The organism is bacterium (assembly GCA_024742285.1).
Lineage (GTDB): Bacteria > Myxococcota_A > UBA9160 > UBA9160 > UBA4427 > UBA4427.
On record JANSYR010000020.1, the window covers coordinates 57,672 to 106,944 of the forward strand.

General features: G+C 70.0%; 46 protein-coding genes and 1 tRNA gene (1 of these 47 running past the window's edge). 14 read left to right on the top strand and 33 right to left on the bottom strand.

Features of this window, described 5'->3' with window-relative positions; translation table 11 throughout:
* Together NXI30_26085 and NXI30_26090 are read left to right on the top strand one after the other, a co-directional pair.
* Positions 1 to 1,215 carry the 3' portion of a NupC/NupG family nucleoside CNT transporter gene (locus NXI30_26085; GenBank protein ID MCR9097703.1) on the top strand. Its footprint begins 18 nt before the window's first position, so the window shows 1,215 of its 1,233 coding nt (coding positions 19–1,233); its start codon lies off the left edge, out of view; its stop codon occupies positions 1,213 to 1,215.
* Between the two features lie 51 nt (positions 1,216 to 1,266).
* Complete coding sequence (locus NXI30_26090; protein ID MCR9097704.1) at positions 1,267 to 2,463, top strand: membrane dipeptidase; 1,197 nt, start codon at positions 1,267 to 1,269, stop codon at positions 2,461 to 2,463.
* A gap of 41 nt (positions 2,464 to 2,504) precedes the next feature.
* Here NXI30_26090 and lspA read toward each other — a convergent pair whose 3' ends face one another.
* Positions 2,505 to 3,044 carry a signal peptidase II gene (gene lspA / locus NXI30_26095; GenBank protein MCR9097705.1) on the bottom strand — a complete coding sequence of 180 codons (540 nt, stop codon included), beginning with the start codon at positions 3,042 to 3,044 and terminating at the stop codon, positions 2,505 to 2,507.
* Positions 3,045 to 3,185: 141 nt separating this feature from the next.
* Here lspA and NXI30_26100 point away from each other — a divergent pair, with 141 nt between their 5' ends.
* Both NXI30_26100 and NXI30_26105 read left to right on the top strand, forming a co-directional pair.
* The gene (locus tag NXI30_26100) at positions 3,186 to 4,052 is read left to right on the top strand and encodes a PaaX family transcriptional regulator (protein ID MCR9097706.1); all 867 of its coding nucleotides are present in this window, start codon (positions 3,186 to 3,188) and stop codon (positions 4,050 to 4,052) included.
* Between the two features lie 109 nt (positions 4,053 to 4,161).
* Complete coding sequence (locus NXI30_26105) at positions 4,162 to 5,202, top strand: fatty acid desaturase family protein (protein ID MCR9097707.1); 1,041 nt, start codon at positions 4,162 to 4,164, stop codon at positions 5,200 to 5,202.
* Here the strand turns inward: NXI30_26105 and NXI30_26110 are convergent.
* The gene (locus tag NXI30_26110) at positions 5,199 to 6,269 is read right to left on the bottom strand and encodes a questin oxidase family protein (protein MCR9097708.1); all 1,071 of its coding nucleotides are present in this window, start codon (positions 6,267 to 6,269) and stop codon (positions 5,199 to 5,201) included. The genes NXI30_26105 and NXI30_26110 overlap by 4 nt on opposite strands.
* Before the next feature lie 298 nt (positions 6,270 to 6,567).
* On the opposite strand from NXI30_26110, the gene NXI30_26115 reads away from it, so the two are divergent.
* Positions 6,568 to 7,680, top strand: coding sequence for an Mrp/NBP35 family ATP-binding protein (locus tag NXI30_26115; protein ID MCR9097709.1), 1,113 nt, complete (start codon positions 6,568 to 6,570; stop codon positions 7,678 to 7,680).
* 136 nt (positions 7,681 to 7,816) lie between these two features.
* Here NXI30_26115 and NXI30_26120 read toward each other — a convergent pair whose 3' ends face one another.
* From NXI30_26120 to NXI30_26150, 7 genes are all read right to left on the bottom strand, one after another.
* A complete protein-coding gene (locus tag NXI30_26120) occupies positions 7,817 to 9,718 on the bottom strand; it encodes a DUF3604 domain-containing protein (GenBank protein MCR9097710.1) in 1,902 nt (633 codons plus the stop codon).
* Positions 9,719 to 9,786: 68 nt separating this feature from the next.
* On the bottom strand, positions 9,787 to 10,572 hold the full coding sequence (locus tag NXI30_26125; GenBank protein MCR9097711.1) for a 2-keto-4-pentenoate hydratase: 786 nt from the start codon (positions 10,570 to 10,572) through the stop codon (positions 9,787 to 9,789).
* Between the two features lie 42 nt (positions 10,573 to 10,614).
* Positions 10,615 to 11,484, bottom strand: a complete 870-nt coding sequence (locus NXI30_26130; protein MCR9097712.1) for an alpha/beta fold hydrolase — start codon at positions 11,482 to 11,484, stop codon at positions 10,615 to 10,617.
* A 13-nt stretch (positions 11,485 to 11,497) separates the two neighbouring features.
* Positions 11,498 to 12,526 carry a 4-hydroxy-2-oxovalerate aldolase gene (gene dmpG, locus NXI30_26135; GenBank protein ID MCR9097713.1) on the bottom strand — a complete coding sequence of 343 codons (1,029 nt, stop codon included), beginning with the start codon at positions 12,524 to 12,526 and terminating at the stop codon, positions 11,498 to 11,500.
* Positions 12,523 to 13,401, bottom strand: coding sequence for an acetaldehyde dehydrogenase (acetylating) (locus tag NXI30_26140; GenBank protein MCR9097714.1), 879 nt, complete (start codon positions 13,399 to 13,401; stop codon positions 12,523 to 12,525). The genes dmpG and NXI30_26140 overlap by 4 nt, the downstream gene beginning before the upstream one ends.
* Positions 13,398 to 14,549 carry a flavin-dependent monooxygenase gene (locus tag NXI30_26145; protein MCR9097715.1) on the bottom strand — a complete coding sequence of 384 codons (1,152 nt, stop codon included), beginning with the start codon at positions 14,547 to 14,549 and terminating at the stop codon, positions 13,398 to 13,400. The genes NXI30_26140 and NXI30_26145 overlap by 4 nt, the downstream gene beginning before the upstream one ends.
* 33 nt (positions 14,550 to 14,582) lie before the next feature.
* Positions 14,583 to 15,485, bottom strand: coding sequence for a VOC family protein (locus NXI30_26150; GenBank protein MCR9097716.1), 903 nt, complete (start codon positions 15,483 to 15,485; stop codon positions 14,583 to 14,585).
* Between the two features lie 155 nt (positions 15,486 to 15,640).
* Here NXI30_26150 and NXI30_26155 point away from each other — a divergent pair, with 155 nt between their 5' ends.
* Both NXI30_26155 and NXI30_26160 read left to right on the top strand, forming a co-directional pair.
* Positions 15,641 to 16,084, top strand: coding sequence for an Lrp/AsnC family transcriptional regulator (locus NXI30_26155; protein MCR9097717.1), 444 nt, complete (start codon positions 15,641 to 15,643; stop codon positions 16,082 to 16,084).
* Positions 16,084 to 16,572: an Lrp/AsnC family transcriptional regulator gene (locus tag NXI30_26160; GenBank protein MCR9097718.1), complete on the top strand. Its 489-nt coding sequence runs from the start codon at positions 16,084 to 16,086 to the stop codon at positions 16,570 to 16,572. Before NXI30_26155 ends, NXI30_26160 begins: the two co-directional genes overlap by 1 nt.
* Before the next feature lie 10 nt (positions 16,573 to 16,582).
* On the opposite strand, the gene NXI30_26165 is transcribed toward NXI30_26160, so the two are convergent.
* The 4 genes from NXI30_26165 to NXI30_26180 all read right to left on the bottom strand — a co-directional run bounded on the left by NXI30_26165 (position 16,583) and on the right by NXI30_26180 (position 22,036).
* Entirely contained in the window at positions 16,583 to 18,775 is a 2,193-nt protein-coding gene (locus tag NXI30_26165; protein ID MCR9097719.1) for an efflux RND transporter permease subunit, read from the bottom strand.
* A gap of 95 nt (positions 18,776 to 18,870) precedes the next feature.
* On the bottom strand, positions 18,871 to 19,764 hold the full coding sequence (locus NXI30_26170; protein ID MCR9097720.1) for an outer membrane lipoprotein-sorting protein: 894 nt from the start codon (positions 19,762 to 19,764) through the stop codon (positions 18,871 to 18,873).
* A gap of 222 nt (positions 19,765 to 19,986) precedes the next feature.
* Positions 19,987 to 20,700 carry a hypothetical protein gene (locus tag NXI30_26175; protein ID MCR9097721.1) on the bottom strand — a complete coding sequence of 238 codons (714 nt, stop codon included), beginning with the start codon at positions 20,698 to 20,700 and terminating at the stop codon, positions 19,987 to 19,989.
* Positions 20,690 to 22,036, bottom strand: coding sequence for an ectonucleotide pyrophosphatase/phosphodiesterase (locus NXI30_26180; GenBank protein MCR9097722.1), 1,347 nt, complete (start codon positions 22,034 to 22,036; stop codon positions 20,690 to 20,692). Before NXI30_26180 ends, NXI30_26175 begins: the two co-directional genes overlap by 11 nt.
* A gap of 67 nt (positions 22,037 to 22,103) precedes the next feature.
* On the opposite strand from NXI30_26180, the gene NXI30_26185 reads away from it, so the two are divergent.
* The 4 genes from NXI30_26185 (at position 22,104) to NXI30_26200 (ending at position 27,581) form a co-directional block, all read left to right on the top strand.
* On the top strand, positions 22,104 to 22,889 hold the full coding sequence (locus NXI30_26185) for a hydroxymethylpyrimidine/phosphomethylpyrimidine kinase (GenBank protein MCR9097723.1): 786 nt from the start codon (positions 22,104 to 22,106) through the stop codon (positions 22,887 to 22,889).
* A gap of 16 nt (positions 22,890 to 22,905) precedes the next feature.
* Entirely contained in the window at positions 22,906 to 24,720 is a 1,815-nt protein-coding gene (locus NXI30_26190; protein MCR9097724.1) for a DNA mismatch repair protein MutS, read from the top strand.
* Between the two features lie 34 nt (positions 24,721 to 24,754).
* A complete protein-coding gene (locus tag NXI30_26195; protein MCR9097725.1) occupies positions 24,755 to 26,440 on the top strand; it encodes an alkaline phosphatase in 1,686 nt (561 codons plus the stop codon).
* A 736-nt stretch (positions 26,441 to 27,176) separates the two neighbouring features.
* Positions 27,177 to 27,581, top strand: a complete 405-nt coding sequence (locus tag NXI30_26200) for a nuclear transport factor 2 family protein (GenBank protein MCR9097726.1) — start codon at positions 27,177 to 27,179, stop codon at positions 27,579 to 27,581.
* A 24-nt stretch (positions 27,582 to 27,605) separates the two neighbouring features.
* Here NXI30_26200 and NXI30_26205 read toward each other — a convergent pair whose 3' ends face one another.
* From NXI30_26205 to rpsF, 9 genes are all read right to left on the bottom strand, one after another.
* A complete protein-coding gene (locus NXI30_26205) occupies positions 27,606 to 29,108 on the bottom strand; it encodes a Mur ligase family protein (GenBank protein MCR9097727.1) in 1,503 nt (500 codons plus the stop codon).
* Positions 29,109 to 29,116: 8 nt separating this feature from the next.
* Positions 29,117 to 30,277, bottom strand: coding sequence for a beta-lactamase family protein (locus NXI30_26210; protein ID MCR9097728.1), 1,161 nt, complete (start codon positions 30,275 to 30,277; stop codon positions 29,117 to 29,119).
* Between the two features lie 30 nt (positions 30,278 to 30,307).
* The gene (locus NXI30_26215; protein ID MCR9097729.1) at positions 30,308 to 31,225 is read right to left on the bottom strand and encodes an LD-carboxypeptidase; all 918 of its coding nucleotides are present in this window, start codon (positions 31,223 to 31,225) and stop codon (positions 30,308 to 30,310) included.
* Entirely contained in the window at positions 31,226 to 32,800 is a 1,575-nt protein-coding gene (dnaB, locus tag NXI30_26220; GenBank protein MCR9097730.1) for a replicative DNA helicase, read from the bottom strand.
* A gap of 175 nt (positions 32,801 to 32,975) precedes the next feature.
* Complete coding sequence (locus NXI30_26225; GenBank protein MCR9097731.1) at positions 32,976 to 33,488, bottom strand: hypothetical protein; 513 nt, start codon at positions 33,486 to 33,488, stop codon at positions 32,976 to 32,978.
* Entirely contained in the window at positions 33,485 to 34,903 is a 1,419-nt protein-coding gene (locus tag NXI30_26230) for a beta-lactamase family protein (GenBank protein ID MCR9097732.1), read from the bottom strand. The genes NXI30_26225 and NXI30_26230 overlap by 4 nt, the downstream gene beginning before the upstream one ends.
* 150 nt (positions 34,904 to 35,053) lie before the next feature.
* Positions 35,054 to 35,632, bottom strand: coding sequence for a 50S ribosomal protein L9 (gene rplI, locus NXI30_26235; protein ID MCR9097733.1), 579 nt, complete (start codon positions 35,630 to 35,632; stop codon positions 35,054 to 35,056).
* Between the two features lie 93 nt (positions 35,633 to 35,725).
* Positions 35,726 to 35,995: a 30S ribosomal protein S18 gene (gene rpsR, locus NXI30_26240; GenBank protein ID MCR9097734.1), complete on the bottom strand. Its 270-nt coding sequence runs from the start codon at positions 35,993 to 35,995 to the stop codon at positions 35,726 to 35,728.
* A 305-nt stretch (positions 35,996 to 36,300) separates the two neighbouring features.
* Positions 36,301 to 36,897 carry a 30S ribosomal protein S6 gene (gene rpsF, locus NXI30_26245; GenBank protein ID MCR9097735.1) on the bottom strand — a complete coding sequence of 199 codons (597 nt, stop codon included), beginning with the start codon at positions 36,895 to 36,897 and terminating at the stop codon, positions 36,301 to 36,303.
* Positions 36,898 to 37,246: 349 nt separating this feature from the next.
* Here rpsF and NXI30_26250 point away from each other — a divergent pair, with 349 nt between their 5' ends.
* Complete coding sequence (locus NXI30_26250) at positions 37,247 to 38,077, top strand: arylamine N-acetyltransferase (GenBank protein ID MCR9097736.1); 831 nt, start codon at positions 37,247 to 37,249, stop codon at positions 38,075 to 38,077.
* A gap of 136 nt (positions 38,078 to 38,213) precedes the next feature.
* Here the strand turns inward: NXI30_26250 and pdxT are convergent, their stop codons facing one another.
* The 4 genes from pdxT to pth form a co-directional block, all read right to left on the bottom strand.
* Positions 38,214 to 38,792: a pyridoxal 5'-phosphate synthase glutaminase subunit PdxT gene (gene pdxT, locus NXI30_26255; protein ID MCR9097737.1), complete on the bottom strand. Its 579-nt coding sequence runs from the start codon at positions 38,790 to 38,792 to the stop codon at positions 38,214 to 38,216.
* A 59-nt stretch (positions 38,793 to 38,851) separates the two neighbouring features.
* Positions 38,852 to 39,775: a pyridoxal 5'-phosphate synthase lyase subunit PdxS gene (pdxS, locus tag NXI30_26260; protein ID MCR9097738.1), complete on the bottom strand. Its 924-nt coding sequence runs from the start codon at positions 39,773 to 39,775 to the stop codon at positions 38,852 to 38,854.
* 31 nt (positions 39,776 to 39,806) lie between these two features.
* Positions 39,807 to 41,366, bottom strand: a complete 1,560-nt coding sequence (locus NXI30_26265) for a PLP-dependent aminotransferase family protein (GenBank protein ID MCR9097739.1) — start codon at positions 41,364 to 41,366, stop codon at positions 39,807 to 39,809.
* A gap of 80 nt (positions 41,367 to 41,446) precedes the next feature.
* The gene (pth, locus tag NXI30_26270) at positions 41,447 to 42,019 is read right to left on the bottom strand and encodes an aminoacyl-tRNA hydrolase (GenBank protein ID MCR9097740.1); all 573 of its coding nucleotides are present in this window, start codon (positions 42,017 to 42,019) and stop codon (positions 41,447 to 41,449) included.
* Between the two features lie 368 nt (positions 42,020 to 42,387).
* Here pth and NXI30_26275 point away from each other — a divergent pair, with 368 nt between their 5' ends.
* A complete protein-coding gene (locus NXI30_26275; GenBank protein ID MCR9097741.1) occupies positions 42,388 to 43,656 on the top strand; it encodes an MFS transporter in 1,269 nt (422 codons plus the stop codon).
* Positions 43,657 to 43,757: 101 nt separating this feature from the next.
* Here NXI30_26275 and NXI30_26280 read toward each other — a convergent pair whose 3' ends face one another.
* The 7 genes from NXI30_26280 to NXI30_26310 all read right to left on the bottom strand — a co-directional run bounded on the left by NXI30_26280 (position 43,758) and on the right by NXI30_26310 (position 47,947).
* Positions 43,758 to 44,429 (bottom strand): 50S ribosomal protein L25, encoded by a 672-nt coding sequence (locus NXI30_26280; GenBank protein ID MCR9097742.1) that lies wholly within the window; start codon positions 44,427 to 44,429, stop codon positions 43,758 to 43,760.
* 129 nt (positions 44,430 to 44,558) lie between these two features.
* Complete coding sequence (locus NXI30_26285) at positions 44,559 to 45,494, bottom strand: ribose-phosphate pyrophosphokinase (protein MCR9097743.1); 936 nt, start codon at positions 45,492 to 45,494, stop codon at positions 44,559 to 44,561.
* Between the two features lie 140 nt (positions 45,495 to 45,634).
* A tRNA-Gln gene (locus NXI30_26290) sits at positions 45,635 to 45,709 on the bottom strand.
* A gap of 20 nt (positions 45,710 to 45,729) precedes the next feature.
* On the bottom strand, positions 45,730 to 46,704 hold the full coding sequence (locus tag NXI30_26295; GenBank protein ID MCR9097744.1) for a 4-(cytidine 5'-diphospho)-2-C-methyl-D-erythritol kinase: 975 nt from the start codon (positions 46,702 to 46,704) through the stop codon (positions 45,730 to 45,732).
* Positions 46,701 to 46,973 (bottom strand): DUF1844 domain-containing protein, encoded by a 273-nt coding sequence (locus NXI30_26300; GenBank protein ID MCR9097745.1) that lies wholly within the window; start codon positions 46,971 to 46,973, stop codon positions 46,701 to 46,703. Before NXI30_26300 ends, NXI30_26295 begins: the two co-directional genes overlap by 4 nt.
* A gap of 5 nt (positions 46,974 to 46,978) precedes the next feature.
* A complete protein-coding gene (locus tag NXI30_26305; protein ID MCR9097746.1) occupies positions 46,979 to 47,614 on the bottom strand; it encodes a CDP-alcohol phosphatidyltransferase family protein in 636 nt (211 codons plus the stop codon).
* A 39-nt stretch (positions 47,615 to 47,653) separates the two neighbouring features.
* Positions 47,654 to 47,947 carry a hypothetical protein gene (locus NXI30_26310; GenBank protein MCR9097747.1) on the bottom strand — a complete coding sequence of 98 codons (294 nt, stop codon included), beginning with the start codon at positions 47,945 to 47,947 and terminating at the stop codon, positions 47,654 to 47,656.
* Between the two features lie 242 nt (positions 47,948 to 48,189).
* Between NXI30_26310 and NXI30_26315 the strand changes: the two genes are divergently transcribed.
* On the top strand, positions 48,190 to 49,020 hold the full coding sequence (locus NXI30_26315; protein ID MCR9097748.1) for an outer membrane protein assembly factor BamD: 831 nt from the start codon (positions 48,190 to 48,192) through the stop codon (positions 49,018 to 49,020).
* The last annotated feature ends 253 nt before the right edge of the window (positions 49,021 to 49,273 follow it).

Below are 49,273 nucleotides of genomic sequence, written 5' to 3' on the forward strand. Positions count from 1 at the left end.
CGAGCGGTCTCTGCGGTGGGCTTCGTCGTGCTCCTCGGGATCACCGTCCTCTGCTCGACGAATCGAGGCGCGATCGATCGGCGGACCGTGCTCGTGGGCGTCGGACTGCAGGTGGGGATCGCCGTCCTCCTGCTGGCGACCCCGATCCGCGACGCGATGCTGCCCTTCTTCGAACGGCTGGTGTCGCTCCTCCTCGCGTGGTCCCAGGCCGGGGCGGGCTTCCTCTTCGGTGCGCTGCTCGAGCAGGGGGAGAGCTTCGCCCTCGGCGTCCTGCCGCTCATCATCTTCATGGGCTCGCTCTTCGGCGTGCTCTACCACCTGGGCCTCGTCCAGCCGCTCGTGCGGGTATCGTCGCGAAGCCTGTCTCGCGCGATGGGGGTCTCCGGCGCGGAGGGACTCGCCGCCGCCTCGAACGTCTTCGTCGGCATGATCGAGTCGGGCATCGTCGTCGGCCCCTATCTGGCCCGCATGACCCGAAGCGAGCTCTTCGCCTTCATGACCCTCGGCATGTCGACCATCGCGGGGACGGTGCTCGTGACCTACGCGAAGATCCTCGGCGCGGCCCAGTACGCGGGACACCTGATCGTCGCGAGCCTGATCTCCGCGCCCGCCGCCCTCGTGGTCGCGAAGATCATGATCCCGGAGACGGAGACGCCGGAGACCGCCGGCGGCGACGCGATCGCCCACGAGGAGCGCGCCGAGAACGTGATCGACGCGGCGGCGGTCGGCGCCCTCGCCGGGCTGAGGCTCGCGCTCTCGATCGGTGCGCTGCTGATCGCGTTCGTCGCGCTGATCGCCCTCGCGAACAGCGCCATGGGCGCGATCGGGGGTCTCCTCGGCCAGCCGGACCTCACGCTGCAGGCCCTCTTCGGCTGGCTCTTCGCGCCCGTCGCCGCTCTGATGGGCGTGCCCTGGGCGGAGGCGCGCGAGGTGGGGGCGCTGATCGGCGTGAAGACCGTGTTGAACGAGTTCATCGCCTATCACGACCTGGCGGCGGCGGTCGAAGCGGGCCGGGTCGGCCCGCGGAGCGCATTGATCGCGAGCTACGCGCTCTGCGGCTTCGCGAATTTCGGCTCGCTGGCGATCCTGCTCGGCGGTCTCGAAGCCCTGGCCCCCGAACGACGCCCCGAAGCGGCGCGCCTTGGACTACGCTCGATCCTGGCCGGCACGATCGCCACGTGCCTGACGGGTTGTCTCGCCGGCTTGATCGCTTGATCGCAGGGCGGCGCCCCGTCCGTGCGATCCGAGCCCCCGGAGATCCGCCGCATGCCCGCGTCCAGAACCGCCACCCGGATCGCCCCGATCGTCGCTGCGATCTTCGTCCTGGGCTGGCTCTATCTCGGACTGCGACTGGAGAGCTGGATCAACCTCGTCGAGCCCGAGCGCCTTCCGGAGGTCGGCCCGCAGGCGGAGGCCCTCCACGGAACGAGCTTCGTCGCCGATCTCCACGCGGACTCGCTCCTCTTCGGTCGGGACCTGCTCGAGCGCAGCACGATGGGTCACGTCGACCTGCCCCGCCTCCAGGAAGGCGGCGTCGCACTCCAGGTCTTCTCACTTCCGACGATCGTGCCCTTCGGGCTGAACATCGAACGGAACGTGGGCGACGGCCTCGACTCGCTGACCGTCGCCGGTCTCGTGCAGCTCTCTCCGACGGCCCTGCTCGGACCGACCGGGCGCGCGCTGCATGCCGCCGAGCGCCTGGAGGATTTCGCCGCGGCCTCCGACGGAGAACTCGTCGTGATCCGGACGCGGGCGGATCTCGCCGCGCTCCAGGCCGCGCGTGCCGAGGGCGCCGACACGACCGGCGCCCTGCTCGCGCTCGAGGGCGCCCACGCCCTCGAGAGCGATCCGGAGAACCTCGGTCGCCTCTTCGATGCGGGCTACCGCATGATCGGCCTCACCCACTTCTTCGACAACGACTACGCCGGCTCGGCCCACGGCGTCGAGCGCGGCGGCCTCACGCCCCTCGGCCGCGCGACCCTCGCCGAGATGGAGGCGCGAGGCATCACCCTCGATCTCGCCCATCTCGCCCCGGTGGCCGTCGACGAGGCGCTCGATCGGTCGACGCGCCCCACGGTCTTCTCGCACGGGGGCGTGCGCGGGACCTGCGACAACCAGCGCAACCTCTCCGACGAGCACGTACGGCGGATCGCGGCCGGCGGCGGCGTCGTCGGGATCGGCTACTGGGAGTGGGCCGTCTGCGGAACGACACCGCGGGACGTCGCCCGCGCCATCACCTACGTGGTCCGTCTCGTGGGCGCGGACCATGCCGCGCTCGGCTCCGACTACGACGGGGGCACGACCGTCGGCTTCGACACGAGTCAGCTGGCGGCCCTCACCCAGGCACTGCTCGACGAGGGGCTCACGCCGGGCGAAGTCCGCAAGGTCATGGGCGACAACGTGCTGCGCGTGCTCGCCGAGAACCTCCCGCCGGCGGGACTCGCCGCGGACGACGCGCCCTAGGTTCCGGCGCCCAGCGCGAGCCGCGAAGCCGACCCGCTCCGTCAGGCGCCGAGCTCGCCGCCCGGTGAGGACGACTCGGGCGCCGGCGCGTCCGGCTCGCCCTCGAAGAACATCTGGAGCATCAGGACGGCGACGCCGACGACGATCCAGCAGTCGGCCATGTTGAAGGTCGGCCAGACGTATCCGCCGATCAGACGGAAGTCGAGGAAGTCGATCACCTCGCCGTAGTAGAGCCGGTCGGTCAGATTGCCGAGGGCACCCCCGAGGATCCCGCCGATCGCCAGGGGCGCCAGCCGCTCCTCCGGCTCGACCTTGGCGAGGAAGTAGAGCAGCAGCCCGACCGCGAGGGCGCCGGTCCCCAGGAAGAAGGCCTGCCGGAGCCCCTCGGGCATCGTGGCCAGGAAGCTGAAGGCGCCGCCCGGGTTCCGCACGTGGGTCAGGTTGAAGAACCCGTCGATCACCGTCTGCCGCTCGCCGTACGCGAAGCGGTCGACGATCGCGATCTTCGTCGCCTTGTCGATCACGAAGGTGATCAGGAAGGTGGGAAGGAAGATCCAGAGCTTTCGGGACAGGGTCGGCACGGGCGGGAGGGTACCCCATCGCAGCCGCCTTGACCCCGGGGGAATCACGTCAGATCGCGGAGATCTGCCCGAGACGATGCGTCGTCCGCCCAGATATTACATTTTTTGCGTTCGATCTCCCGATCAGGTAATCAAATGCCCGTGCAGCAACCGACCGCGCGCAGCCTCGTGCTCGACCTCCTCTCGACCCTCCGGCGAGGGACGATGCCCGTGCGCGCGTTGGTCGAGGCCGGCGCCCTGCTCGGGATCGAGGAGAACAACGTCCGTGTGAGTCTCGCGCGCCTCTACGCCTCCGGTCGCATCGAGCGGGACGAGCGAGGGCGGTATCGCCTCGGTCCCGCCGTCGCCGCGATCAGCGGACGTCTGCGGAGCTGGCGGGACCTCGGCCAGCGCCAACGCGCCTGGAAGGGGGACTGGATCGCCGTCCACTGCGCGCGCCTCGGCCGCGGGCCGGCGCGCCGCCGCCGGGAGCGCGCCCTCGAGCTGCTCGGATTCCGCGCGCTCGAAACCGGCTTCTCCCTGCGCCCCGACAACCTCCGCGGTGGCGTCGACGGCGTGCGCGAGCAGCTGGTCTCCCTCGCGACCGGAGCCGACGCGACGGATACGGCCCTGGGCCGCGTCTTCGTCGTCCGGGACCTCGATCCCTCGAGCGACCTCGAGGCCCGAAGCCTCTGGGACGCGGCCGCCCTCGCCGACGAAGGCCGCGCGTCCCTCGCGGATCTCCAGGCATCCGAAGCCCGCCTCGAACGGCTCTCCGACGAAGAGGCGATGGTCGAGTCGTTCCTGGTCGGCGGCCGCATCCTTCGTCAGCTGGTTCGCCACCCGCTGCTCCCGCCCGAGATCCTCGACCCCGCGCCGCTGCGTGATCTGCTCGACGCGATGAAGCACTACGACGCCCGCGGACGCGACGCCTGGGCCCGCTTCCTCTCCCGTCACGACGTTCCCCACCGTGCCCTCCCCCTCGACGCCCGCGAGCCGACCGCGGACCGACCCGGCGCGCTCCATTGAGGCCGCCGTCCCGATCGCCCGCGCGCCGGGCGCCTGCTTCGCACCTCGCCGGGAGACCGGCCTCGAACCCACTCGCGACGAATCGCGAATCCAACCCGGAGTTCCGATCATGATGGTCACCGCCCCGCCGTCCGACGAGATCCAGGACGCCCCCGAAGAGCCGATCCTCGGCAACGCCCACTGGCTCTCGAAGTTCACGAAAGAAGAGCGCAAGGAGATCCTCTCCTTCGACGACAAGCGGAGCGTCTGGACCCTCGTCTTCAACTGGTCCGTCGTATTCGGCGCGATGGCCCTGGTCGGGATCTCGAGCGGCTTCTGGCTCGTCCTGACGATCCCCCTCGCGCTCTTCCTGATCGGGGGGCGTCAGCTGGGCTTCGCGATCGTCATGCACGACGCAGCCCACCACGCGTTCCTGTCGAATCGCAAGTGGAACGACCTCGTCGGCAACTGGCTCGGCGCCTATCCGACCTGGTCGGACGTGAAGCCCTACCGCCCCTACCACCTGGTCCACCACGCCAAGACCGGGACCGAGGAAGATCCGGACCTCTCGCTGACGCTGCCCTTCCCGCTCACCCGGTCGAGCTTCCGGCGCAAGGTCTGGCGCGACCTCTCCGGGCAGACCGGCTGGACCCAGATCAAGCAGACCTTCCTGCGCGACATGGGCTGGGGGAATCGTCGGACCCAGCGCAACCAGGGGCTCGAGCCCGGCGAGAAGCCGGACGTCGGCTGGCACAAGATCGCGCCGGTCGCGATCACGAACCTCGTGATCTTCGCCGTGCCGGCGAGCTTCGGTCGACCGGAGCTCTACCTGCTCTGGGTCGTCGCGCTCTTCACGACCTACCGCCTGGTGATCCGCATCCGCGCGATCGGCGAACACGCCCTGTCGGGCCCCGCTGAGGACCCGCTGCGCAACACGCGGACGACGATCGCCTCGTGGTGGGAGCGGCTCTTCCTCGCCCCGAACTTCGTCAACTACCACCTCGAGCACCATCTGCTCATGACGGTGCCCCACTACAACCTGCCGAAGATGCACCGCATGCTGCGGGACAAGGGGCTACTCGAGAACGCGCTCGTCTCGAACGGCTACCTCGAGGTGCTGCGCCGGGCGACGTCGAAGCCCGAAGCGCCGACGGAGGCCGCGGCGGCCTAGCAGACGGGAGCGTCGCTTCGCCCGCCGACCTTGAGCGCCGCGTCCGCGCCCGCGCGCTGGAAGACCGGATCCGGCGCGCGGCGGTCCTCGCGCCAGCACGCTTCCGTCATCTTGATCGCGTGCTCCTGGATCGAGCACGCCGCGTGGTAGCGGGTCTCGTCCCAGTCCCCGGCGACGCGGATCACCTCTTCGTCGTCCTCCGGCGCCCCGTCCGGCTCGCCGAAGATCGAGTGGAGCGCGCCGACCGCCTGGAGCACGAAGCCGCAGGCAGCGACGCGATCCTCGGGCTCGAGATACGGAAGCAGGATCCGCAGACCCGACGGAATCGTCAGCGCGTGGACGTAGGCGATCCGCGCCGTGGGATGAGCGACGTAGAGCCCCGCCGCGCCGAGACAGAGGGTGTCGAGCCAGGCGTCGACCTCGTCCGGAGACGGCAGCCGCGCTTGCCCGACGGCCTCGGCGAAAGGCGCCCAATCATCGAGCCGCTCGACCACGCGAAAGAAATACCCCGATCGTGCCTCGGCGTCGCCGAGCAGGGGCCACGCGCCGAGCGCCGCGTCGAGCGCCGCGTCGAGGCTCGCTTCCTTCGGCGTCGAGCCCGGTGTGCCCGGCAGCGTCTGATACCGCGCGGCCCAGTAGGCGAGACCGTGGGCCACCTCCTGGCGCCGCGCGGGGTGGTCCTCGCGTTCGAGCGCGCGCAGCCCGTGCACGACGCGGAGCAGACCGTGGCCCGCGGCGGCGAAGAGCCCCGGCAGGAGCGCGGGGACCTCGCTTCGAAGCAGGGTCGTGACGTCCCCCTCCCGCACGCGTTCCTCGAACGTCGTCACCCACTCGGGCGCGCGCTCGATGTGGCCGAGGGCCTCGCCCCAGGCCGCCCGCGGAATGGACGCGCCCCGTTCGAGCGGAGGCAGCCGCGGCGCGTAGACGTCGACGAACGCCGGAATCTTCGCCTGGTGCCCGAGACGTTCCAGGGCCTCTGCGCCCATGGGTCCGTGGTTCGCGAGTCCCCCCGCGTACTCGAGCCCCACCTGCTGGAAGCGTTCGAGTGCCTCGTCGTAGTTGCTCATCGTCCGTCGCCCCGTCTGCGCGCGCCGGGGGCCGGGCCAACCGCTCCGACCGCCCGCGCCGGCGGATCCTAGCGGCCACGCGCGGCCCCGCGTACTCGCCGCCGCGCGCCCCGCCAGCTGCTAAGATCCGCCCGCGCCCGGCCCAGAGCCCCAAGCCCCGCTTCGGCGGAGTGGCCGAGACCGACCCTTCGAGCGACCGGACGCCCGGTGCTCGGTTCCGATCCTCACTTCTCCATCTCCTCATCGCGCCGGGTCCATCCGGTTCCCGCGACCCGACGCCACCCAAAGGAACGCCGCCATGGCCGACCCCGTGAGCCCCGCGCAGGTCCTCGACGCCCTGCGCCCGATCATCGACCCCGACTTCGGCAAGAGCATCGTCGACCTCGGCTTCATCAAGGACCTGAAGGTCGACGGACCGACCGTCTCCTTCTCGATCGAGCTGACGACGCCGGCCTGCCCGGTCAAGGACGAGTTCAAGGCCGCCGCGAAGCAGCGGGTCGAAGCCCTCGACGGCGTCGACGAGGCCGCGGTCACGATGACCGCGAACACGCGGCAGGCGAGCCGGACCGGCGGCGGCGAAGGCGATCAGCAGGTGAACCTGCCCGGCGTGAAGAACATCATCGCCGTGGCCAGCGGCAAGGGCGGCGTCGGCAAGAGCACGACGGCGATCAACCTCGCCCTCTCCCTCCGCGACCAGGGCGCCCAGGTCGGGATCCTCGATGCCGACGTCTACGGCCCGTCCCTCTCTCTGCTCGCGGGCGTGCACGGGCGTCCGGACACGACCCCGGACCGCAAGATCATGCCGCTGATCGGCCAGGGCATGAAGTTGATGTCGATGGCGTTCTTCATGAACGACGACTCGCCCGTCATCTGGCGCGGTCCGATGGTCCACGGCCTGGTCAAGCAGTTCCTCACCGACGTGCAGTGGGGCGAGCTCGACTACCTGATCGTCGACATGCCCCCCGGAACCGGTGACGCTGCCCTCACGCTCACGCAGATGGCGCCGCTCTCCGGCGCGGTCATCGTGACGACCGCCAACGACCTCTCGCTGATCGACGCCCGCAAGGGCCTCCAGATGTTCGAGAAGGTCGGCGTGCCGATCCTGGGCATCGTGGAGAACATGTCCTACTTCACGCCCAGCGAGCTGCCCGACAAGAAGTACTACATCTTCGGTCAAGGCGGCGGTGAGCGCGTCGCCAAGGAGCTCGGCGTCGATTTCCTCGGCGAAGTCCCGATCGACCCTCGAATCGCGGAGAACGGCGACGTCGGTCAGCCGATCGTGGTCAGCGAGCCGGACTCGCCCTCGAGCGCGGCGCTTCGCAGGATCTCCGGCGAGGTCGCGCGAAAGGTCGCGATGCTGGCGGTGCAGAACCCGCCGATCGCGGATGCGAACATCACCTGGGTGAACTGATCCTTCGGCGCTGCGCGCCTCTCGAAGCGCCGCTTCGCGGCGGCGCTTCTTGCGCTGAGGGCTCGGCCTTCTGGTCGGCGCGCCGCGCCCCTCGAAGCGCCGTTTCTTGCGCTGAGGGCTCCGGGGGTGGCTCCGTTCAGCTTCCGGGCTCGTACCAGATGGACGAGCCGACGGCGCGTTCGTGGATGGAGTGTGGTTTCGGAGGGGGGATGCCCAGGCGTTTGGCGTCGTAGGTGGACCAGCGCGGGGTGGCGATCTCGAGGGCGCGGGCGTAGTAGAAGGCGCGTTGGTCGGGGTCGAAGTCGGGATCCTGCCAGAAGGCCGAGAGGTCCGCGGCGCCGACCGAGTCTTCGTAGGTCGCGCTCGCGACGTCGACCGTCGACGGGAGCGACACGAGGCGTCCCGCCTCGTCGGGCACGCGTCCGTCGGACGCGGCGATCTCGTAGACGCGCTCGTGACTGCGACCGGCGTCGTCGAGCCAGCCCTTGATGATCTGCAGGCGATCGAGGTTCGCCCCATCCGGGTCCTTGAGCGCCCAGACGAGGAACGCGGGCGCTTCCGGGTTCTCGTGCGGCCGCAGCGTCCCGCCCATCGGCACACCGCGGCGGTAGCCCTCGCGGATGCCGTCCGACCGTTCGAGCAGGCTGGCTTCGAGATCCCAACCGCCGAACATGCGCACGCGAATCCGCGGGCCCGAGGTCGCGAAGGTTTCTTTTCGGCGCATCGCTGCGAAGAGCGACGCCCGCGTATTCTCCTCGGCCCAGATCCCTGCGAGGCCGGCCGCGCCCCACTTCGACGCGGGCAGGAACCCCTCCGGAATCAACGTCGCCTGATCGAGACGGATCGCCGCGGTCCCGTCGAGCATCGGTAGCTTCCCGAAGAACGCGTCCTCTTCGATCGGGGACGCGGCCCCGTGGCCGTCACTGCTCCCGATCACGCCGAAGTCGAAGGGATTCGAGCCGGACCGGGCGGCGATCTCGAGTCCCACGCGCTGGGCCGCGCGGGCGTACCCGCCGCGAAGATCCAGGGCCTCGCTGGCGGGAAGCAGGCCTTCCTGGATCTCGAAGTCGGCGAACTCGTCTTCGGGCGAGAGCGCCGGGTGGGTCTCGGACGTGCCCTTGACCTGGAAGATCTCCGTGAGCGGCTCGTTGCGGCGCCGCGTCTCGATGTAGTCGGCGTCGAAGGCGTTGCCCGTCATGTCGGTCGTGGCGAAGGTCAGACCGCCGGAGAGGTTCGGATTGTGTGGGATCGCGAGCACCGGAATCCCGGCCTCCCGCTGACGGTCGAGCTCCGCCCACAGATCGCGCGAGTTCCGCGCCTCTTTGGCGCTCGCGGCAAAGTCCGGCGCGCGGCTGCTGCCGTAGATCACGTTGCGATGCAGGTGGATCCCGTTGTCTCCGCCGCGGGTCCACTCGTAGGCGATGAACGTGGTGAAGGCGCCGGGGTCGTTGTGCTGCTCGGCGGCGCCGATGATCGTCTGCCAGGCATCGCTTCGGATCTCGTCGGTCTCCGGCGGGAGCTCCATCGCGAGGTTGTCCCAGAGCTCGCCCATCGTCCGCTGATAGAGCAGGGTCAGGGCGAGACGCGAGTCGTTCTGGAGCCGGTCCCGAAGAGACCGCTCGACGAGCACCCCTTCGTTGCGTTCCCGTGTGATCCCCAGGAACTCGGAGTGGTCCGTCACGGCCGCGAAGTCGAGGGGCTTCGAGAGTCGGATCTCGCTCCCATTGCCGTGGGCCAGACTCGCCCCCTTCGCGAACCGGTAGGCGTCGTCGGGCATCGCCCGGACGCCGAAGACGAACGCGTCCGCGGACAAGGCGGTGTGGATGTGGAGATCACCGAAGAAGGCCTGCCGATCTGGCGCGGGCGGCCGGCGCTCGAGCGGCCTCATCGGCTTCGCATTCGCGGGATCGAACGCGGGCTCGAGCGTCGGATCGGCCGGCGGCTTCTGGAGCCCGACCACGAGGACCCAGCCGACGGCGAGTGCGACGAAAGCCGCCAGGATCAGCAGGAACGTTCGAAGGACTCCCCAGACGGACATGGACGACACCTCTTCGGGGCCATTCCCGCCGCCCCACGCAGGGAGAGCGAGGAACGGGCCGTCGCGCGCTACGTGAATCGGACCTCGACGTGGCCGAGTGCGTCGAACTCCGCCCGCACGACGTCGCCGGCCTGGACGTCGACCGCGCGCGTGCAGGAGCCCGGAAGCACCGCCTGGCCGGCTTCGAGGGCCACGTCGAATCGGCTGACGGTCTGGGCGAGCCAGGCCACGGCGGTGACCGGGTTGCCGAGGACCGCCGCCGAGGTCCCGGATTCGACCACCTCGCCGTTGCGCAGGAGGCTCGCCTCGATCGCGCGCACGTCGACGTCGGTCAGCCGGACCGGGTTCCCGCCGAGCACGACCTTCGCCGAGGACGCGTTGTCGGCGATCGTGTCGACGATCCCGATCTTCCAGTCGGCGATCCGGCTGTCGATGATCTCGATCGCCGGGAGGACGAACTCCGTCGCGCGGATCACGTCCGCGGCGTTGCACCCGCGCGCCGGCAGCGCGTCGCCCAGCACGAACGCGACTTCGATCTCGACCCGCGGCTGGATCATCGCGCTCATGGCGACGTCGTGTTCCTCGAAGACGAACATGTCGTCCAGGAGGTGACCGTAGTCGGGCTCGTCCACACCCATCATCTCCTGCATCGCCCGGGACGACAGACCGACCTTGTGACCACGGACCGCCGCGCCCGCTTCGACGCGTCGCTCGATGTTGTGGAGCTGGATCCGATAGGCGTCCGTCACGTCGAGATCGGACCAGCGCGCGGCGAGCGGCTCGATCGGCTTCCTGGACGCCTCCGCGTCGTACAGCGCGGCGGCGACTTCCTGGAGCGTCGCGTCGGTCGTCATTCGGAGTCCTTTCGGGGCCTGGCCCGAGCGCTCGGTGCCGACCTATCCATCGGCCGTCAGGAAGTCGATCGAGATCCGCTCGAACTCCCGGGCGTGCTCGAGCTGCGCCCAGTGTCCGCAGCGAGGGAAGACGTGCAGGCGCGCGTTCTCCATCCGGTGGAGCATGAAGAGCGCGCCATCGAGGGGCAGGACCCGATCGTCGCGGCCCCAGGTGATGAGCGTCGGGTGCGTGACCCGGTGGATCTCCCGCCAGATCTCGCCCTTCCTGCGCTGCTCCTCGTCGGGCCCCATGACCGTCATCAGGAACCGCGCGAGGCCCTGGATCACCCCCGGATCGCTCGCGACCGACCAGCGCTCCTCGATCAGCTCCTCGGTCACGAGGGCCTGGTCGTAGACCATGATCCGCACGAACTCCTCGAGCTTCTCGCGGCTCGGACCGGGCGGCGCCAGGAATCGCCCCAGGATCTTCACGCCCTCCGTCGGCTCGGGAGAGAGCACCGGGATGCAGGCGCCTCCGGGCCCCATCTGCACCAGCCGATTCGCACGATCCGGGTAGTCGAGCGCGAAGCGGAAGGCCGTCCCGCCGCCCAGCGAGTTGCCGAGCAGATGCGCCGACGGAATCTCGAGCTCGTCCAGGAGGTCGCGCAGCGCACGCGCGGCGACGACGTTGAACTGCTCCTTCGACTCGGGCTTGTCGGAGAGTCCGAACTGGGGCTGATCGACGAGGAGCACGCGGAAGTGCGAGGCGAACGCGGGCAGGTTCTGCTTGAAGTTGCTCCAGCCGGTCGCGCCGGGCCCGCCGCCGTGCAGCATGACGAGCGTGTCGCCCTCTCCCGCCTCGTTGTAGTGGATCCGCAGATCGCCGAGCTGGGCGGATCGACTCGTGGACTCGAAGGTCAGATCGTCTGCCATGGTTCCGTCCTCTCTATCCGGGCCCGCGGAGCTGGAGCTCGCGAGCGATGTCGATCAGCTGGTCTTCCTGGCCCCCGACGAGCTTGCGCTCCCCTGCCCGGGTCAGGATCTCGACCGGCGAGACCTCGAAGCGCTCCGCCTGGGCGAAAGCATGCTTGAGGAAGCTCGAGTAGACCCCCGCGTACCCCATGGTGAGCGAGAGCCGATCGACGACGCACTCCTCGGGCATGATGGGGCGCACGACCTCCTCGGCGGCGTCCATGATGCGCATCGGGTCGACTCCGGTCCGGAGACCGAGCTTCGTGCAGACCGCGACCAGGGCTTCGACGGGGGCGTTGCCGGCGCCGGCGCCGAACCCGCGCGTCGATCCGTCGACCTGAACCGCGCCGGCCCGGATCGCGTGAACACTGTTCGCGACCGCGAGCGAGAGGTTCTGGTGGGCGTGGAAGCCGACCTGCGCGTCACTCCCCAGCTCGCCGACCAGCGCCGCGACGCGATCCGAGGCGTCCTCGAGGATCATCGCGCCGGCGGAATCGACCACGTAGACGCACTCGCAGCCCGCGTCGGCCATGATGCGAGCCTGCCTTGCCAGCGCTTCGGGATCGGACGAATGCGCCATCATCAAGAAGCCCACGGTCTCCAGCCCGAGCTCTCGCGCGAGGCCGAAATGCTGGACCGAGACGTCCGCTTCGGTGCAATGGGTCGCGATCCGGATGATGCGAACGCCGAGGTCCGCGGCGGCCGCGATGTCGTCCTTCACGGCGACCCCGGGCAGCATGAGCGCGGCGATCTTCGCCGAGGACGCGTGCTCGACCGCCGTCGCGATCAGCTCGCGCTCGTCCACGGCACTTCGACCGTAAGCGAAGGAGGATCCGCTCAGTCCGTCTCCGTGGCTGACCTCGATCGCCGGCACGCCGGCGGCATCGAGGGCGGTCACGACACGAGCCACTTCGGCGGACGTGAACGCATGGCGCTTGGGATGGGACCCGTCGCGCAGCGAAGAGTCGGTGATCCGGACGTCGAGGTCCTTCGGGAAGCTCATCGGCCCTCCGTGGACGCGAGGCGCTCGCCCACCCGGACCGCGGCGGCGGTGATGATGTCGAGGTTGCCCGCGTAGCGAGGAAGGAAGTCACCGGCTCCCTCGACCTCGAGCAGGACTTCGACGCGGTCCTCCGCGAACTGGGGCTCCGCGACCAGGCGGTAGCCCGGAACGTACGCCTGGACTTCCGCGACCCGCTTCTCGATGGCGGCGGCGACGGTCGGTCGATCCGCCTCGGGCGAGAGGCTGCAGAAGACGGTGTTGCGCATGATCATCGGCGGGTCCGCGGGATTCAGGACGATGATCGCCTTGCCCCGTTCCGCCCCGCCGAGGACCTCGAGCGCATGGGAGGTCGTACGCGTGAACTCGTCGATGTTCGCCCGCGTTCCGGGCCCGGCCGATGCAGACGCGATGCTGGCGACGATCTCCGCGTACTCGACCCGCGTCACCTCGGAGACCGCGTGGACGATCGGCGCGGTCGCCTGACCGCCGCAGGTCACCATGTTCACGTTCGGCTGGTCGCTGAGCGCCTCCAGGTTGACGGGGGGCACGACGTAGGGACCGACGGCGGCGGGGGTGAGATCGATCGCCGTGATCCCGAGCGCCCGATAGCGCGGTGCGGCCTTGCGGTGGACCGCCGCAGACGTGGCTTCGAACACGAGGTCCGGCCGCTCCGCGCGCTCGAGGAAGGCGTCGACGCCGTCGCTCGAGACCTCGAGCCCCGCGCGGCGCGCCTCCTCGAGCCCCGCGCTCGAAGCGTCGATCCCGACCATCCAGCGCGGCTCGATCCGATCGGATCGCAGGAGCTTCCACATCAGGTCGGTGCCGATGTTGCCGGAGCCGACGATCGCGGCGGATCTCGGCGCGGCCGTGCTCAAAGCATGCTCCCGAGCGGCACCGACCCGCCGAGCGCCGGCGCCCCGTAGATCATCAGCCCTCGCTCGGTGTCGTTGATCGCGTGGACCCGGGCGGCATGGACATCGCGCCAGGCGCGCTGGATCGGGCTGTTCAGAAAGATCGCCCTGCCCCCCGCGCTCTCGAAGACGCGGTCCGTCGCCTTCATGGCCGCCCGCGAGCCGAGCACCTGATCGCGGCGAACGCGGCCCCGAAGCTCGTCGGGGATCGCCTCGCCTTCCGTCGCGAGCGAGAGCATTTCGTCGATGTTGTGGCGCTGCTGGAGGCGAGCGCCGTCGAGCTCGGAGGTGGCCTCCGCGAGACGCACCTGCGCGAAGGGATCGGCCGAGGCCTTCTCGCCGTACGACGCCCGGATCCGCGTGAGGGTGTAGTCGCGGTAGGCCTCGACCGCTCCGACCGCGATGCCGATCGTGGCGGCCGTGATCGCGTTCGCGAACACGGAGGCGAAGGGCAGGCGATAGATCGGATTGTCGTGGACGCCAGCACCCCCGATCTGGCTGGCGGTCGGCTGCGCGCGGTGCTCGGGGACGAAGACGTCGTCGACCACGATGTCGTTGCTGCCGGTTCCCGAGAGCCCCGTGACGTGCCAGACGTCGTCGATGGTGTAGTCCGAGGCCGGCAGGAGGAAGGTCACGTGATCGGGAATCCCGTCCTTGACCACGATCCCGCCGAGGAAGACCCAGTCGCAGTGGCCGCAGCCCGACGAGAAGCTCCAGCGCCCGTTCAGTCGATAGCCGCCCTCGACGGGCTCGACCGCCCCGGTCGGGGCGTAGCTGGACGAGACCAGCGTCGACGGATCCTCGCCCCAGACCTCCTCCTGCGTCTCCTCGGGGAAGAGCGCGAGCTGCCAGGGGTGGACGCCGACGACGCCGCAGACCCAACCCGTGGACCCGCACGCCGCGGCGATCTCGGTCGTCGCCTCGTAGAAGGCGCTCGGAGGGAGCTCGTGTCCGCCGAAGCGCTTCGGCTGGAGGGCGCGGAACAGGCCCGCCTCCTGCAGCGCCTTGACCGAAGCCTCCGGAAGGATCCGATCGAGCTCGGTCTGGCGGGCGCGCTCGCGTAGCTCGGGCGCGAGCGCCCGAGCGTTTTCGACCAGTGTCGTGGCATCCATGTGGCGATCTCCTGCAGTCCGTGTGGCGTGGTTTCAGTCGCGAAAGCCGACGCTGAAGTCGTGTCCCCAATGGCTCACGGCGGTGATCTCGGAGGTCGAGACGTCATCGGAGTCGAGACGCAGGCCGCCGAAGCCGTATTCGACGTCGAAGCCGGAGGGCGACTTCAGGTAGAACGAGACCATCTCGTCGTTCGTGTGGCGACCGAGGGTCGCGGAGAGCTTCACCCCGGCGCGCTGACAGCGGTCGAGGGCGAAGCCGACCTCGTCGAGGTCGGCCACCTCGAGCATGAGGTGCGAGAGGCCTGCCGGGTGCGGCGCTTCGATCAGCGCCAGGGAGTGGTGCCTCGGATTGCAGTGGAAGAAGTCGAGGCGCGTTCCGCCCTCCCCCGATTCGTCGGGCCCGAGTCGCATCCGATCCGTGGGTCGGAAGCCGAGCAGCTCCGCGTAGAAAGCGGCGGTCTCGTCGTAGGCGGGCGCGGGCAGGACGACGTGACCGAGCCCCTGGTCCCCGGTCACGAACGCCGAGACACCGACCGGCGAAACGAACCGGCTGTCGGAGAGGATCGGGGAGTGGAAGAGCTCGAGCCGGTTGCCCGAGGGATCCGCGAGGTGGATCAGCTCCCCGACCCGCCGACGAAACGCCTCGGCGGAGGTCGCGCGCTCGACCGCGACGCCCGCGGACCGCAGCCGCGCTTCCATGTCCGCGAGGGCCTGCGCGTCCCGGACCTCCCAGCCGACCGAGTGCAGGCGTTCCTGCTCTCCGGAGGTGACCGCCAGGCGATAGGGACGCTCGTCGAGACGGAGCCAGAGGTCGTCGCCGTCGTCTACGGCCTGGGCGCCGAGGACGTCCGCGCCGAAGACGCGCCAGTCGTCGAGTCGCGCCGACTCGACGCGGACGTATCCGAGAGCCGTGACGGCAGGAATGGGCACTCGCATGAAGACTCCGTCCTGATTCGCGGCTACCATACTATCGATCTACGAAATTTGTCAATATCATAATCTGTCGGGACATATTTCGTAGAACAAGAACCTTCGGATCCGAAATTGGTACATTCGCGGCCGCTCGACGCCGGCGTCGGTGCGAGGGAGACATGGACCGAACCGACCAGCGAATCGTCGAGCTCCTGCGCCGCGACGGGCGGGCCTCGAACCGGGCCCTCGCCGAGGCCCTCGACCTCTCCCCGCGCGCCGTTTCGACCCGGATCGACGGCATGCTGGAACGGCGCGAGCTGCGGATCAGCGCCGTGGCCGACCTCTTCGAAGCGGGCAACGACCTGGTGTTGGCCGTCGGCATCGCCGTGCGGGGTCGAGCGACCCTCGAAGTCGCGGAAGAGCTGGCCCGCTTCGACGAGGTCTGCGCCGTCAACGTCGTGAGCGGGGAGTTCGACCTCGAGGTCCTGCTGCTCTCCGCCGATCACGAGACGCTGCGCGATTTCGTCTCGACCCGCTTGTCGTCGATCGAAGGGATCGAGCGCCTCGCCCCCGCCCTCGGTCTCGAGCTGTTCAAGTTCGAGAGCACCTGGTCGAGGTTCTGATGCCGGCACGAGACCTCGACCCGACCGATCGCGCGCTGGTCGCGGAGCTCCAACGCGACGCGCGCCAGAGCAATCAATCGATCGCGAACACCCTGGGCGTCTCCGAGGGAACCGTCCGGGCCCGCATCAAGCGCCTCGAAGACGAGGGCGTCGTCCGTATCACCACGATCCAGAACATCGAGTCCCTGGGCGACCAGGCCGCCGCCTACCTCTGGATCACCTGCGATCGGGGCCGGATCGACGTCCTCGGCCGAGCGCTCCGTGCCGAGCCGAGCGTCGGATTCGCGGCCTCCACCCTCGGACGCGCCGACCTGCTGGCGATCGTGTTCCGGGATTCCCCGGCCGAGCTCGTCCGTTTCGTGGACGACGTGATCAAACGACTGCCCGGCGTGATCGACGTCCGCACCGAACCGATCCTCGAGTTCGTGAAGAACGACGTCCGATGGGGACTCGTCGCCGACGGACGCATGCCGCCGGCGACCGACTAGCCGAGCGCGCTCAGTCGGGAGCGCCCGCCGGATCGAGGTATCGCAAGCACAGCGCCGGCGTGATCGTCACGTCGACGAGCCAGGCGATCAGGAGCGTCGTGGCACCGAGCAGGCCGAACTCGGCCTGGTTCTGGAGCGCGCTCGCACCGACGACGAGCAGCCCGACGCAGACGGCCAGGGTCGTGCACGTGATGGCGCGGCCCACCCGAACGAGGGCTTCGCGGAGCGCCGCTTCCCGGTCGAGGCCGGCTTCGAGGCCGCGCCGGAATTCGACCACGAGATGGAGCGTGTCGTCGACGGCGATCCCGAGGACGATCGACCCCATGAGGGCCGTCGAGTTGTTGAGCGTAATCCCCGTCGCGCCCAGCAGCCCGAAGTAGAGCCCGACCGGGAGCAGGTTCGGCAGCAGCGCGAAGAGCCCGAGGCGGAGCGAGCGGAAGTAGAAGATCAGCAGGACCCCGATCATGGCGCCGGCCCACGCCAGGCTCTTCGCCTGACCGAGGGCGATCCGGTCCGCCGAGCGCGTGAGCAGGATCGCGTTGCCGGTCGTGTGGCTGGTGATCCCGGCCGGAAGCTCGGCGAGGCGCGCGTCGATTCGCGCGGCCAGCCGATTGAACTCGCTCGTCTCGGTGGCCGTCGAGCGGACCAGGATCGTGATGACCTGGTGCGCGCGATCGAGCAGGACGTCGAGCTCTTCGTTCGCGCCGAAGAGGAGCAGTTGCGCCACGAGGTTCGCGCTGTCGGGAATCCGGCGGACCGCGCCGGCCTCCGGGCCGAGCCCCGCATTCAGGACCTCGAGGTACTGCACGACCGAGGTGGAGCCCCCGATCTCGGGCTGCTCGGCGAGCCACGTCTGGAACGCCGCGACCTCGCGCAGGAGCGCCGGGTCCTCGAAGGCGCGACGCTCCTCGGCCCGCAGCATCACGAAGAACTGGTTCGCGCCTCCGAAGAGCTCGTCGACGGTCTCGTAGGCGCGGCGGATCTCCGCGTCTTCGCGGAAGTTCTCGATCACCGGCAGGTTGACCTCGATGCGTGTCGCGAAGAAGAAGGCGAGGACGACGAGCCCGGCGCCGATCCAGAGGATCGGGGTCGCATGGCGCGCGTCGAGATCCGCGAGGGCGGCGAAGCGCGCGTCGAGGAAGTCCGTCGTCGGATTCGAGCCGGCGACGGCTTCGCCCCGGGTACGCGAGAGCAGGAGCGGAACGAGCGTGAGCGCCGCCAGCAGCGTGGCGGCGGTGCTGACCGCGGCGAAGACGCCGAAGCCCCGGATCACGCCGAGCTCGTTGCTTATGAGCGAGAGGAAGCCGGCGGCGGTCGTGAGCGCGGTGAAGGTCACGGGGAAGGCGACGTGAGCCAACGCGCGACGAGCGCGATCGTCTCTCGATCCCGCCTCGCCGTCGGCCGCGAAGCCGGCGACGACGTGGGTCGCGTAGGCGAAGCCGAGGGCCAGCACGAGCGGCGGGATCAGCGTCGTCACGATGTTCAGGTCGTGACCGACCCAGCCCATCACGCCGACGGTCCAGAGCAGACCCGTCGCGACGGCGGCCAGCGGAATCATCCCGAGGCGCAGGCTGCGGAAGAAGACGCAGGAGAGGATGCTCATCAGGACGAAGACGATAGGCACCATGACGGCGAGCTCGCCTTCGAGCAGGCGCCCGACCTCGGCCTTCACGTGGGGCGTGCCGGCCATCACGACCTGCATTTCCGGCGCCTCGGCGCGCGCGATCTCGAGGACGCCGAGGTCCAGGCCTCGCGCCAGGAACTCGTCCTCGGGCACGCGTTCGAAGGTCACCAGAATCGCGGTCGCGCGACCATCGATGGAAACGAAGGAGCCGGCCCGGAGCGGGTCGTCGATCAGCTCGTCGCGAAGGACTCGAGCCGCTTCGTCGTCTTCGATCGGGTCGTCGAAGAAGCCCGCGATCTCGACGTCGTCCTCGATCGGCCGCATCCGCACGGCCGTGGCCAGCGACTCGACGCGTCGAACGCCCGGCGCGAGCGCGAGCGCCTCGCTCGTCCGCTCGAGGGTCGCGAGGCCGTCGCGGGTGAAGAGCGCGTCCGAGATCAGGGCAACCACGACGACGTCGTCGCTTCCGAAGCGATCGAGGAGCTCCTCGTAGAAGCGCCGGGCCGGATCGTCCGCGGGCAGCATCTCGTTGAGCGAGGGGTCGATTCGCAGGCGCGGCTGGCCCGTGAGGGGATCCACGATCCCCGCGACCGCGAAGAGGGAGAGCGCGACCAGGAACGCGGCGACGGCGGCGGGGCGGGCGAGGACCCGCTCGGCGAATCGCGCGGCGGCGCTCAGCGCGCGGTCGCCGCGGGGTGCGCGTCGGAGAGCGCCCGCTTCGTGAACTGCGCGGCGGGCAGATCCTCCGAACCCGCGTAGTCCTGGATCCGGACGACCGTGTGGGTCTCGCGCCGATGGTCTTGCATGACGAAGACGTGGGGGAGCTCGGCGCCGTCGACGTCGCGGATCTCGGCGATCGGCGCGTGCAGGCTCTTTCGAAGCTTCTCGTCGTGTCCGTAGAGGTCGATCCGGAGCGGCATGCAGAGCGCCTGGTCGACGTAGGTGAGCACGCGCCCGTACTCGGAGCGATCCTCCGGCTTGGGCACGGCCTCGAGCAGCCAGGCGGGTCGGTCTTCGACGGCGGCGAGGCCGACGACCTCGATGTTCGCGCGGTCGAGCGGATCGCGGAGGCGCTTCAGATCCTCGTAGCTGAAGTCGGTCCCGAGCACCGGACCGCGGAGACGCTTCGAACGCACGCGACGGACCTTCTCGATCTCCGGCAATCGCACGAAGAACTCCGGCTGGTCCGCTTCCCGGTCGACGATCAGGAGCGCGGTCCCGGCGGTCTCCGCCGGCTCGGAAACGCGGAGCACCAGCTGCATGAGCGCCGAAGCATCCTGTCGCCAGCGCATCTCCGCGCGGGAGGCGGTCGCGACGCCCGTCCGGTCCACGGCCTCGACCCGGAAGTCGAGGACGCCGGCGCTGCTCGGCAGGCTGTCGGTCACGCACCGCTCGATCTCGGCCAGACTCGCGTCGGCGCCCGGCCGGGACGACTCGGCGCCGACCGGCATCGCGAGGAGCAGGAGCAGCCCGAGTCCGAACCCGACGTCCGCGCGCACGCGTCCCTTCGCGCACCGGGGTTCCGGTCCACGTCGCGATCGGATCGCGCGCGCGAGCGTGTTCGTCATGTTCCTGGGTCGACCCTTCGAGGAGTCGGTGTCACCGCCCCGCCGGGAAGTTCCGATAGCTGCACACCTGCGTCGACCTTCCGTGCCGGAAAGGACCCGACTCGGTCGATCTCGGAGTCGGATCGAACGCCGGGCCGCAAAAGTTGACGCCGATCTGGGGTGCGCGGCGCCAAATCGCCCTGCGCGGCGCCTCGCGGCCGGTTCCCGGGGGCGTGCCGGGGCTCAGATCGGGGGCTTGCCGTGGAGCAGGTCCGGGTAGAGGACCGGCACGCCCCCGACCGGCGCTTCGAGGGATTTCTTCATGTAGGTCTCGTAGTCGTATCGCTCGAACTCGATGTTCGCGGGTGGCGCGAAGAAGCGGTCCGGCAGATCGAGGTCGAAGACCCAGTTCTGATAGTCGATGTCGACCCTGGCGCCGGCCGCCCGTTCGAAAGCTTCGGCCCGGAGCGGGACCTGCGGTGTGCCGACCGTCACCCACACCTTCCGCTTGCCGCGCGCGTCGGTGACCTGCCAGATCTCGCCCTTGCGACTCCCGAAGACGAGCTCCTCGATCCGCTCCCCGCCGGCGGCCTGGATCTCTTCGAGCTCGAAGGCGAAGGGGCGGACACGGCCGGCGTCGTCGGCGAGCGCCCGGGGCGAGCGGCCGATGTCGATGCCCTTCCCGGTCAGCTCGTCGTAGACGACGTAGCGATCGTCGAAGACGATCGTCGTGACGGCGTGGCCGCTCATCATCGTCCGCGCGCGCATGTGGGGGCCGCGCGACCAGTAGTCGATCACGCGCATCCCGACGTCGCCCCGGACGATCGCCGTCGTGAAGTAGGTCTTCGGCGGCGGGCGCTGGGCGTCTTCCGCCCCCTGCGCGAAGGCGGACCCCACCCCCAGACACAGCGCGATCACGACGCCCGGGAGCGCGCGTCTCGTTTCCCTACGGCGCATTCGCGGCCCCACCGTCCCTCTCCTCTTCGTCCTCGCCGGCCTTCTCCAGTCCGGCCATCAGTCCATCGATCACGGGCGATTCCATCGCCTCCGGCACCGGCAGTCCGAGCAGGCGCAGGACGGTCGGCGCGACCGAGAGGTTCGAGATCCGGCCGAGCTTCGTGCCGGGCCGCACGCCCCGCCCCCGCGCGACGAGCAGGCCCGCCATCTCGGGGGCGCTCGAATCGTAGCCATGAAACCCGCCGAGATCGCGGCTGAGCAGGCTCACGATCGCGGTGCCGATCGGCGCGCGGACGACGACGTCGCCGAAACGGGGATCGTCGACGAACCACGCGTCGGGTGCTTCCTCGCGCACCCAGGCCTCGAGCCCCTGCGCCCGGGCGATCCGGACCGCCTGCTCGGCAGCTTCCGCGGTCCGACTCCTTCCTTCCAGCACCACGCTCGCGAAGCCGCCGATCCCGAGCACCGAGACCCGCAGCCCGCTCTCCCGGAGGAGGTCCTGGAGCCGGACCCGTCGCTCGGCCCCGACCATGCCGTGATCGGACACGAAGAGGAGCGTGGTCGTCTCGAAGAGACCGCGCGCCTCCATCTCCCCCACGAGGCGGGCGATCTGCGCGTCCTGGGGAAGGAGCGCGCGCGCCACCTCGGGCGAGCCCGGCCCGTGGTCGTGGCCCGCGTGGTCGGCACCGTGGAACCACGCGATCACGAGCTGGGGGCGCTTCGCCGGATCGGGTTCGTCGAGCCAGGCCAGGATGCGATTCACCTTCGTCTTCTCGCGGGTCGAAGACGAGAACTTCCGGGTCTCGCTGGGCCCCGGGCCTCCGGTCCAGGGTCCCTCGGAGCCGACCCAGTAGTAGGACGCCGCCCGGACCCCGTTGCGTTCCGCGACCGACCAGATCGGCTCCGCCTCGATCCACTCGTGGATCGCGTTGCGTCGGAAGCGCCCCCGCTCGGGATCGACGAAGTGATTGTTCACCAGACGGTGCACTTCCGGACGGACCCCGGTCGCGAGGCTCACGTGATTCGGAAACGTGTTCGAGGGATCGACCGGGACGAGCGCCTCGGCGACCGCGCCCTGCTCGGCGAGGGCGAGCAGGCTGGGCAGTCGGTCGGGCTGGAGATCGGCCGGTCGCGTCCCGTCGAGGGAGATCATCACGACGGTCGGCGGGGAAGCGGATGGGGTCGGACTCGCAGCCGGCGGCGCCCCGCGCTCGGAGGCGCACGCCGAGACCGCGAGGAGGAGCGCCAGACCGAGCGCGAAGGCGGCGCCGAACCGTGCGCGAACGAGGCCTGCCGGCCACCGGCGCGCGGCGACGCGAATGCGAAGCCCGTACACCTCGTTTCCCCCGTTCCCGGCCGCGCGGGATGCGCGTCGGGAGGCGGGAACTTACCATCCGCGCTCCATGCAGAGCGCACTCACGATCGCCGGCTCGGACCCGACCGGCGGAGCCGGCCTCCAGGCCGATCTCCAGGTCTTCCACCGCTTCGGGATCCACGGTGGTGCCGTTCCGACCGCGCTCACGATCCAGGACGGCCTGCGCGTGCGCCAGGTCCTGCCCGTCTTCCCGTCGTCGTTGCTCGACATGCTGCGGACGACCCTCGACGCGATCCGACCCGGGGCGATCAAGATCGGCATGCTCGGCACCGACGACGCCGTCCGGAACACCACCCTGGCCCTCGGCCCCTTTCCCGAGATCCCCGTCGTGATCGACCCGGTCCTGGCCGCGAGCGACGGCAGCCCGCTGCTCGAGCGCCGGGCCCATCCCGCCCTCCGCGACCTCGCCTTCAAGAAGACGCTGCTCACGCCGAACTGGCCGGAGATGGAGACGCTCGTCGGCGACGCCCTGCCACGACGACGGGACGGCGCGGCCGCGGCGAAGCAGCTCGCCGAAGAGCTCGAGCTCGGCGGGGTCCTGTTGAAGGGCGGGCATCGGGGCGGCGATGCCGACGACCTGCTCGTCCTGCGCGACGCAGATGGAACGATCACCAGCGAATGGCTCCCCGGCGAGCGGATCGCCGGCGACCCGGTCCATGGGACCGGCTGCGCCCTCTCCGCCGCGATCACCGCCGGCCTCGCCCTCGGCAGGCCGCTCCGCGAGGCGGTGGTCGAGGCACGGCAGTTCATCCGGGAAGCCATCACCGGGGCGAGCACGCTTCCGAACGGCGCGCGGATCCTCGCGTTCTCGTGAACGGGGACGGCCGGCGATGAGCGATGGACTCGAGGCGGACGCGACGGCCCCCACGCCCCGCGCGACCTACGACGCGGGCCTCGCGCGCGCCGCGTCCGAAGAGAAGACCTGGCAGGGTCGCTCCTCGCTCGCCTCCAGGGCCCGGCTGCTCTGCTTCGCGCTGGTCGCCGGCGCGGCCTGGCTCTCCTTCGGCACGCATGCCCTTCCGCGCTGGAGCGTGGTTCCGCCGGCGCTGGCGTTCGCGGTCCTCGTGGTCGCCCACGACCGGATCCTGAAGCAGGAGGGGCGCGCCTCTCGCATGCGGCGCTTCTACGAAGACGGATCGGCGCGCCTCGACGACGCCTGGGCCGGGCGCGGCGACGCCGGCGAGCGCTATCGCGACCCCGAGCATCCCTACGCCCCGGACCTCGACGTCTTCGGCCCGGGCTCCCTCTTCGAGCTGCTCGCGACGACCCGAACCAGTCCCGGCAGCGACCGGCTGGCGGGCTGGCTCCTCGAAGCGGCCTCCCCCGAAGCGATCCGCGAACGCCAGGCGGCCGTCGACGAGCTGCGTTCGCGCTTGTCGATGCGCCTCGAGATGGCGATCGCCGGCGACGAGGCCGGCTCCACCGCCGCGCAGGAAGCGCTCGAGCGCTGGGCCGCAGCGCCTGAAGCGGGCCTCCGTCCCGTGTTCCGTCTGCTGGCGATCGGCGCCTCGGCCCTCTCGCTCGGCGGCATCGCCTTGTGGATCTGGACCGGCGCCGGCCCCGTCCCCTTCGCCTTCGCCCTCGTCGTCCAGGGCGCCCTGGCCTGGGCCCTGCGCGGCCGCGTCGCGCCGGTCCTCGCCGCCGCCGAGACGCCGGTCGAAGCCCTCGCGCGAACGTCCGCTCTGCTTGCCTGCGTGGAGGACGAGCACTTCGAGGCCCCGCTCCTCGCGCAACGGGTCGCCGCCCTGCAGACCACCGGCCGGCCGCCGTCGGGCGAGCTCGCCGCGCTGCGCCGTCTCGTCGACCGCCGCGACATGCGCCTCAACCAGTTCTTCGCGCCGATCGCCGCCCTGCTCATGTGGGGCACCCATGCCGCCCTCGCCCTCGAGGCGTGGCGGGGGCGCTGCGGCCCGCGGCTCGCCGAGTGGATCGCCGCGGCGGGCGAGATCGAGGCCCTGTGCGCGCTGGCGGGGTACGCGTACGAGCATCCGGACGATCCGTTCCCGGAGATCGTCGAGGAAGGCCCCGTCTTCGAAGGGGAGGGGCTCGGCCATCCGCTGCTCCCGGCGAGCGCCTGCGTGCGCAACGACCTGCGCCTCGGCGACGCGCCCCGGGCGCTCGTGATGAGCGGATCGAACATGTCGGGCAAGAGCACGATGCTCCGGACCGTCGGCTGCAACACGATCCTGGCGCTCGCCGGCGCCCCGGTCCGCGCCACGCGACTTCGCCTCTCACCGCTGCGCATCACCGCCTCGATCCGGATCGTCGACTCGCTCCAGGACGGGCGTTCGCACTTCATGGCCGAGATCGTGCGGCTCCGGCAGGTGGTCGAGATCTCACGGGAGCAGCCGCCCGCCCTCTTCCTCCTCGACGAGATCCTGCACGGCACGAACTCCCACGACCGACGGATCGGCGCCGAGGCCGTGATCCGCGGACTCGTCGAGCACGGCGCGCTCGGGATCGTGACGACCCACGACCTCGCCCTGACCCGGATGGTCGAGACGAGCGAGGGACGGATGGCGAACGTTCACTTCGAGGACCACCTGGAAGAGGGCGCGATGGAGTTCGACTACCGTCTTCGAACCGGGGTGGTCGAGAAGAGCAACGCGCTCGAGCTGATGCGCTCCGTCGGCCTCGACGTCTGATCCGCGCGCATCGCGCGCGGCCTGGAGGGACCCCATGCTTCGCGAGCCCGCCCTCGCCCCCTTACTCGCCCTCGTACTGGCCACGCTCATGACGAGCGGCTGCCTCGGGCCCGAGGGCGCCCGATTCGCCTCGTCGCGCGACGACGCGAGCCCCGCGTCGATGCCGGACCCGCGCGAGGACAACGCCTGGTTCGCCGCGGGACGACGGGCCGTCGGCGCGGCGGCGCCCCTCGTGGCCGATCGTCCCGCCGCGAAGAACGTGATCCTCTTCATCGGCGACGGCATGGGGATCACGACCGTGACCGCCGCCCGGATCCTCGAAGGCCAGCGCCAGGGCGGCCCCGGCGAGGACCACCGTCTCTCGTTCGACGCGTTCCCGAACGTCGCCTTCTCCAAGACCTACAACGTCGATGCACAGGTCTCGGACTCCGCCTCGACGATGACCGCCATGGTCTCCGGCCTGAAGACCGTGACCGGCGTGCTCGGCGTCGACGAGACGATCCGTCGCGGCGACCACACGAGCGTCGAGGCGGCGCGCGTGGCGACCATCCTCGAGGAGGCCGAGGCAAGGGGCCTCGCGACCGGCGTCGTCTCGACCGCGACCGTGACCCACGCGACGCCGGCGGGGTGCTACGCGCACGTGCCCTTCCGGTTCTGGGAGAGCGACCGCCGGATGACTCCGGCGGCCCGGGAAGCGGGCTTCCCGGACATCGCGCGGCAGCTCGTCGAGTTCGGCGGTCTTCCGGGCCGGGGGGATGGTCTCGAGATCGCGCTCGGCGGCGGGCGGCGCCATTTCTTCCCGGCCGGGCAGGCGGACCCCGAAGACGCGAAGCGTCCCGGCGAGCGGGCCGATGGACGCGACCTGCCGGCGGAGTGGGTCGCCGGCCGCGAAGGGGCCCGCTACGTCTGGAACCAGGCCCAGTTCGACGCGATCGATCCCGCCACGACCGGCCCGGTCCTCGGCCTCTTCGAGCCCGGCGACATGAACTGGGAGACCGACCGGGCGAGCGACGAGGAAGGCGAGCCGAGCCTCGCCGAGATGACGGGCCTCGCGATCGACGTGCTCGCCCGGGATGGCGACGGCTTCTTCCTAATGGTCGAAGCCGGCCGGATCGATCACGGACACCATGCCGGCAACGCCCGGCGCGCCCTCGACGACACGATCGCCCTGTCCGACGCCGTGCGGACGGCGGTCGCGAAGGTCGATCTCGCCGAGACGCTGATCGTCGTGACCGCCGACCACAGCCACACGCTCACGCTCTCGGGCTACCCGAAGCGGGGCAACCCGATCCTCGGCAAGGTCGTCGGCGTCGACTGGATCCGCGGAACGGGGGACGTCGAGGGCAAGGACGGCCTCGGGCTTCCCTACACGACGCTCTCCTACGCGAACGGGCCCGGCTACACCGGGGCGAGCGACGACCAGGAAGAAGGCGCGCACACCTGGGGACACAGGCCCTGCCAGTCGATGGCGGGTCCCTGCAGCTTCCAGGGGATCGCGGAGGGGCGGCCGGATCTCGGCGACGTCGATACGGAGGAGGCGTCCTTCCTCCAGGAAGCGACCGTCCCCCTCGCCAGCGAGACCCACGCCGGCGAAGACGTTCCGATCTACGCGACCGGCGCACGCGCGGCACTCTTCCACGGCGTCCGCGAGCAGCACTACATCTACCACGCGATGGTCGAGGCGTTCGGCTGGACGCGAGGGGGCGTCCCGGTCGAGTAGGCGCCGGGCAGCACGGCGGGAGCCGTAGTCCCACCCGCCGCCGACGCTCAGTCGATCGTCCAGAGCTCGCCGACCACCTTCGCTTCGTGTGACACCCAGTGGTGTCGCACGGCCGGGGCGTCGGGCGTTCGACGCCCTTCGTCTTCGCGTGCGAGAATCTGCGGGGAGTGCCCCTCAGCCGAGTGCATTCGATCGTGTCGATCGATCCTCTTCGCGATCTCGGCCAGTCGTTCCGGCGCCTGCGCGCGCTCTCCGTCGATGGGAAATCCCTTCTCTCGCGCCGCGAGCCGCCCGATTTCGACCACCAGGCCCGGCTCGAGACCGGATCGAAAGCGCCAGACCACGCCCTCTCGTGCGCGCCCTAACACGAAGCGGGGCGTTCCCCCGCCGTGGCGATCGTGGCACCCGGTAATTCTGCCTAGTTCGTCGAACACGTATCGCCTAGCAAGTGCGTCGGCGACGTGCGCCAGACCGACATTCTGATGTGTTGAGGCGGACACGGCGAGATCTTATGCGAATCACGAAGATTCTTCCCCGCATCGGGGAAGGACCGGGGTATAGTCGAGCTGCGCCCGATTCGACGAACCGTCAGGAACGAGCTCAGAGACCCGCGACGAATCCTCCATCCGACCGATTGCCGTACAAGCAGCTACCGCGCCACCGTCGCCAAACGCCTGGAATGGCTCCAGGCCGGTCCGAGTCGTTCCCTCGAAGTCGTCGAACCCAGGAGAGGATGATGATCGAGCATCCCAACTCGCTCCTCATGCACCACTGCCTTCAGGCCGCCAGCGAAGGCGATCGCCAGACGCTGCGCGCCCTCTGGTCGGACGACATCGTCTGGCACGTGATGGGCGCCGGACCATGGCAGGGCGAGATCAAGGGCGCCGACGAGATCTTCGAGTACCTCGCGGACCTCGGCGAGTTCGGCGAGACCGGGGTCGCGACCGAGGTCGAGGACATCATGGTCAGCCACCGTCGCGCCGCCGTGATCTGTCGCTCTCAGGCCCAGCGCGGGGACGACGAGCTCGACACGCGTTTCCTCGTCGTCGCGACGATCGAGGATCGACGCATCTCTCGCATGATGAGCGTGCCGATCGACGCCCGTCGGGTGGAAGCGTTCTGGGCGGGAGAGACGTTCTAACGTCCTCATCCGGGCCCGTTCGCGTCAGTCCGCCGCCTCGAGCGCGGCGAGCAGCTTCTCCCAGATCCCGCCGAAGGCCCCGTTGCTCATCACGAGCACGACGTCCCCGTCGCGCCGCCCCGACACGACCCAGTCCACGATCTCGTCGATTCCGGCGAAGGCGGCGGCATCGCGCCCGCGCGCCCGCAGCTCCTCGGCGACGGCCCGGGCCGAGAGCGTCTCGCTCACTTCGCCCGTGATGCTGTAGATCGGATCGTCGCCCACCTCCGCGATCGCGGTGCGATCCGCCGCCATCAGCGCGTCGACGTAGTCGTCCTGGAAGAGCTTCCGCCGGCTCGTGTTCGTGCGCGGCTCGAGGAGCGCGACGACTCGGCTTCCCACGTGGCGCTGGGCGATCGCTTCGATCGTGCCCTTCACGGCGGTCGGATGGTGGGCGAAGTCGTCGATGACCGTGACGCCGGCGGCGACGCCGCGGACCTCCTGGCGTCGCTTCACGCCCTGATGGTGGGGAAGTGCGGCGGCCAGCTCCGCGACCGGAACCCCCTCCGCCGTGAGGGCCGCGAAGACGCCGGCGACGTTTTCCGCGTTGTGGGCACCGAAGAGCGGGCTCATGATCGAGTGGCGTTCGCCGGAGGCGCGATCGGTCAGGGTGAAGCGCAGACCGCCGGCTTCCGGCGTCAGCTCGGAGGCCCACCAGACGATGCCCTCCGGCGGTATCTCGCCCGGGGAGCGCTCGACCCCGTAGCCCACGACCGGGCAGGCCGCGTCCGAGACCACGTCGCGCACGCCGTCGTGGGCGAGCGCCGCCACGATCCGGGCGTCCGGCGCGAGACTCCCGACGAGCTCGCGGAACGCCTCCTTCACGTGATCGAGGTCGCGGTAGATGTCCGCATGGTCGAACTCGACGGAGGTCAGGATCAGGGTGTCCGGCTTGTAGTGCAGGAATTTGGGCGTCTTGTCGAAGAAGGCCGTGTCGTACTCGTCGCCTTCCACCACGAAGTGCTCGCCCTCCCCTTCGCGGAAGGAGCCGTCGAAGTCGAGGCTGATCCCGCCGACGAGGAGCGACGGCTCTCGGCCCGTCGCGAGAAGCAGCTGCGCCGCCAGGTTCGTCGTCGTCGTCTTCCCGTGGGTCCCGCTGACCGTGATGCAGTGGCGCCGCGCGATCGCGAGCTCGTAGAGGGCATCGGAGAAGGAGCGGTAGGGCACACCGGAATCGATCGCAGCGACCGCTTCCGGGTTGTCCGCGCGGACCGCGTTGCCGATCACGACCAGGTCCGGCGCGAGACCGCTCGGCCCGGGCTCGAGATGCGCCGGGTCGAAGCCCTCGTGGGGCGTGATCCCCCAATCCGCCAGCGCCGTCGACATCGGCGGGTAGAGCTTCTTGTCCGAGCCCGTGACCTCGATCCCGCGCGCCTTGACGAGTCCGGCGAGCGAACCCATGCCCGTCCCGCCGATCGCGACGAAGTGGACGCGGCGGAGGGCGTCGGCGTCGAAGGGTCGCTGAGGGTCCGGCGTCGCGACGCCCATCGCTGGCCTCAACCCGCCGTGAAGGCGTCGACGATCGCGTCGTGGATCTTCGGCCGGAGGGTGAACTTGCTCCGCTTCACGACCTGATGGATCCGGTTCGTGAGCATCACGACGATCAGCTCGCGCTCGAGATCGATCCAGAGCGACGTTCCCGTGAAGCCGGTGTGGCCGACCGACTTTTCGCTGAAGAGCTCGCCGGAGGTCGACACGCCCTTGGTCGGGGTATCCCAGCCGAGCGCCCAGTCCGAGGACTCGGGCAGGGACTGCTTCTCGCAGAACTCGCGGACCCGCTCCGGCGGAAGCGACTCGTTCCGCCCGTGAAACGCGTCGAGGAAGAGCTGACCGAAGCGCATCACGTCGTCGGCGGTGGAAAAGAGGCCGGCGTGGCCCGCGACGCCGCCCATCGCGGAGCAGTTCGGGTCGTGGACCTCGCCCCAGACGATCCGTTCGCGCCAGGCACAGTTCTCGGTCGCCGCGACCCGGCGGCGGATCGCCTCGGGCGCCGCCTGGGAGCCGTCGACGGGGATCGGGAAGAAGCGCGTATCGACGAGCCCGAGGCGCGTGAAGATCCGCGACTCGCAGAACTCGTCGAAGGGCTGCTTGGCCACCTCTTCGACGAGGGCCGACAGCGTGATGAAGTTGAGATCGCCGTAGACGGCCGCGGCCCCGGGCTCGTGGACCGGCGCGCTTCGCAGCACGCGGTCGACGATCCAGGCCTTGCCCTCGGGCGTCCCGATCAGGCGTTCGCCGGTCTTGCGTTCCTTCTGGATCAGCAGATCGTGGAACTCACGGACGGGCTTGAGGCCCGCGGAGTGCGTCAGGAGGTGGCGGATCGTGACCTCCTCCTTCCCTCGTTCGGCGAACGTCGGCAGGACCTTCGCGACCGGGTCGTCGAGGGCGATCGAGCCCTCTTCGACGAGCAGCATGATCGCCGTCGTGGTCGCGATCGGCTTCGTCAGCGATGCGAGGTCGAAGATCGTGTCCCGGCGCATCGGCAGCCGCTCGGGCCGCGCCGCCGCGAGCCCGCGGACCCAGGCGTACTCGAGGATCTCGCCCTCGCGCGGCATCCGGGCCAGCACGACCGCGCCCGGGATCTCCTGCTTCTCGATCGCCTTGTCGAGCGCGGTCTCGACCTTGCCGAGCTTGCGCTCGATCAGACTCCGCTTCATGCGTGCCTACCCCCCCGTTCGACGCGGACCCTACCGCGAAGTGACCGCGGCTTCCAGAAGCTCGAGCTCACCCCGCGCCCCGTCGAGGGCCGCCCGTCCGGCGAAGGGCCAGGGGCGGTTCTCGGCGCCGTGACCGAAGGGCAGCCCGGCGACCACGGGCACGCCGAGGGGCCCGAAGACCTCCTCGCAGAGGCGCTCCACCGTCCACTCCGGGGCCCGCTCGTCGTCGCAGTCGGTGAAGCTGCCGAGGGCCACACCGACCAACCGATCGAGCTTTCCGGCCGCCTTCAGCTGCTGGAGCATCCGATCGACGCGGTACGGGAGCTCGGTCACGTCCTCGAGCATCAGGATCGAGTCCCGCGTGTCGATCTCCCAGGGCGTCCCGAGACTCGCCACGCAGACCGTCAGCGAGCCGCCGACGAGGCGCCCTTCCCCCCAGCCGTCGGCCATCGTCTTGCCCTCGTAGCGCGGCAAGGGCCCCGTCCCCTGGAGCGCGCGCACGAGCGCCGAGCCCGCCTCGCCGTCCAGGGTTCCCGGCTTCTCGCACATCGGACCGTGGATCCCGAGCAGCCCCGCCTTCTTGCGCTGCCAGAGCAGCAGGGTCGTGATGTCGCTGTAGCCGACGAGGGGCTTGGCGGCCTTGCGAAAGGCGTCGGCGTCGAGCCGTTCGATGATCCGGTGGCAGCCGTAGCCGCCGCGCGCGCAGACGATCGCGTCCACGTCGGGATCGTTCACGAACCCCATCAGCTCGTCGGCGCGGCGCGCGTCCGAGCCGGCCAGGTAGCCGTCGCGATCGAGGACGTCGTCCCGAGTCACGACCTCGAAGCCGAGGCCGCGCAGTCGCGTGCGCCCGCTCTCGAGGGCATCGGGATCGAGCGGCCCGGCCGGCGCGGCGAGGGCGATGCGCGCGCCGGGTCGGATCGCGCGAGGTCGTCGAAGGCTCGGCATCTAGAAGGCCGGCTCCGTATCCGAGCCGAAGCCGTCGCCACCGGCCCCGCCGAAAACGTCCGGCCCCCCGTATCCGCCGTCGTCCGGCGGCGGCGGGGCGAAGTCGCCACCGGGCGCGTCCTCGTAGGGGTTGTCCGAGAGCGGCCAGTCGCGGAACTGCGCGAAGCGGCCTTCGAACTCGAGCTTGACCGTGCCCGTCGGACCGTTGCGCTGCTTGGCGATGATCAGCTCGGCGAGGTTCTCGTACTCCGTCTCTTTGTTGTAGACGATGTCCCGGTAGATGAAGGCGATCACGTCCGCGTCCTGCTCGATCGCGCCGGACTCGCGCAGGTCGGCGAGCATCGGTCGCTTGTCGTCCTTGCGCGTCTCCGGTCCGCGATTCAGCTGGGAGAGCGCGATCACGGGCACGTCGAGCTCCTTCGCCAGGCCCTTCAAGCCGCGCGAGATCTCCGAGATCTCCTGCTCGCGGCTCTGGGTGTTGCGGTCGCCGCGGGCGAGCTGGAGGTAGTCGACGATCACGCAGTCGAGGCCGCTCATCGAGTGGAGCCGCCGACACTTGGCGCGCATCTCGAGCACGGAGGCGGCGCCCGTGTCGTCGATCCAGATCCCGGCCTCCGCGAGTCGCCCCGCCGCGGTCATCAGCCGCGAGTGGGCCTCCGTCGAGATCAGCCCGCTCCGGAAGAGACCGAAGTCCACCTGGGAGTCGGTGGAGAGCATGCGCATGACGAGCGAGCGGGTCGTCATCTCGAGCGAGAAGATCGCGACCTTCTTGCCGTGGTCGATCGCCATGTTGCGGCCGACGTTGAGCGCGAAGGCGGTCTTCCCCATCGAAGGCCGCGCCGCGAGGATGAAGAGGTCGCCGCCCTGCAGCCCGCCCGTCATCTCGTCGAGCTTCTCGTAGCCCGTGGTGAGCCCCGTCAGCTCGCCCGACCGGTTCATCAGCATGTCGATGTGATTGACCGCGTCGTGCATCTCGACGGACATGGGCGATAGGCTCGAGCTCGCCTTCTCCTTCGAGAGCGCGAAGATCTTGCTCTCCGCTTCGTCGAGGAGCGAGTTCGCCTGCTCCCCGGCCTCGTAGCCGAGGGCCACGATTTCGGAGGCGGTCGAGATCAGATGGCGCTTGATCGCGCACTCGCGGACGATCTTCGCGTAGTGGACGATGTTCGCCGGGGTCGCCTCGTAGTCGGCGATCTCCGCCAGGGCGACCGGGCCGCCGACGCTGTCGAGGAGCGACTCCCCCTTCAGGTAGGCAGCCAGGGTGGTCAAGTCGACCGGCTCGTTGTCGTCGCGCAGCCGCGTCATCGAGCGGTAGAGCATCTGGTGGGACGGGTGGTAGAAATCGTCCTCACCGACCTCGGTCACGACCGCGTGGATCGCGTCGTTGTCGAGCAGGATCGCGGAGAGGACGGCCTTCTCGGCTTCGATGTCGTGGGGCGGGACGCGGCCGGAGAGCTCTTCGATCCCGACGTCTCGGACGGAGTCGCCTCGCCCGCGGCCGTAGCTCCGCCGATCGTCGCCTCCGCGGGTCCCTCCTCGTCCTTCGCGATCCCCGTCCCTACCGAAGTCGGCCAATGGAACTCCCCTGCTCACCCGTCCCTCTGAACCCGGACGCGCTCCACGCGCGTGGGTGCCCGTCAGCGGGCCCCGCAGCCTGCTCCGGCACGATCGATCGACGCCGCGGGAGGGGTGCGATCTCGCATGATACCACCCGCCCTAGGGGGTGGGATGGGCGACTCGATCGAAGCCTCTATCGACCCGCCGCTTCCATGGATTCCATCGCCTTCGCACGGTAGCGAGCCATGTCCTTCTCGAAGACCTTCATGTCGAAGGCGGACTCGGTCCGGAACTCGAGCAGCTTCACGCCGTCGGGCCCCGCGCGATAGGCGTAGACCTGCTCGGCCGGAAGAAAGAACCCGTCGCCGGGTCCGAGCTCCCGCTTCCCCATGACGATGCCCCCGGACACGATGTAGTAGAGGCAATCGGACGAATGGCTGTGCCGGGGCAGGACGTAGCCGGGCGCGAAGTCGATCTCGACGAGGCTGAGGCCGCCCGGCCCCTGCTGCCGGAACGGGACCGTGAGCTTCCCCGCGGCGACCATCCGCTCCATCTCGCGCTCGGTCGCCGGAGTGTCGTCGGCGCCCTCCTCGGTGAAGGACATCGCGTCCATCATGCCGGCCTCTTCGAGCGTCGGCGCCGAGGCGGCGGTGAAGATCGTCATGCGGCCCTGTTCGATCGCCTGGGATTTTTCGGTCTCGCTCATGATCTCTCCGAAGGGTTCGCGCTGGGGAAGGAAGGATCCTCTCCCGAGCGTATCGAAATCCGGGACGCACCCGACCCGTCCGGGCGCGCCCGACTCGCAGGTCCGTCGGTCGCGAGACGAGGATCCGCGGAGAGCGCCTCGTAGACGGCCGCCTGGAAGGCCCAACGGACGGGGCGCGCCTCTCCGCCCGGGACCATGAAGACCAGGATCAGATCGAGGGCGGGGTCGACCTGCCACCAGGTCCCGAAGATGCCGGGCCAGGCGAAGGCCCCGATGGAGGCGACGCCCAGCTCGGCGGTCGCGACACCTTCGATCTCCTTGACGGCGACGCCGAGTCCGAAGCCCTGCCCCGCCCAGAAATCGACCTGGTTCGCGAAGGGTTCGCCGCGACGCTGGTCCGCCGAGAGGTGGTTGCGGGTCATCGTGGCGACCGATGCCTCGGAGAGGATCCGCACCTCGCCGAGTCGTCCGCCCCCGTGCAGCATGCGAGCGAAGCGCAGGTAGTCGTCGGCGGTCGAGTAGAGCCCCCCCGCCGCGGCGGGAAAGCCGGGGATCTCCGCCTCGGAGGGAATCCACGAAGGGGGCACGCTGCCCAGGTCCTGCAGGCGAGCGAAGCGACCGAGCTTGGCCTCGGGGATCCTGAAATCGGTATCGACCATCCCGAGCGGCGCGAAGATCCGTTCGCGGACGAAGTCGGGATACTTCTGACCGGAGACCCGCTCGACGAGGATGCCCAACACGTCGAAGGAGTTTCCGTAGAGGAACGTGCTCCCGGGCTCGGCCGCGAGCGGGAGCGCGCCGACCCAGGACAACCACGCGTCGTAGCCCGCCGCGTTCTTCGCGTCGGCCGCCATCAGCGCCCTGCGCAGCGGCCCCTCCGGCGTTCTCGGCGTGGCGATGCCCGCGCTGTGGGTCAACAGGTCGACGACCCGGATCGACCGCGCCGCGGGCACCGCGGTTTCCAGCGCCGCCGTGGGATCCCGGAGGACCGTCGGCGCGGCGAGCTCGGGCAGCCAGGGGTCGATGGCGTCGTCGAGCCGGAGCCTGCCCTCGTCCACGAGGATCATCGTCGCGACCGCGGTGATCGGCTTCGTCATCGACGCGATCCGAAAGATCGAATCCCGCTGCATCGCGATTCCGGCGGCCGGATCCTGGAGCCCGACCGCCGCCGCGTGGACGACCTCGCCCCGGTGATGGACCAGCGTGACGACCCCGCCGACCGCGCCGCGATCGACGGCGGCCTGCATCGCCTCCGTGATCGAGGTCTGCGCGGCCTGGCCGATCGTCTCGGGGGCCTGATCGACGCCCGGGACGACGACGCAGGCGAGGCCCCAGGCCACCACCGCGACGCTCGCGAGCCACCGCCCGAATCGGGTGATCGATCCGCGAAGCCTGCGTCCTTCGAATGCGGCCATGCCTTCGCTCCTCCTCCGTTCGTTGCTCCCGGAGCTTGGCATATCCGCGCCGGACCGCTGCGGCACGACGGGACCGAGGGCCGCACGAACGAAAACGCCCGCCCCGCTCTCGCGGGACGGGCGTTCGATCGTTCGAAGCGAGGGAAGGACTCAGTCCTCGTTCTTCGTCTCGTCGTCGCCGTCGTCGGCCGAGGCCTCCGCGGCGGGCGCTCCGGGCTCGGCGCCGAGGCTGCCACTCGCCCCTTCGTCCGTGACCTCCGCCGACGGCGGCGGTGCACTCGCGGCGAGGACGGTGACCTTGAAGTCGGCCATGACGTCGCTGCGCAGGCGGACGGCGACCGTGTGCTCGCCGACGGTCTTGATCGGCTCGGAGAGCTGGATCTTGCGCTTGTCGACCTCGAGCCCCTGCTCGGCGATCAGCTCCGCGAGGTTCGCGGCCGTGACCGAACCGAAGAGCTTCCCTTCGTCGCCGGCCTGGGCCACGGTCTCGAGCTTCATGCCGTGGAGCTTCGCCTTGACGGCGTTCAGGTCCGACAGCTCCTTCGCGAGCTTCTCGTTGATGACCCGCTTCTGGTGCTGGACCTCGTTCACGCGCTCGGCGGTGGCGATCATCGCCTTGCCCTGCGGAATGAGGAAGTTGCGCGCGTAGCCCGGCTTGACCGAGACGATGTCTCCCGCGTCACCGAGGGCGTGCACGTCTTCGCTGAGGATGACCTGGACCGTGCCCATGTCGATCTCCTTGTTGCGTCGCGACTCACCCCGTCCGGCATGCGTGCCTCGATCGCGAAGCGATCGAAAGTGGAGCGTCGCGAAGCGATCGAATTAGAAGTGCGAGGGCGCCATGGGCAGCATCGCGAGCTGCCGGGCGCGCTTGATCTCGATCGCGAGACCGCGCTGGTGCTTCGCACAGGTCCCGGAGATGCGCCGCGGCGTCATCTTCCCGGTCTCCGTGATGAACAGGCGCAGCGTCTTCACGTCCTTGTAGGAGATCGTCAGGTTCTTGTCGGCGCAGAAGCGACAGACCTTGCGGCGCTGGAACATGCCCTTGCGCTTGGCCTGCTTGCGGGCCTTCTTCCGCGCGGCGGCGCGCAGGCGCCCCTTCACGGTCAGCGGCGCCCGGGCGGGTCGCTCCGGTCGGTCACCACGGTCCCCTCGATCTCCTCGGTCGGGTCGATCACCGCGGTCCTCGCGGCGCGGGGGGCGGTCGCGGTCGGCGGCGGGACCCGCGGGCGGGCCTCCCGGTCCACCACGGGGACCGGACGGCGGGCCACCAGCGGGGCCGGAGGGCGGGCCGCCAGCCGGGCCGGACGGCGGAGTCGATCCGCCGGCAGGGCCGGAGGGCGGGGTCGGGTTGCCACCAGCGGCGGGGCCGCTGGGCGGCTGCGGCGTGTCTTCGCTCACGACTGCTTCTCCTCATCGGCAGCGGGGGTTTCTTCGGCCGGCGCGGCGGGCTCTTCGGACGGCGCTTCGGCGGCCGGCGCGGCCTCGCCTTCGCCTTCTCCATCACCATCACCTTCACCTTCGGCAGCTTCGCCGGCGGTGGCGGCCGCAGCAGCGGCTTCGGCCGCAGCCTGGCGCTCGGCCTCTTCCTGCTCGCGGCGGGCCGCGGCTTCCTCGGCCTCGCGCTGGGCGCGCTCGGCGGCGCGCTTCTGCTGCTCGACCTCGGCCTCGGCGGCCACGGTCTTGCGTCCTTCGACGTCCTCGACTTCCTCGGTCACGAGGATCGTCAGGAAGCGAAGCACCGACTCCTCGAGGCGCAGGGCGCGCTCGATGTCCGGGACGACGGCGCCGTCGTCGAGGAACTGGAGCGTGTAGTAGTGGCCCTTGTGGAACTTGCGGATCTCGTAGGCGAGCTTGCGCTTGCCGTGATCCTCACACATGAGCCGCGTAGAGCTGCCGGCGTCGAGGACCCCGTCGAGCTTCGACAGGATGGCCTGGCTGCCTTCGTCCGAGATCTCGGGCTGGACGATGAATGTCGTTTCGTATTCCCGCAAGACGTTCCTCCTGGACGGCCGCCCTCTCCATTTCCGTCGCATCGGAGCATCGGAGAAGAAGAGCTGACCGGGCCATCCTTGTTTTCCACCGTGCGACTCACCGGAGCGCACGGAGCCGAGCCGCGGCGGGTTTCCGCGGATCGAATGGATGACCGAGGTGATGGGTTGATTGAAGGGGCGTGCAGGCCAGAACGGCGGCCCACCCCGCTGTCGGAAGCGCCTATGGGTACCACAGGTACGCACATCCGGACAAGGGCCGCGATCGCGATTCAACCCCCCGAATCTACAGCGGATTCCCCGCTCCCGGCCGGACTGGCCGCGCCCCCTCGGGCAGGCCACCCTTCCGACCATGGACATCACGCCCTACCTCGACCGGGTCGGCGTCTCCGGGCCGCTCCGGACCGACGAGGACACCCTCATCCGGCTCCACGAGGCGCACCTCCGGACCTTCCCGTACGAGAACCTCGACATCCAGCTGGGCCAGCGAAAGTCCATGGATCCGGAGCGCTGGCAGCGGCGCCTCGTGGACGAGCACCGCGGCGGCTGGTGCTACGAGATGAACGGGCTCTTCTCGTGCGTGCTCCGGGAGATCGGCTTCCGGGTCGACCGACTCGGCGGCGGCGTCTACCGCGATCGCCTCGGCGACGAATCCGTGGGCAATCACATGGTCCTGCTCGTCGATCTCGAACGACCGATGATCGCGGACGTCGGCCTCGGCGACGGCCCCTTCCACCCGTTCCCGCTCGAAGCGAGGCGTTGGTCCGAGGGCGCGTTCGCGTTCGGTCTGGAGCGGGCCGACGGGAGCTGGTGGCGCTTCCACAACCACGAGCATGGCCTGGCGAAGAACTTCGACTTCCAGGAGAAGCCCTGGGCTCTCGAAGACTACGCGCCGACCAGCGCGCAGCTCCAGGACGGAGAGGAGTCGGTCTTTCGGGCCCTCGCCATGACGTTCCGCCGCGACCCGGAGCGCATCCGCGGGCTCCGCGACCTGACGGCCATCGTGATCGAGAACGGCACGCTGGCCGAACGACGGATCGAGACCCTCGAAGACTACGCCGCCACGCTGACGCCCCTCATCGACTTCGAGCTCGGGGACGACCTGCCGCGGCTGTACACCCAGGTGCGTCACCGCGTAGCGGAGCGGAAGAGGCTCGAAGAGGCGCTCGCGAGCGACGCCTGAAGTCTCCGCTCGGCTTCGCCACCGTGACCGTGCCGTCGACGGTTCGGGATGCGGCCACGACGGAGTCGACGTCCGGGCCACGCGCCCGCGCCGCGGGTCCGAGGCGCTGCACGCGCTCCCGCCGAGCCCCGCGTCCTCAGCCCTCGAGCAGCAACGCGTGGACCCGCAGGTCCTCGGTCAGCTCCGGATGGAACGTGCAGGCGAAGCGGTTGCCCTGTCGCACCAACACGGGCGCCCCGTCGACGCGCGCGAGCACTTCGACGCCCTCCCCCGGCGCGTGCAGCAGGGGCGCGCGGATGAAGACGCACTCCATGTCCGCGAAGTCGCCGGCCGGGTCGGGGTCGGCGGGCGCCACGAAGGAATCGGCCTGCGTGCCGTAGGCGTTCCGCTCGGCCTCGACGTCGACGAGCCCGAGGGTCGGCACCGGATGATTCCGGGACTCGCGCGAGAGCAGGATCGCCCCCGCACACGTGCCCAGGACCGCCCCGCCCGCCTCGGCGAACTCCTGGATCGGCTTGACCAGCTCGTGTCGGACGAGTCCCTTCGAGATCGTCGTGCTCTCACCGCCGGGCAGGATCAGCCCCGCGAGCCCCGCGAGGTGCTTCGGGGCGAGGACACGCCGTCCTTCCGCGCCGAGGCGCTCCAGGGCCGCGAGGTGTTTCTCGATGTCGCCCTGGATGCCCAGGACGCCGACGATCGGAGGGGAAGCGGACACGTCGATCTCCAGACCGGTGACGCCGCCGACCCGGAGGTCCCGGGTCGGCGGCGCCGCGACTACCAGCCGCGGTTCGCGAGGCGCTCGCTCTCCGCGAGGGTCTCCATCTCGAGCCCCTCCATCGCGCTGCCGAGACCGCGCGACGCGTTCAGCACCTCTTCCGGGTCGTCCCAATGGGTGCAGGCATGCACGACGGCCCGAGCGCGCTTCTCCGGATCCGCGCTCTTGAAGATGCCCGAGCCGACGAAGACGGCTTCGGCGCCGAGCTGGCGACAGAGGGCCGCGTCCGCCGGCGTGGCGACGCCACCGGCCGCGAAGTTCGGGACCGGGAGCTTGCCGTGCTCGTGCACGTACTGGACGAGCGCGTGCGGCGCGCCCATGTCGCGCGCAGTCGACATCAGCTCTTCTTCCGGGAGCGCCTGGACGGCGCGGATCTCGCCGCAGACCGTGCGCAGGTGGCGCACCGCTTCGACGATGTTGCCGCTGCCGGCCTCCCCCTTCGTGCGGATCATCGCCGCGCCCTCGCCCACGCGCCGCAGCGCCTCGCCGAGGTTCCGTGCGCCGCAGACGAAGGGCACGCGGTAGTCGTGCTTCGCGATGTGGTGCTCGTCGTCGGCGGGGGTGAGGACCTCGCTCTCGTCGATGAAGTCGACGCCCATGGCTTCGAGGACTCGCGCCTCGGAGATGTGACCGATCCGGACCTTCGCCATCACGGGGATCGAGACGCACTTCTGGATGCCCTCGATCATCTCGATGGCGCTCATCCGCGCGACGCCGCCGTCCTTGCGGATGTCGGAGGGGACGCGCTCGAGCGCCATCACGGCGCAGGCGCCCGCTTCCTCGGCGATCTTCGCCTGCTCCGGGTCGACGACGTCCATGATCACGCCGTTCTTCATCATCTCGGCGAGGCCGACCTTCAACTCGAAGGCATCCGCCCCTCGGCGCAGCGCGCCGTTGCCATTGGCTCCATTGTGTTCGGACATGGGGTTCTCCTTGAAAGAACTGGGTGAGTGGTCAGAGGTGGTTGCCGGGTCGTCGTCCCGCCGATCGGCGGGCATCCCGGGATCGCTCCACGACTTCGCCCAGGGCCGCGACACCCCGCGCGATCTCGTCTTCGTTGGCGGCCGCGACGGTCAGCCGAAGCGCGCTCGACGGCCGCGCATCGGGCATGAAGAGCGTGCCCGGCGAGAAGAGCACACCCGCCCGCGCCGCTTCGGGCAGCAGGTCACGCGTGTCGATCCCGTCCGGCAGCTCGACCCAGAGCTGGTAGCCGCCATCGGGGGTCGTCCATCGCGTACCCGCCGGCATCGACTTCGACAACGCTTCTTCGAGCGCCGCATGTCGCGCACGCAGCACCTTGCGAATCCTCGCAAGATGCCGGTCGTAGCCACCGGATCGCACGAAGCGGGAGAGCCCCGCCTGGAGCAGCATCGCGTCGGAGAGATCCGTCGCGTGCTTGAGCGCGACGAGCCCTTCCAGGACGCGCCCCCGCGCCGAGAGCGAACCGACGCGCACGCCGGGGAAGAGCGACTTCGAGAACGAGAAGAGCAGGACGACGAGCCCCGCCTCGTCGAGGGCGGCGAGCGGCGGGATCTCTTCACCGCGGAAGCGCAGGTCGAGCTCGAACCCGTCTTCGATCACCGGAACGCCGTGCCGCTCCGCGATCTCGAGGATCTGCTTGCGGCGCGCGAGGCTGGTCGTGGTCCCGAGCGGATTGTGGAAGCTCGGGATCGTGTAGAAGGCCTTCACCTCGGGCTTCGCGAGCACCCGGTCGAGGGACTCGGGCTCGGCGCCCTCTTCGTCCATCGCGACCGGCGCCGCGGTCAGCCCGAGCCCCGCGAAGGACGAGAGCACGTTCGCGTAGGTCGGCACCTCGACGGCGACCTGATCTCCGGGCTGCGTGAAGAGCCGCAGCGCGAGCGAGATGCCCTGACTCGCCCCGTGACAGAGCACGTGCTCCTCGGCGGCGTGGCGGATGCCGAAGAGACCGAAGCGTTCGGACATCGCCCGACGCAGCTCGACGTCCCCCTCCGGCGAGGCGTAGGAGAACAGCTCGGCCCCCTCTTCGCGGAGCGCCGCGTCGACGCACGCACGGAACTCGTCGATCGGATAGAAGCGCGGGTCGGGGATCAGGCGGTGGAGGGCGACCGTGTCCCCGTCCGGCGCGAAGCGCGGGCGCAGATTCTCGAGCGTGATCAGCCGCTCGACCTGCGGCGACAGCGCGAGCTCGATCTCCCGATCCGCGCGCTCGTGCGAGACCGCGCCCCCCGAGCCCCCGGAGGCGCCGTTGCGCGCGGCCTCGGCCCAGGAGACCAGCGTCGAGCGCACGAAGGTGCCGGCGCCGACGCGCGCCTCGACCCACCCCTCCTCGGCGAGGGATTCGTAGGCGAGGGCGACCGTGTCCCGATGGACACCGAGCTCGCCGGCGAGGGTCCGGATGGCCGGGAGCCGCTCGCCGGGCTCCCGGCCGCCGGACTCGATCGACTGCCGGAGCTGCCGCGCGATCTGCTGGTACGCGGGCTCCGGACTCGCTTCGTCGATCGCGAGATGGGTCTGTGCGCTGGGGGACGCCATGAAGGCGGACAGTATCAGCCGGACAAAGACCCGACAATCCCAATTGTCCGGATAAAACGGATCGAATGGATCCGGACAATCTACGATCGGGCGTTGAATGTTCCCATGGCGGGCTCGAATCCGTCCGCCGCAATCCCCTCGATCGCGTCGGCGGCCCGCTCGATCGCCTCCTCGAGGACGGCCTCCTCCTCGCCGGGGAACGGCGAGAGCACGTAATCGACCACGGCCTGTCCGCCCTGCCCCGGATGCCCGACGCCGAATCGCAGCCGCCGAATCGCCCGGGTCTCGAGGACCGTCTGGATGTCCCCCATGCCGCGATGGCCCCCGGCGCCGCCGGACGGCCGCAGCCTGATCCGTCCCGTCGGCAGATCCAGGTCGTCATAGACGACGACGAGGTCACGCGAGGGGTCGAGCGCCGACCACCGTTCGAGCGCCGCCGCCACGCTCCGACCGGAGCGGTTCATATAGGTCTGGGGTGCGAGAAGGAGCGCAGGCGCGCCCCCGAGCGTCACCCTCGCGACGCGGGCCTCGAGCGCCGTGTCGTCGGACCAATCGGCCGACTGGCGCACCGCCAGTCGCTCGAGCACGAGGAAGCCGGCGTTGTGACGCGTGTGGGCGTACTCGGGCCCGGGATTGCCGAGACCGACGATCAGCCACGCGGGCCGGGCCGCGACATGGGCTGCGTCGCGGTCGACCGCCTGCTCGGATCCGGACGCCCGCGAACCCGAGAACGCGCGCAGGAGCCCCCGAACGAAGTCACGCCACCCGCCGCTCAACGCTTCCTCCTGCCGGCACGGCCATCGCACAGGCCGATGTGTCGACGACGCACCCGGACCGTCCACGCTGGACGCCTCCGCCCGGGCGCACGCCACGCGGGAGCGTATCGGATCCGACTGGAGTAGCGTCCGCGGCCCGACGGAACGCCTCGTGGTCTTCGACGCGATCTACGCGAGCGGGCGAGCCGACGAACGGAGCGAGCGCGCCCGCCGGCGTTCCCTGCCAGGCGACGGCCTTCGACGACATGACCCGCTTGATCGCGCCGATTCTCGCGCTGCTGGCGAGTACCTCACTGCTGCTGATGGGCAACGGCCTGCAGGGCACGCTGCTCCCGGTTCGAGGCGCCCTCGAGGGCTTCTCGCCGACGTCGCTGGGCGTTCTGGGCTCCGCCTACTTCCTGGGATTCGCCGGCGGCTGCTTCGCCGGACCACGCATCGTCGAGCGGGCAGGACACATCCGCGCCTTCGCCGCCGTCGTCGCGATCGCCTCGACCACCGTGCTTGCGCACGCGATCGTGACCGAACCAGCGGTGTGGTGGGTCCTGCGCGTCATCACCGGCATCTGCTTCGCCACGCTCTTCATGATCATCGAGAGCTGGCTGAACGAGAAGTCGAGCAACGAAGAGCGCGGGCTCGTCTTCTCGATCTACACGATCATCCAGCTCTCCGTGATCACGATCGGTCAGATGCTGCTGGTGCTCGACGAGCCGTCCCGGTTCCCGCTCTTCGCAGCGGCGTCGATCCTGATCTCTCTCTCGGCCGTTCCGCTCGCGCTCACCCGTGCCGACGCACCCGGTCCGATCGAATCGGCACGCATCGATTTCGCTCACCTCTACCGGACCTCGCCGATCGGTGTCGCAGGCTGTCTCGTGGTCGGTCTGACGAATGGCTCGTTCTGGTCCCTCTCGCCGCTCTTCGTCCAGTCGGGCGGCGGCAAGGAGACGCAGGTCGCGCTCTTCATGAGCGCGGCGGTGGTCGGCGGCGCGATCGGGCAGTGGCCGCTCGGGACCCTCTCCGACCGGATCGACCGCCGACGCGTGATCCAGGCCGCCGGACTCGGGGCGGCGGCCTTTGGACTCGCCCTGTCGGGGCTCGCCCAGGCCGCGGCGACTCCGTGGCCATGGATCGCGGCGGCGGGGTACGGCGTCTTCGCCTTCCCCCTCTACGCGATCTCGGTCGCCCACACGAACGACTTCGTGGAGCCCGCCCGGTACGTGGAAGCCGCCAGCGGGTTGCTTCTCGTCTTCGCGACGGGGGCCGTCGTCGGCCCGCTCGTCGCCTCCACGTTGATGCACGCCTGGGGCGCGAGTGCCCTGTTCGCTCTCACCGCGGCGATCCACGGAGCGCTGGTCCTCTACGTGATCGTGCGCATGCCGCTCCGCGCGCGGCCCGCCGAAGCGGACCGCATCGCCTTCACCGACGCCCTGCTCGTGAGCACGACGACGTCGAGCGTCGACCCGCTCGTCCCCGAGGTCGAGGAAGAGCACCGGGAACGACCGGTTCCGAGAGACTGAATCGCGCGACCCGTCGGGGACGCGTCGAATCGCCGTGCCGCCCGAGCGAACCCGGGCGACCGCCGATCCGTCGTCGCTGCCGACGTGGCTGCCGCCGCCGATCAGTCGTCGCTGCCGCCGTCGCCGTCGCCGTCGTCCGCCGGTGCGTCGTCGCCGCCGGCCTCGGCCGCCTCTTCGCCGCCTTCCTCGTCCTCGTTGGCCGAATCGCGGAGACCGCGCGGAATGAGGACGGTCGCCACGGTCAGCTCGCCTTCCGTCGCCATGTCGATCCCGTCGGCGACGCCGAGGTCGCGCACGTGGAGCGAGTCACCGAGCTCCATGCCCGACACGTCCGCCTCGACGTCGTCCGGAATCGCGTTCGGCAGGCACATGAGGGTGACCTCGCGCATCTGCTGGTCGAGCACGCCACCGAGGACGACGCCCGCCGGGGTGCCGGTGAGGTGGATCGGGACCGAGACCTCGATCTTCGTCGTGAGGTCGACCTCGTAGAAGTCGACGTGGACCAGCTTGCCGCGCACGGCCTCGCGCTGGAGCTCCTTCGCGATCACCGTCTTGCCGCCGGCGTCGGATCCCTCCAGATCGATCAGCGTGTTCACGCCGGCGTGGCTCGTCTCGATCAGCCGCTCGAAGCCCGCCGAGTCGATCTGGATCGCGGTCGCCTCACGGCCCCCGCCATAGACCACCGCCGGCACCAAGCCCCTTCGTCGCAGCTCGCGCGCCGCGCCCTTGCCGCGCGTCTCCCGCGCCTCGACAGCGAAACTCACATCACCCATGTCGTTCTCCTCGTCGGTCCGGCCATCCTCGGAACAAGAGCCGAGGATGTCGTCGAGACCGACCTCTCGGTCGTCCCTGTGAAGCGCAACCGACCACCTGCGTCGGCGCACCGTTCTGGGATGGAAGGTCTAGAAGAGGGAGCTGACGCTCTCCTCGTTGTTGATCCGTCGAATCGCCTCGCCGATCGGAGCGGCGACCGAGACGACGTGAAGCTTGCCCATGTCCACCGCGTCGGGGCGGAGCGGGATGGTGTCGGTGACGATCACCTGGTCGAGCGGCGATTCGGCGATCCGCTTGAGCGCGGGGCCGGAGAGCACCGGGTGCGTGATCGCGGCGTGAACCGCGGTCGCGCCCTCGTCGATCAGGCTGCGAGCCGCTTCGCAGAGCGTGCCGGCGGTGTCGACCATGTCGTCCACGATGATGCAGGTCTGGCCCTGCACGTTGCCGATGATGTTCATGACCTCGGCGACGTTCGCGACCTCGCGGCGCTTGTCGATGATCGCCAGATTGGCGCCGAGCCGCTTCGCGTAGGCCCGGGCGCGCTCGGTGCCGCCGGCGTCCGGCGACACGACCGTCACGTTCGAACCGATGCGGCGCTCGATCGCGTCGAGCATGAGGCGAGTCGAGTAGAGGTTGTCGACCGGAATGTTGAAGAAACCCTGGATCTGGCCGGAGTGGAGGTCCATGCAGAGCAGGCGATCCGCGCCGGCGGTCTGGATCAGATCCGCGCAGAGCTTCGCCGTGATCGGCACGCGGGGCCGGACCTTACGGTCCTGGCGGGCGTAGCCGTAGTAGGGGATGACCGCGGTGATGCGGCGGGCCGACGCGCGCTTCAGCGCGTCGATCATGATGAGCATCTCCATCAGGTGGGTGTTCTGCGGCGCGCAGGTCGACTGCAGCGTGAAGCAGTCGAGTCCGCGCACGTTCTCGCCGATCTCGATCGCGCACTCGCCATCGCTGAACGTCCCGACCTCGGCGCGTCCGAGCTCGATGTCGAGATACGCCGCCACCGAACGGGCGAGCGCGACGTTCGCGTTCCCACTGAACAGCTTGAGATCCTGCATGCGTCTCGCCTTCTGGGTGGTGTTGCCCATTGCTTGGTCGGTCAGAGAGTCGTGGTGGGCCAGCGGCCGGTCACGGTCGGCGCCGCATCGCGGCTCAGTTGCGTCTTAGGCGCCCAACCGTCCCTTTCACTTGGTCAGAGTGGCTGGGGCGGTAGGATTCGAACCTACAAATGGCGGCTCCAAAGGCCGCTGCCTTACCATTTGGCGACGCCCCAAGAAAACGTTTCGTATCCAGTCAGTTGCCCGAGACGACCCGCGTCACACAGAGCCAGGCGTCGTCTTCGTTCGACGTGTCTTTCGGATCGGAGGAAGGGCCCGGTCGCTTCAGTGCGGCCGCCGCTTCTTCGGCGTCGGTCGCGTTCTGGAAGACGCCGAAGACCGTGCCCCCGCTCCCGGACATCCCGACGCCGATCGCGCCGGCCTCACGGAGACGGTCGAGCCATCGACCGATCGGGGGGCACAGGCGAATCGCGGCGGGTTCGAGATCGTTGACCAGCAGCTCCCCGAGGGCGTGTCTCCAAGCCCCCGTTTCGCCCGCCAGTCCCGAAATCGCCCGCATCGTAGAACCTGCCCCCGAAGCCGTCAACGAATCCTGCAGCACGTCGGCAACTCGGTAGACCTCCGCCGTTGCGACGGAAATCCCGGGATTGGCCAGGACGAGATCGAGGGCCGGAACCCCCGCCATGGGCTCGATCTGCTCCCCGATCCCGGTGACCAGCGCCGGCTCCGGCGCCAGGAAGTACGGCACGTCCGCCCCGAGTCCGAGCGCGACCTCGGCCAGATCGGCCGGAGCGCCCCCGATCAGCTCCGAGAGCGCGCTGAGCACCGTACCGGCGTCGCTCGACCCGCCGCCGAGCCCCGCACCGGCCGGGATCCACTTGCGCAGCCGGACCTCGACCCGGCCCGCGAGCCCGTAGACGTCCCGAAACCGATCGATCGCCCGCACGACCAGATTGTCCGGCCCGCCGGTCACGGCGGCGAGGTCGCGGGACAACCCGGCCTCCGGCGGCGATTCGACGTGGAGCCAGGTCTCCGTGGCCGCCTCTGCCCACCAGCGCAGCTCGATCTCGTCGGCGAGGCCGAGCGGCACGAAGAGGCTCTCGAGCAGGTGGTACCCGTCGTCGCGGAGCCCGGTGAGCCGCAGGCCGAGATTGACCTTGGCGGGGGCGCGGAGCGTGAGCTGGCGATCCGGATCGGCGCTCGGGCTCACCGCTCCGTCTCGACGAAGCGCATCCGCAGCTCGTAGAGGAGCGAGTCGATCAGCTTCCGCTCCTCCTCGTCGAGGTTGCCCCGGGTCTTGTCCCGGATCATCTCGAGCGTGTCGATCGTCTGCTGGGCGACGAGCGGGTCCGCCTCGACCGTCTCGCCGGTCGCCGGGTCCGGCACCGCCCCGAGCTGATAGAGCGCCGTCGTCCCCAACGACAGCGCGAAGGTCGAGAAGTCGACCCGGGGCAGACCTGCGTCTTCCTGATCGGCCATGGTGTTCAGCGCTCCTCCGAAGGCGTGGCGCGATCGGCCGGCGATTCCCCGTCCTCGCGATCCAGGCGCCCCATCTCGCGGTAAGCGTAGAGGAAGCGTTGCCCGACCGTCACGCACGAGCCGACCGCGAGCAGGAGGAGGACGGGCTCGAGCCAGCCGGTCAGGCTCCCGATCGCGAGCAGCCCGATCCGCTCGCCCCGCTCCAGGAACCCACCGGGCATCCGGTCGATCAGGAGCTCCGCCCGCGCCTTCGCGTAGGACGTGAGGACCGTGGCGACCAGGACGAGCGCGCACAGCCCCGCCCAGCCGACCTCCCCCGATCGCTCGTAGAAGACCACGAGGCCGAGCATCGCGAGGATGTCCACGACACGATCGAGAGAGGAGTCGAGGAAGGCGCCGAAGCGGGTGGCGATCCCGAAATGGCGCGCGACGACGCCGTCGACGAGATCGAAGAAGCCGCCCGCGATCAGCAGGCAGCCCCCGGTCCGGAGCGCACCCGAGGCGAAGGCGAGTCCCGCAGCGCCGGCCACGAGGGTGCCGAAGACGGTCATCACGTCCGGCGAGATCGGACGCCAGAACAGGAAGGGGAAGGCCGTGTGGATCCACCCGTCGATGCGGTGGCCCAGCTTCTCCTTGATCATGGTCTCGGGAGCGCGAAGCGGCTGGCTCCGCGCCGCGGGCTAGCCGCCGAAGGACGTGCCGTCGCCACCGAAGCCGCCGCCACCGACGGTCGTCGGACCGCCGAAGGTCGGCGCCGCCGGCTCGGGCGTCGCGGCCGGCGCTTCTGCACCAGCGCTGTCGGCGTTCGCGCGGGCGGCTTCTTCCTCGGCCTCGAGCTCGGCCGCGGTCGTCATCTTGTCCGTCACGTCGGGCAGGGCCTCGAGGTGGGCGTCGACGTCCGTCTGCTCCACCCAGTCGCGCCGGCTGCTGAGCCGTCGATCGAAACGCAGGCGTTCCACCGATTCTCGATCCATGTCTTCGTTCTCCGTTGACCCGTCGGAACGGCGCCGCGCGGGGGGCGACCGGTTCGGCCCTGATGTGATCGGGGGCGACGGGGAATATGGGGCGCCGCACACTAGCAGCGACCGGGGGAATCCGTCCACCGAGGGCACCCCCGGACCCGATTCCGCGCAGGGACGGGAACCCCCCGCCCTTCGAGTGGGTCGAATTGACCGGTTCAACGCGCCCGGATAGGCTGCGCCCCCGGAGAGCCACCTTGTCGCCGATCGTCCCTTCCCGAGCCCGAACGCGTGCGCCCGTCCGCCCCCTGCGCGGACTGCGGCCCATCCTCCTGGCTGCCGCCGCCGCGGTCGCCCTCGCCGGCTGCGCGGGCGACACGGTCACCTTCGAAGAGGTGAAGCCGGCGGAGGAGCTCTACGCGGACGGGCTCGAGATCCTCAAGGGCCGCCGGATCCTCGGCATCTTCCCGAACACCGACTACGACGCCGCGATCGAGAAGTTCCAGGCGATCATCGACAACTACCCGTACAGCGACTACGAGGAGCGCGCCCAGCTCAAGATCGCCGATGCCTACTTCGCGGACGACCGCTTCGAGGAAGCCCTCTCCTACTACCAGGATTTCGCCGACCTCCATCCACAGCATTCGAAGGTCCCCTACGCCCTGCTCCGCGCGGCGAAGTGCCACTACAACCAGATCGAATCCGTCGATCGCGACCAGAGCTCGACCTTCGAGGCGACCGCGGCGCTCGAAAAGCTGATCCGCAACCACCCGTACGCGGAAGAGACGCGCGAAGGCGAGGAGATGATGGTCTCGCTGCGCACTCGGCTCGCCCAGAACATGCTGCACATCGCCGACTTCTATCTCGACCGGACCCACTGGCAGTCGGCGGCGGCGCGCTATCGCCGGGTCCTCGACGAGTATCCGGGCCTCGGAATGGACGCGAAGGCGCTCTATCGCCTCGGCGTCTGCCTCGAGAACATGCGCCGCGAGGACGAGGCCCTGCGCCTCTATCACGTGGTCGTCGAGAACTACGCGGAGACCTCGTCGGCACGGCGCGCGCGGGCGCGGATCGCGCGATCCGATTGATTACCGATCGGCGCGACGTGCCTCTCGACGCGCCCTTTCGGGGGCGCGTCTTGCGCTGAGGGCTCGCTTCTGGGGGCGGCGCTGCGCGGCTCTCGACTTGGGGCGTGGACCGAAGAATGCACCTCGGGTTCGGTCCCTCTCGGTCGGCTGGAAACAGGTACGAGCGTTCACGACGATCACGCGAAACGAGACCGGGAGTGGACACTCTCACGGGGCCGGCATCGCGGATCCGCCCGCTCGGCGAGCAGGCGCA

What these genes read in the sequence shown, in the direction of transcription:
- NXI30_26130 (MCR9097712.1), bottom strand. Translation starts at nt 11,484, where the DNA reads ATGGCAGACGATCTGACCTTCGAGTCCACGAGTCGATCCGCCCAGCTC.
- NXI30_26300 (MCR9097745.1), bottom strand. Translation starts at nt 46,973, where the DNA reads ATGGCCGATCAGGAAGACGCAGGTCTGCCCCGGGTCGACTTCTCGACC.
- NXI30_26145 (MCR9097715.1), bottom strand. Translation starts at nt 14,549, where the DNA reads ATGGATGCCACGACACTGGTCGAAAACGCTCGGGCGCTCGCGCCCGAG.
- NXI30_26305 (MCR9097746.1), bottom strand. Translation starts at nt 47,614, where the DNA reads ATGATCAAGGAGAAGCTGGGCCACCGCATCGACGGGTGGATCCACACG.
- NXI30_26230 (MCR9097732.1), bottom strand. Translation starts at nt 34,903, where the DNA reads ATGGCCGCATTCGAAGGACGCAGGCTTCGCGGATCGATCACCCGATTC.
- NXI30_26160 (MCR9097718.1), top strand. Translation starts at nt 16,084, where the DNA reads ATGCCGGCACGAGACCTCGACCCGACCGATCGCGCGCTGGTCGCGGAG.
- NXI30_26275 (MCR9097741.1), top strand. Translation starts at nt 42,388, where the DNA reads ATGACCCGCTTGATCGCGCCGATTCTCGCGCTGCTGGCGAGTACCTCA.
- NXI30_26285 (MCR9097743.1), bottom strand. Translation starts at nt 45,494, where the DNA reads ATGCAGGATCTCAAGCTGTTCAGTGGGAACGCGAACGTCGCGCTCGCC.
- NXI30_26265 (MCR9097739.1), bottom strand. Translation starts at nt 41,366, where the DNA reads ATGGCGTCCCCCAGCGCACAGACCCATCTCGCGATCGACGAAGCGAGT.
- NXI30_26195 (MCR9097725.1), top strand. Translation starts at nt 24,755, where the DNA reads ATGCTTCGCGAGCCCGCCCTCGCCCCCTTACTCGCCCTCGTACTGGCC.
- pdxS (MCR9097738.1), bottom strand. Translation starts at nt 39,775, where the DNA reads ATGTCCGAACACAATGGAGCCAATGGCAACGGCGCGCTGCGCCGAGGG.
- NXI30_26200 (MCR9097726.1), top strand. Translation starts at nt 27,177, where the DNA reads ATGATCGAGCATCCCAACTCGCTCCTCATGCACCACTGCCTTCAGGCC.
- NXI30_26090 (MCR9097704.1), top strand. Translation starts at nt 1,267, where the DNA reads ATGCCCGCGTCCAGAACCGCCACCCGGATCGCCCCGATCGTCGCTGCG.
- NXI30_26210 (MCR9097728.1), bottom strand. Translation starts at nt 30,277, where the DNA reads ATGAAGCGGAGTCTGATCGAGCGCAAGCTCGGCAAGGTCGAGACCGCG.
- NXI30_26150 (MCR9097716.1), bottom strand. Translation starts at nt 15,485, where the DNA reads ATGCGAGTGCCCATTCCTGCCGTCACGGCTCTCGGATACGTCCGCGTC.
- NXI30_26170 (MCR9097720.1), bottom strand. Translation starts at nt 19,764, where the DNA reads ATGACGAACACGCTCGCGCGCGCGATCCGATCGCGACGTGGACCGGAA.
- NXI30_26190 (MCR9097724.1), top strand. Translation starts at nt 22,906, where the DNA reads ATGAGCGATGGACTCGAGGCGGACGCGACGGCCCCCACGCCCCGCGCG.
- NXI30_26175 (MCR9097721.1), bottom strand. Translation starts at nt 20,700, where the DNA reads ATGCGCCGTAGGGAAACGAGACGCGCGCTCCCGGGCGTCGTGATCGCG.
- NXI30_26215 (MCR9097729.1), bottom strand. Translation starts at nt 31,225, where the DNA reads ATGCCGAGCCTTCGACGACCTCGCGCGATCCGACCCGGCGCGCGCATC.
- NXI30_26155 (MCR9097717.1), top strand. Translation starts at nt 15,641, where the DNA reads ATGGACCGAACCGACCAGCGAATCGTCGAGCTCCTGCGCCGCGACGGG.
- NXI30_26310 (MCR9097747.1), bottom strand. Translation starts at nt 47,947, where the DNA reads ATGGATCGAGAATCGGTGGAACGCCTGCGTTTCGATCGACGGCTCAGC.
- NXI30_26225 (MCR9097731.1), bottom strand. Translation starts at nt 33,488, where the DNA reads ATGAGCGAGACCGAAAAATCCCAGGCGATCGAACAGGGCCGCATGACG.
- dmpG (MCR9097713.1), bottom strand. Translation starts at nt 12,526, where the DNA reads ATGAGCTTCCCGAAGGACCTCGACGTCCGGATCACCGACTCTTCGCTG.
- NXI30_26110 (MCR9097708.1), bottom strand. Translation starts at nt 6,269, where the DNA reads ATGAGCAACTACGACGAGGCACTCGAACGCTTCCAGCAGGTGGGGCTC.
- NXI30_26280 (MCR9097742.1), bottom strand. Translation starts at nt 44,429, where the DNA reads ATGGGTGATGTGAGTTTCGCTGTCGAGGCGCGGGAGACGCGCGGCAAG.
- NXI30_26120 (MCR9097710.1), bottom strand. Translation starts at nt 9,718, where the DNA reads ATGTCCGTCTGGGGAGTCCTTCGAACGTTCCTGCTGATCCTGGCGGCT.
- NXI30_26115 (MCR9097709.1), top strand. Translation starts at nt 6,568, where the DNA reads ATGGCCGACCCCGTGAGCCCCGCGCAGGTCCTCGACGCCCTGCGCCCG.
- NXI30_26105 (MCR9097707.1), top strand. Translation starts at nt 4,162, where the DNA reads ATGATGGTCACCGCCCCGCCGTCCGACGAGATCCAGGACGCCCCCGAA.
- NXI30_26205 (MCR9097727.1), bottom strand. Translation starts at nt 29,108, where the DNA reads ATGGGCGTCGCGACGCCGGACCCTCAGCGACCCTTCGACGCCGACGCC.
- NXI30_26185 (MCR9097723.1), top strand. Translation starts at nt 22,104, where the DNA reads ATGCAGAGCGCACTCACGATCGCCGGCTCGGACCCGACCGGCGGAGCC.
- NXI30_26125 (MCR9097711.1), bottom strand. Translation starts at nt 10,572, where the DNA reads ATGACGACCGACGCGACGCTCCAGGAAGTCGCCGCCGCGCTGTACGAC.
- rplI (MCR9097733.1), bottom strand. Translation starts at nt 35,632, where the DNA reads ATGGGCACGGTCCAGGTCATCCTCAGCGAAGACGTGCACGCCCTCGGT.
- NXI30_26250 (MCR9097736.1), top strand. Translation starts at nt 37,247, where the DNA reads ATGGACATCACGCCCTACCTCGACCGGGTCGGCGTCTCCGGGCCGCTC.